We start from the raw sequence: 42,184 nt of genomic DNA, 5'->3' as shown, positions 1-42,184 counted from the left end.
GGCCGTGAAGGTCGCCCCGCCCGACTCCGCCAGAACCTTCGTGATCGCCGCCGTCAGCGACGTCTTGCCGTGATCGACGTGTCCGATCGTGCCGATGTTGCAGTGCGGCTTCGAACGGGTGAACTTTTCCTTGGCCATCGTGCAATCCTACCGCGGGACCGGGCATGAGCCGGGCGTAAGAGTGCCTCGCAAAACTCCCGGGTCTCGGGAGCCCTCCTTCTGGCCGCGACGGCGCAGCGGGAGTTTTGTGAGAGACACTAAAGGCGCGGTCCGCTTAGAGGCTTGCGCGGCGATGATCAAGCGGCAGGTTCGCCGGGAGAGAGAATTGCCGCGTTTGAGCCCTCAGGCGGCGCCGTCGCCGACGGGTTCGTAGAGCCGCTGCGCCTCAGGGGCGCCACCCCGGCGCTCGCCGAGATCGAGCACTCGCACCAGCATCGTGCCGTGGGGCGCGGCGACGGTGAGCACGTCGCCGCAATGGACCGCCTTGGCCGGCGCGTCGGCGCGAGTGCCGTTCACCCGGACATGGCCGTCGGTGACGAGCCGGGCCGCCATCGAACGGGTCCGCGCGAAGCGCGCGAACCACAGCCACTTGTCGAGGCGCTGGCGCCCCTCGCTCATTCCGCGCTCGGGAGAGGCGGTCTCAGCGCTTGCCCCCGTCGGTTTCGAGCTTCGCCTTCAGGGCGGCGAGCGCGGCGAAGGGCGAGTCGGGATCGGGCTGGCGCTCGCGGCGCGGCGGGCGCGGCTCGGCGTTCGGGCGGCGGTTGTCGTCGCGGCGGTCGGGCCGGTTGCGGGGGTGATCGCGGCGCGGGCCGCCCTCCCCCTGGCCGTCCCGGCGCCCCTCGCCCCTTCCCTCGGCCCGGGCGGGACGTCCGCCCTCCGGACGATCCTCGCGGGGACGGCGCGGACCATCGCCCCGGCGCTCGCCCTGGCGGCCATCCTGACGTCCCTCTTGCCGCCCCTCTTGCCGTCCGTCCGGGCGCCCATCCTGGCGACCCTGGCCGCGACCGTGCCGCGGGCCGGAATGGCGTTGCGGACGATGCAGGTGCCAGACCTCGACGGTCTCGGGCGCGGCCGGCTCGGCGCCGGCTTCGGAGGCCGTCGTCTCCGGTGTGGGCACTTCGGCAGCGGACTCGGTGGGGAGTGCCGAATCGGCGGCATCGACAGCCTCGACCTCACCGGTCGCGGCTGCGTCCTGTGCGGCGGCTGCGGTCTCGGCCGGCATCGGGGCAGACGCTTCCGGGGCAGACGCTTCCGGTGCAGCGGCCTCGGTCGCGGTCTCGGCCGGTGCCGGCTCGTCCGCCGGAGCCTCCGCCTCGGTGGATGCCTCCGCCGGCTCTGCCTCGGGAGCCGCCGTCTCGGTCGAGGCCTCGGCGCTTTCGTCGGAGGTCGGCTCGAAGGCAGATGCGAGCGCCGGCTCGGCCCCAACGTCACCCTCGGCCGTCTCCGGCGCGGCGTCCTGAGCCGCTTCCCCGGTCGGGCCTTCCGCAGCCGTCTCCTCCGGCGCGGCCTCGGCGGCGCGCGCGGCGGGGACGGTCGGGGCGGCGGCGACCAGCGGCACGGTGATGGCCGGGCCGGGGCGGCTCTGCGCCACGTAGCCGAGCGACTTCAGGATCGACGCGAAATCCTCGCCCGAGCAGCCGACCAGCGAGGTCATGTTGACGGTGGCCACGAACCCGTCGCCGTCGGCGGTGCCGGCCGGCGGTTCGCCGGGCGTGGTGCCGGGGCGGTAGGCGATGGCCGGGCGGATCAGGTCGGCGAGCCGCTCGAGGATGTCGACGCGCACCGCCCGCTCGCCGCAGACCCGGAAGCCGGCGGCGCGGTAGAGGCCCTTGGCGATGGCCGGATCGACCTTGATCGAGGTGCGGCCGGAGCTGGCCAGATGGGCGATCTCGTCGAGGCCCGGCTGGTCGAGGCCGCCGCTCTTGAGCGCCCAGAGCTGGGCGGCGAGCGTGCGCGGCGCCGGCTTCAGGAGCGCGGGCAGGAAGATGTGGTAGGCGCCGAAGCGCACGCCGTGGCGGCGGAGATTGGCGCGTCCGTCCTGATCGAGGCTGCGCATCTCGTGCGCCACCTTGGCCCGCTCCAGCACGCCGAGCGCCTCGACCACTTGGTAGCCGATGCCGCGGGCCAGCCCCGTGAGGTCGGCGGCCGACTCGATCTCCATCAGCGGCCCGAGCAACCGCACCACATGCGCCCGCAGCCACGCGGCGAGCCGCGCCTCGACCTTCTCGCGCGATGCGCCGGCGAGGCTGTCGTCGGCAATGAGGCGGATGCCCGGCTCGAACAGCTTGTCGCCCGGCGTCAGCTTGGCGACCGGATCTCCGGTCCAGCGGATGATGCCCTCATGCGAGAGCACCAGGGCGGCGTCGGCCGCCGAGGCGAACCGGTCGGCCCGCGCCTCGATCTCACCGGCCAGCGCCTTGTCGGCGGCGGAGCGCAGGGTTTTGGCTTCGTGGCCCTCGGCCTGAGGGTCGGGCACGAATTGGAAGCCGTGAAGACGGCCCACATGTTGACCCTCGACGGTGACGTCACCGCCGGAGGTGATTTCGGCTTCCAGCATCGTCTTCTCTCTCAAGCGCCGCATCAGGACGCTGGTGCGCCTGTCGACGAAGCGGCTCGCGAGGCGCTCGTGCAGGGCGTCGGACAATCTGTCCTCTACCCGACGCGTCTCGCCCTGCCAATGCAGAGGATCGAGCAACCAGTCGGGTCGATTCGCCACGAAGGTCCAGGTGCGCCCCTGCGCGATGCGCTGGGACAGGGCATCGATGTCGCCGTCGGTGCGGTCGATCATCGCCACGTGGCGGGCGAACCAGTCGTTGGGGATGCGCCCCGCCATGCCGCGCATGAGGAAGCGGTAGAGCTGCGCCACGAGGTCGGCATGGGTCTGGGGATGGACCTTGCGGTAGTCCGGCACGCCGCAGGTGTCCCACAGGCGCCGCACCGCCGCCGGCCCCTTGGCCATGTCGCGGATGTCGTCCTCGCGCATCAGGATCTCGAGTGCCTGCTGGTCCTCGCCCATTGGCGCGCGGGTCAGCCCCTGCTCGTGCGGGTGCTCGTCGAGGCTCACCTGCAGCTTTTCGAGGGAGGCGAAATCGAGATCCGGGTTGCGCCATTGCAGCATCCGCACCGGATCGAAGTCGTGGGTCTCCAGCGCCTCGACCATCTCCGGCTCGAAGGGCGGGCAGCGCCCGGTGGAGCCGAAGGTGCCGTCGGCGATGTGACGGCCGGCACGGCCGGCGATCTGGCCCATCTCGGCCGGCGTCAGCTTGCGGAAGCGGGTGCCGTCGTATTTCCAGTTGGCGGCGAAGGCGACGTGATCAACGTCGAGGTTGAGGCCCATCCCGACCGCGTCGGTCGCCACGAGGTAATCGACCTCGCCGGACTGGTAGAGCTCGACCTGGGCGTTGCGGGTGCGGGGCGAGAGCGCGCCGAGCACCACCGCCGCACCGCCTCGCTGGCGCCGGATCAGCTCGGCGATGGCGTAGACCTCCTCCGCCGAGAAGGCGACGATCGCCGTGCGGTGGGGCAGCCGCGAGATCTTCTTCTCGCCCGCGAAGGTCAGGCTGGAGAGCCGCGGCCGCGTCGTCGTCTGCACGCCGGGGATCAGCGCCTGCACCAGCGGCAGCATGGTCGAGGAGCCGATCAGCAGCGTCTCCTCGCGCCCGCGGCGGTAGAGCAGGCGGTCGGTGAAGACGTGGCCGCGGTCCATGTCGGCCGCGAGCTGGATCTCGTCGATCGCCACGAAGGCGACCTCCAGATCGCGCGGCATCGCCTCGATGGTGCAGATCCAGTAGCGCGGTCGGTCCGGCTTGATCTTCTCCTCGCCGGTGACGAGTGCGACGTTCTCGGATCCAACCTTGGCGACGACGCGAAGGTACACTTCGCGGGCCAGCAGCCGCAGCGGCAGGCCGATCATGCCGGTCGGATGCAGGAGCATCCGCTCGATCGCCATGTGGGTCTTGCCCGTATTGGTCGGGCCGAGCACAGCCGTGACCCCGCGCGCGCGGGCCTCGCGGTGAAGGGTGCGGAGCGTCATGCGGAGGGAGCGATCCCTGCGGCGCTGAGGGCCGGCGGCGGAGCGGAGGGTCGCCGGGCTGGAAAAACCCTGCGGCGGAGAACGGCCGTTAGCGGGACGGGACGAACCGCGGCGGCCTTCCCTCATATGGGACGCCCGGCCCCGGCGCGCCAGCCGGCGCATTGATCGCGGGATAGGCGTAGATGTCGATCCGCGGCTGCGGCTGCTGCGGCGTCAGATCGGTGCAAAGGGTGTCGGGCATCACTGTCAGCGGGCCACGGCGCGGCGGACGGCCTTCGATCACCTGGGCCGAGGAGAAGGCGTCCGGGCCGCAATCGGGGCCGGTCGTGAGCGGGCCGCCGGCCAGTGACGTGCCGGAAGCGAGGAGCGGCAGGGTGATGCAGACGATCCGGACGGCGTTCGTGCCGGCTATGGTGGCCGCAAGTCGAAACATCGCAATTCTCCCGGCGGCCTCGATGGGCCAAGCATCCCTCCGAAAGGTGGAGGATGCCTGTCATTGGATTCCGCGAAAGGCGGCTCCGTCCGGTTTGCCTCAGCCGTCATTCCGGGGCCGCGTAGCGGAATCCGGAAACCACCCGTGATGCCCGGTCGAGACCTGAACGCGAGTCTCGTCGCGGCCAATCGTGGCTTCCGAGTTCGCTCATCAGCGCCCCGGAATGACGATCCTCCGGTTGCGGCGTCGAATTGCCAGCATTCGCTGCCTTAAGGGGTCTCAGGCAATACTGGCTCCCAGCCCAAGCACCTCACGTCAGACCCCACTTGCTACCGCTGCGACAGGCTCGCATCGGCCACCGTGGCCGGCTGTGCTTCGCCGCCCGTGGCCGTCGCGGTGCCGGTCCGCGTCCAGCGTGTCGCCTCGATGATGTTGGTGCCGAGCGTCGTGCGCACGGAAATCCGCAGCGGCACCAGCACCCGCGTGCCCTCGACCGGCGCGAGCCAGACCGACATGTCGCGGTTCTCTTCCATGAACTTCACCCCCGGCCGGTCGGGCCGGTGGCCGGCGATGGCGACGTAGCGGGCGTTGCAGACCAGAACGAGGCCGCTGTAGCCGGGCTTCTCCACCTGCCGGGTCTCGCCGTAGCTCAGCACCACGTTGAAGCGGGTGGCGCCGTCGAAGACGGGGAGCGTGCGGTTGCAGTTCTCCGGATCGGTGAGGTCCGCGCGGGCGCGGGCCGGCATCATCAGGGCGCTGGCCGGATCGATTACGCCGCGCTTGGCCGCGGCGGTGACCGGCACCCGGTCGCCGGTGTCGAGCAGCGGCGGGGTGATCTCGGCCTGGGTGACGTTGCCGTTGGCCAGCGCCATGCGCACGGCGATGCCGGAGCTGCTGGTGCGGGTGGCGATCGAGAAGGCGCTCGGCAGCGGCGCTGCGGCGATGCTGCCGGAGGAGCGGGCGGAGCCCTGGCCGCCGGTGACCGCGCCGACGAGGCCGGTCAGCACCGCCGACACGTCCATGCGGTAGCGCGGGCCGTCGAAGGCGCCGGTGAGTTGGGCGTTGCCGATCGGGATGCCGGCGAGGTTGACGCTGTAATCGACGGCGACGCCCGCGGGCGCGGCCTTGGCCTTGTGGGACCGCGGCGCGGCCTCGGCCGCCACTGGGAGAGCGAGCGCCCCTGCGAGAATGAGGAAGCGGGCGCAAAGGGAAGGCTTGGCGCGCATGGTCGGGACTCTGGGCGGCTCCACGCTCCGGCCGTCTCGGGACGAGGCGGGCCGGACAGTCGAGCTTATCGCCACCCATGGTTAACAGACCGTTCGGCCAACGCCAGCGGCAAGAAGGGAGCGGGGTTGGCTCAACCCGCGGGCTTCCAGCTCTGTCCATGATAGACGAAGCGCCCGCCCTCGCTCGCCAGGGCCGCGAGACCGCCGAAGGCGGGGTCCTTCACGGTGATGACGCTGGTGGGGATGGCGCGCATCTGCTCGGCGAAGGGGGCCTTGCGCTCGAAGGCTTCGCGGAAGCCGCCCTCGCGCAGGATGGGCACGATCCGCGGCGCGATGCCGCCGCCGATATAGACGCCGCCGGTGGCGAGGAAGGTCAGCGCCAGATCCCCGCAGACGCGGCCCAGGATCTTGCTGAACAGCGCGAGCGCGGCGCGTGCGTGCGGATCCTCGCCCGAGAGGCCGGTGCTGGTGATCTCGGCCGGGTCGCACAGGGAGCCGTCGCCGCCCGCCCGCACGGCGCGGATCGCGGCGCAGAGTCGCGCGAGACCCGGACCGGAGAGCAGCGTTTCCACCGTCACGCGTTCCTCGACGCGCTCGACCGCCGGCCAGATCTCGGCCTCGCCCGTGTCGGTCGGCCCGAGATCGGTGTGGCCGGCCTCAGTCGAGACGATGGCGAGGCGGTCCTCGTAGGGGATCAGAGCCGCGGCGCCGAAGCCGGTGCCCGGCCCCAGCACGAGGCGGGGGCCGCGCGCGTCGCCCAAGACCGGACCGATCGGGGTGAGGTCGTCGGGCGCAATGCCGGCGGCACCGGCGGCCACCGGCACGTAATCGTTGACGAGGGCGACGCGGCTGAGCCTGAAATCCCGGCCGATCGCGGCGGCGTCCACCAGCCAGTCGGCATTGGTGAGCTGGACGGCCGGAGCATCGACCCGGCCCGCGATCGCCAGGATCGCCGAGCGGGGCGCCGGGGCGCCGCTTCCGGCCAGGGAGACCCGGATCGCCGCGCTCGGATCGGGATGGCCGTGGGTCGCCTCGCGGGAGAGGAGACGCGGGGCCGCGCCCTTCGTCTCGATCAGGCCGAAGCGGGCATTGGTCCCGCCGATATCGCCGATCAGCACCGGGAATTCGAACATCCGCCTCTCGCGTCTCGCCGTGCTTTGCCGCGACCTTAACAGAGGGTGCGCGGGCCGTTCGGCAAGCGGTGAACCCAGCGGTGAACGATGTCAGGCAGCGGGCAGTGCGTCCGGGTCGATCGGCGCGCCCTCGGCCCAGGCCGCGATCAGGGCGCGCACCGCTTCCGGGTCGGCGAGGCGGCGGCTCGCCACGGTCTCGCCCTCGCCGATGCGCACGCTGACCCCGCCATCCTCGTTCACGGAAGCGAAGGCGATCTCGTCGGTGCGGTCGTCGCCCAAAAAAATCGCCCGGCGGCCGGCATAGGGGGCGGCCTCTCCGAAGGCGCGGATCGCGTGGCCCTTGGTGGCGTCGGCCGGCACGATCTCGCCGACGGCCTTGCCGAGCTGGAGCCGGTAGGCGGCGCCCAGATCGCGCGCCACCGCCTTGACGATCGCCTCGGCCGCTTCCGCATCGCCGGGGGCGGCGAGCCGCCAATGGACCGCGACCGAGGCGCCCTTGTCCTCGATCAGCACGGCTTCGTAGCGGGCCGTCTCCGCGTGCAGCCGCTCGACGCCCGCGCGCAGATCCGGGTGATCCTCCGGCCGTCCGCCGCTCAAGGTCCCGTCCACCCGGCGCTCGACCCCGTGCAGTCCGGCGACGTCGAACCGGGCGGGGTTCAGGAAGTCGTCGATCACCGTGACCGGGCGCCCGGTGACGATCGCGAGCGCGCCGCCGAGCCGCTCCCGCAGCCGCTCCAGAGCGGGCACGAGATCGGGATCGACCCGCACCGCGTCGGGCCGCGGCGCGATCTCGACCAGCGTGCCGTCGAAATCGAGGAACAGGGCGTAATCTGCGGTTTCGCTCACGGCATCGTCCTTCTCTCGGGCTGTTCCTGCGCTAGCATGAGGGCCGGTTGCGACAAACCGGTGATGCGACACCAACGGAGGCGCCCGTGCGGCCCATCCCCGTCCGCCCCGGCCCAGGGCAGGAAAGCGTCTGGGACTACCCCCGCCCACCCCGGCTGGAGCCGGTGCCGGAGCGGCTGGCGGTCATCTTCGGCGGGCAGACCATTGCTGCGACCACGGCCGGCTTCCGGGTGCTGGAGACGAGCCATCCGCCGACCTACTACTTTCCACCCGCCGACATTGCGGACAGCGTCCTCGGGCCCCCGCGCCGGGGCGGGATCTGCGAGTGGAAAGGCCGGGCCGTGCTGTTCGACGTGACGGGCGGCAGCGAACGGGCGCCGGGGGCGGCCTGGGCCTATCCCGACCCGACGCCGGGCTTCCGGTCCATCGCCGGCTACGTCGCCTTCTATGCCGGTCCGATGGAGGCTTGCCTTGTCGGTGACGTGCGGGCCGAGCCGCAGCCCGGCGGCTTCTACGGCGGCTGGATCACGCCGGGGCTCGTCGGCCCGTTCAAGGGCGGACCCGGCACGATGGGCTGGTAACGGTTTTCAGGCTGGCGCCACGCCGTGCGAGGCCGCTACACCGCTCTCGGATACGAACGCGAGGAGCCGTGCATGCAGGTCGAAACCGATCCCCGAGAAGTCGGCCTCTGCCCCGACCGGCTCGAGCGGATCGACACCTGGATGCGGGGCTATGTCGAGAGCGGGCGGCTGGCCGGCCTCTCGGTGAGCGTGCTGCGGGGTGGCCGGATCGCCTTCTTCCGCGCGCACGGGCACGCGGACCTCGCGCGGGACAAACCGTTTGCCGCCGACACCATCACCCGCATCTACTCGATGACGAAGCCGCTGACCTCGCTCGCGGTGCTGATGCTCTACGAGGAGGGGCGGTTCCAGCTCGACGATCCGGTCGCGCGCTTCCTGCCGGAATTCGCGCAGATGCGGGTGATGACCGGCGGCAACCGGGCCAAGATCGAGACCGAGCCGGCGCTGCGCCCGATCACGATCCGCGACCTCCTCACCCACACCAGCGGCCTGACCTACGGCTTCATGGAGGCGACCCTCGTCGACGCGCTCTACCGCCAGAACGAGATCGACTTCCAGACCTCGACCCTGTCGCTCGGCGAGCTGGTCGCACGGCTCGCGCAGCAGCCGCTCCTGACCCAGCCGGGGGCGGAGTGGAACTACTCGGTGGCCACCGACGTGCTCGGCCATTTCGTGGCGGTGGTGTCGGGCCAGGACTTCGCCGATTTCATGCGCACGCGCATCCTACGCCCGCTCGGCATGGACGACACCGATTTCTTCGTGCCGGAGGACAAGCAGGCGCGCTTTGCGGCGAACTACGTCTTCGACCGGGCCGGGAAGCTCCGGATCTACGACGACAGCGTTGACAGCCGGTTCCTCACACCGCCGCCGCTCGCCTCGGGCGGGGGCGGGCTCGTCTCGACGGCGGCCGACTACCTGCGCTTCTGCCGGATGCTCCTCAATCTCGGCGAGCTCGACGGCGTGCGGCTCCTCGGGCGCAAGACCGTCGAACTGATGCTGATGAACCATCTGCCCGGCGACCTGGCCGCTATGGGCCAACCGCGCTTCGCCGAATCCTCCTACGCCGGTATCGGCTTCGGGCTCGGCGTGTCGGTGATGCTCGATCCCGCGCGCGCCCAGATCCTCGGCACGCCGGGCGAGGCGTCCTGGGGCGGCGTGGCGAGCACCTCGTTCTGGGTCGATCCCGACGAAGACATGGCGGTGGTGCTGATGACCCAGCTCATCCCCTCCTCCGCCCTGCCCCTGCGCCGCGAGTTGCGGGTGCTGACCTACGCCGCCATCGAGAGTTGAACGGCCCCCGGGGCACATCTCGGGAACGGAAGCGCGGCGATTAACATATGTCCGATAGGCGTTTTCCCGGTGTCGGGCGGAGCGCGTCTCCGCTCCGAGGCTGCGCGGCTGCCCGCATCCGCCGCAACCGGATCGTTCGAACGCAAGAAGGGAATCAGCCCCGGACATGGACGATCTCACCGTGCAGAACCCGCTCGGCCGCAGGGGCCCGAGGATGCAGGTCAATCCGCCGGTCTTCTTCACCTCGGCCGGATTGACGCTCGCCTTCGCCGGTCTCAGCGCGCTGTTTCCCGCCGAGGCCAAGTCGATCTTCGATGCCCTTCAGGCCGGGATCGTGCGCGAGTTCGGCTGGTTCTACATCGCCAGCGTGGCCGGCTTTCTCGGCTTCGCGATCTTCCTGATGCTGAGCCGCTACGGCGACGTGAAACTGGGGCCGGACGACAGCGAGCCCGACTACAGCTACCTGTCGTGGTTCGCCATGCTGTTCAGCGCCGGCATGGGCATCGGCCTGATCTTCTTCGGCGTGGCCGAGCCAATCCAGCACTACGCCTCGCCCCCCGTGGGCGAGGGCAAGACCATCGAGGCCGCGCAGCGGGCGATGGTGCTGACTTTCTTTCACTGGGGCGTGCATGCCTGGGCGATCTACATCGTCGTCGGGCTGGCGCTCGCCTATTTCGCGTTCCGGCGCGGGCTGCCGCTGACGGTGCGCTCGGCCCTGCACCCCCTCATCGGTGACCGGATCAACGGTCCGATCGGCCACGCCATCGATATCTTCGCGGTGCTCGGCACGATCTTCGGCGTCGCCACCTCGCTGGGGCTCGGGGTGCTTCAGGTCAATGCCGGCTTCACCCACCTGTTCGGCATCCCCAACAACATCGTCGTTCAGATCATTCTCATCGCCGCCATCACCGGCTGCGCCACGCTCTCCGTCGCCTCGGGGCTCGACAAAGGCGTGAAGGTCCTGTCCGAACTCAACATCGTCCTGGCCGTCCTCCTGCTGGTCTTCGTGCTGGTCACCGGTTCCACGGTGTTCCTGCTCCAGGCCTTCGTCCAGAATATCGGCGCCTATCTCGGCGCCGTGGTCGAGCGCACGCTCCAGACCTACGCCTATCGGCCCAACGACTGGCTCGGGAGCTGGACGCTATTCTACTGGGGCTGGTGGATCGCGTGGTCGCCCTTCGTCGGCATGTTCATCGCCCGCATCTCCCGCGGCCGCACCATTCGCGAATTCGTCTCCGGCGTGCTGCTGGTGCCGGTGCTGTTCACCTTCTTCTGGATGACGGTGTTCGGCAACACCGCCATCGAGATGGATCGCAGCGGCGCGGTGGCCCTGACGCAGATCGTCAAGGACAACATGCCGGTCGCCTTGTTCGAGATGCTGGGGCACCTGCCGCTGGGCACGATCGCCTCGGGCCTGGCGACGCTGCTCGTGATCTTCTTCTTCGTCACCTCGGCCGATTCCGGTGCGCTGGTGATCGACATGATCACCTCGGGCGCGGCCGACGATCCGCCGCTCTGGCAGCGGGTGTTCTGGGCGATCAGCGGCGGCACCATCGCCGCGGTGCTGCTAGTGGCGGGCGGGCTGGACGCGCTTCAGACCGCGGCGATCGCCAGCGCCCTGCCCTTCTCGGTGGTGATGATCTTCATCTGCTACGGCCTGCTGCGGGCGCTTCAGATGGAGGGGCGCAGCGGCGGCCTCGACCTGTCCTCGGCGGCTGCCGGGGCGTCGGGCGGATTGTCCTGGCAGGAGAGGCTGGCGGCGATCACCCATTCCTATCGCAAGGAGGACGTGACGGCCTTCCTCGAAGGGACCGCCGCCCCCGCTCTGGAAGCGGTGGCGGAGCAGATGCGGGAAAGCGGGTTGTCGCCCGAAGTCGTGCGGTCGCCCGAGCGGGTCGACCTCATCGTTCCCTACAGCGACCGCGGCGCCTTCCGGTACGGCATCCGCGTGCGCGGCCTGCGGACGCCGAGCTTCGCCTGGGCGGAGAATCCGTCGAAGGCATCGGGCGAACGCCATTACCGGGCCCTGGTCCAGACCTCCGAGGGCGACCGCCCGCACGACGTCACGGGCTACAATCGTGAGCGGGTGATCAACGACCTGGTGAAGCGCTACGCGCAGTTCCGGGCGGTCCGGGGCGTGTCGTAGCACCGAGCCAGCGAGCACGGTGCGCGGTGGCTCTCGGGCCACCGCCCATTCGCCGCCCCGCGATCCAGCCCTCGCGCAACGGTGGTATCTCCTTGAGGCCAAAGAAAAATCAGACGGGTATCAAAAATATTTTTAGGCCCCGTTTGATCGATTGATGCAATGCAAACTGCTCGTTTTGACCAACGATTTTTGTCAAGCGACGAGACAGCTTGATTGAACTTTAGTGCCAGCCCTGTTTGGATCCGGCCTTAGAACAAAACCAAGTTGGGCAGGAAAACATGGCTGGTTCCGAGCCTTGGAACGCCGCACGTGCCGCTGGGATCGTCGCGGAGCTGCAATCCCTTGAGGGCGCGACTCTCCCTATATTGCATGCTCTGCAGGAGACCTTCGGCTACGTCGACGCGGAAGCGGTGCCGATCATCGCCGACGCGCTGAACCTGTCGCGCGCCGAGGTCCACGGCTGCCTGACCTTCTACCACGACTTCCGCCGCGAGCCGCCGGCAGGGCGCCACCACGTGAAGCTGTGTCGGGCCGAGGCCTGTCAGGCCATGGGCTCCGACCGTCTGCACGGCGAGATCCTCTCCCGCATGGGTTGCGACTGGCACGGCACCAGTGCCGACGGCGTCACCGTCGAGCCGGTCTACTGCCTCGGTCTCTGCGCCAACGGTCCCGCCGCCCTGGTCGATGACGAGCCGCTGGCCCGCCTCTCCGCCGAATCCCTCGACGCCGCCCTCAAGGAGGCCCGCGCGTGAGCATCACCGTCTTCGTCCCGCAGGATGCCGTCGCCCTGGGACTCGGCGCCAACCGCGTCGCCCGCGCGATCCTTTCCGGTGCGGAAGCCCGCGGCCTCGACCTGCGCATCGTCCGCACCGGCACCCGCGGCATGCTCTGGCTGGAGCCGATGGTCGAGGTGGCCACGCCTGAGGGCCGCATCGCCTACGGCCCGGTGACCCCGGCCGATGTCGAGAGCTTGCTCGATGCGAATTTCGCAGAGGGCGGCGAGCACAGGCTCCGCCTCGGAGACCCCGAGAAGATCCCCTTCCTCGCCCGGCAGCATCGGCTGACCTTCCACCGCTGCGGCGTGGTCGATCCGCTCTCGGTCGAGGATTACCGGGCCCATGGCGGTTACCGCGGCCTGGAAGCCGCGCTGAAGCTCGACGCGGAGGGCATCGTCGGGGAGGTGCGCGATTCGGGGCTGCGTGGGCGCGGCGGCGCCGGCTTCCCGGCGGGCATCAAGTGGAACACGGTGATGCTGGCGAAGGCGGACCAGAAATACGTGGTCTGCAACGCCGACGAGGGCGATTCCGGCACCTTCGCCGACCGGATCATGATGGAGGGCGACCCCTTCAACCTGATCGAGGGCATGACCATCGCCGCCGTCGCGACAGGGGCCACGCGGGGCTACATCTACTGCCGCTCCGAGTATCCGCAGGCCTTCAAGACCCTGCGCGACGCGATCGCCAACGGCGTCAAGGCCGGGGTGCTGGGCGACAACATCCTGAACAGTGGCAAGAGCTTCCACCTGGAAGTCCGGCTCGGCGCCGGCGCCTATATCTGCGGCGAGGAGACCTCGCTGCTGGAGAGCCTTGAGGGCAAGCGCGGCATCGTCCGGGCCAAGCCCCCGATCCCGGCGCTCAAGGGCTTCCTCGGCAAGCCGACGTTGGTCAACAACGTCATGACCTTCACGGCCGTGCCCTACATCCTGGAGCATGGGGCCAAGGCTTACGCCGAGTACGGCATGGGCCGCTCGCTCGGCACGCTGCCGATCCAGCTCGCCGGCAATATCCGCCAGGGCGGTCTGATCGAGTATGCCTTCGGCATCACCATCCGGCAGGTGATCGAGGAGTTCGGCGGCGGCACGGCCTCGGGCCGTCCGGTGCGGGCGGTGCAGGTCGGCGGTCCGCTCGGCGCCTACTTCCCCGACGAGTTGCTCGACACGCCGCTGGATTACGAGGCGATGGCTGCCCAGAAGGGCCTCGTCGGCCATGGCGGCATCGTGGTGTTCGACGACACCGTGGATATGGCCCGCCAAGCCCGCTTCGCCTTCGAGTTCTGCGCCACCGAATCCTGCGGCAAGTGCACCCCCTGCCGCGTCGGCGCCACCCGCGGCGTCGAGACCATGGACAAGGTCATCTCCGGCATCCGCACGGAGGCCAATCTCAAGCTCGTCGAGGATCTCTGCGAGATCATGACCGACGGCTCGCTCTGCGCCATGGGCGGCCTGACGCCGATGCCCGTGATGAGCGCGATCACCAACTTCCCCGAGGATTTTCGGCGCGCGGGCGATTGGCCCGTCGCGGCCGAGTGAGGAGGCCCTCGCATGACCCTCATCAAGGAAATCGACTACGGCACGCCGATCCGGCTCTCCGAACAGACGGTGACGCTGACCATCGACGGCGAGAGCGTGACGGTGCCCGCCGGCACCTCAGTCATGGCGGCCGCGATGCATAAGGGGACCAAGATCCCCAAGCTCTGCGCCACCGACTCGCTGGAGCCGTTCGGCTCCTGCCGGATGTGCCTCGTGGAAATCGATGGACGCCGCGGCACGCCCGCCTCCTGCACCACGCCGGCCGAGAACGGCATGGTCGTGCACACGCAGACCGACAAGCTGCACCGCCTGCGCAAGGGCGTGATGGAGCTCTACATCTCCGACCACCCCCTCGACTGCCTGACCTGCGCGGCCAACGGCGATTGCGAGTTGCAGGATACTGCAGGTCAGGTCGGCCTGCGCGAAGTGCGCTACGGCTATGACGGCGACAACCACGTCAAGCCGTCCTCCGACCGTTACCTGCCCAAGGACGAGTCGAACCCCTATTTCACCTACGATCCCTCGAAGTGCATCGTCTGCAACCGTTGCGTCCGCGCTTGCGAGGAGACGCAGGGCACCTTCGCGCTCACTATCGAGGGCCGCGGCTTCGACAGCCGCGTGGCGGCGGGTCCGACCAACTTCATGCAGTCCGAATGCGTGTCCTGCGGCGCCTGCGTCCAGGCTTGCCCGACCGCGACCCTGCAGGAGAAGACGATCCACCAGTACGGCCAGCCCGACCATGCGGCGGTCACAACCTGCGCCTATTGCGGCGTCGGCTGCGCCTTCAAGGCCGAGATGCAGGGCGACAAGGTCGTGCGCATGGTGCCCTACAAGGGCGGCAAGGCCAACGAGGGTCATAGCTGCGTCAAGGGCCGCTTCGCCTACGGCTACGCCACCCACAAGGACCGCATCACCAAGCCGATGATCCGCGCCCAGATCACGGATCCGTGGCGCGAGGTCTCATGGGAGGAGGCGATCAACCACGCGGCCTCCGAGTTCAAGCGCATCCAGGCGAAATACGGCCGCGACTCGGTCGGCGGCATCACCTCGTCGCGCTGCACCAACGAGGAGGCCTACCTCGTCCAGAAGCTGGTGCGCGCCGCCTTCGGCAACAACAACGTCGATACCTGCGCCCGCGTCTGCCACTCGCCGACCGGCTACGGCCTGATGTCCACCCTCGGCACCTCCGCCGGCACGCAGGACTTCAAGTCGGTCGAGGAATCCGACGTGATCCTCGTCATCGGCGCCAACCCGACCGACGGCCACCCCGTCTTCGGCTCGCGGATGAAGAAGCGCCTGCGCGAGGGCGCCCGCCTCATCGTCGCCGACCCGCGCAAGATCGACCTCGTGAAGTCGCCCCACATCCGGGCCGACCATCATCTGCCCTTGAAGCCCGGCTCCAACGTCGCCTTCATAAACGCGTTCGCCCACGTCATCGTCACGGAAGGGCTGATCGCCGAGGACTATGTCCGCGAGCGCTGCGATCTGGCCGAGTTCGAGTCCTGGGCCCGGTTCATCGCCGAGGAGCGCAACTCGCCGGAAGCGGCTCAGGCGATCACCGGCGTCGATCCGGCCGAGATCCGCGCCGCGGCCCGCCTCTACGCCACGGGGGGCAAGGCGGCGATCTACTACGGCCTCGGCGTGACCGAGCACAGCCAGGGCTCGACCATGGTCATGGGCATGGCCAACATCGCCATGGCCACCGGCAATATCGGCATGGTGGGCGCCGGCGTGAACCCGCTGCGCGGCCAGAACAACGTGCAGGGCTCGTGCGACATGGGCTCGTTCCCGCACGAGCTGCCGGGCTACCGCCACGTCTCGGACGACGCCACCCGCGAGAGCTTCGAGGCGATCTGGGGGGCCAAGCTCGACAACGCGCCGGGCCTGCGCATCACCAACATGCTGGACGAGGCCGTCGGCGGCACGTTCAAGGGCATGTACATCCAGGGCGAGGACATCGCCCAATCCGACCCCGACACCCATCACGTCACCTCCGGCCTGCGGGCCATGGAGTGCATCGTGATCCAGGACATCTTCCTGAACGAGACGGCGAAGTACGCCCACGTCTTCCTGCCGGGCGCCTCGTTCTTGGAGAAGGACGGCACCTTCACTAACGCCGAGCGGCGCATCAGCCGCGTGCGCAAGGTGATGGTGCCGCTCGGCGGCTACGGCGACTGGGAGGGCACGATCCTGCTCGCCCGCGCGCTCGGCTACGAGATGAACTACACCCACCCGTCCGAGATCATGGACGAGATCGCCCGCCTCACCCCGAGCTTCGCCGGCGTCTCCTACGAGAAGCTCGAGGAACTCGGTTCGATCCAGTGGCCGTGCAACGAGAAGGCGCCGCTCGGCACCCCGATGATGCACGTCGACCGGTTCGTGCGCGGCAAGGGCCGCTTCATGATCACGGAATACGTGCCGACCGACGAGCGGACCACGGGCAAGTTCCCGCTGATCCTCACCACCGGCCGCATCCTCTCCCAGTACAATGTCGGCGCGCAGACCCGTCGCACCGAGAATTCCCGCTGGCACGAGGAGGATGTGCTGGAGATCCACCCCTTCGACGCAGAGATGCGCGGCATCGTCGACGGCGACCTCGTTGCGTTGGAGAGCAGGTCCGGTGATATCGCGCTGAAGGCCAAAGTGACCGAGCGGATGCAGCCGGGGATCGTCTACACGACGTTCCACCACGCCAAGACCGGCGCCAACGTCATCACCACGGACTATTCGGACTGGGCCACCAACTGCCCCGAATACAAGGTGACGGCGGTGCAGGTGCGGCGCACGAACCGGCCCTCAGACTGGCAGGCGAAGTTCTACGAGGAAGACTTCTCGCTCACCCGGATCGCGGAAGCCGCGGAGTAGTCTTTGGGACTTGGGGGCGGACGACGGCCCGCTCCTCTCCCACTCATCCCCCCTCGTCCTGAAGTGCTGTGCAGCAGCCTCGAAGGAGGGCGCCAGGGATCGCGAGCGTGCTGGAACCCGCCTTCGAGGCCTCCTCTGCGCTTCGGCGCCTCCGGATGAGGGAAAGGCTGGGACGACCACAACGAAACACGGACACCCCGAGTAGGCGATGAGCGCGACGACAACCAACGACAAGCTGGTCCGCATGGCCAACCAGATCGCCCTGTTCTTCCGGTCCTATCCGGAGGACGAGGCAGTGTCGGGCATCCACAAGCACATCGTGGCGTTCTGGACGCCGAAGATGCGCCGTGACCTCGAAGGCTACGCCGACGAGGCCGGCGAGCGGCTCGATGCCCTCGTTCACAAGGCCCTGCGCGAGGAGCCGACGACCGAGAGCCCGGTGCGCCCGGCCACCCGCAACCCGCAGCTCGCGGGCGAGGGTGCTAGCGACGCCGGCTGACACGCATCTCATCCCGATGTCTTGAGCAGGCTTTCGCAATCGGCCTACCACGGCGGAGGCCCGCCCTCTCTGCGGGTGTCCGGGCGGCGCACACGTGATCGACAAGCTCGAATTCCTCCTGGCGCTCGCCCGCGAGCAGCATTTCGGGCGCGCGGCCGAGACCTGCGGCGTCACTCAGCAGACGCTCTCGGCAGGGGTGAAGAGCCTGGAGGACCGCTTCGGCGTCCGCCTCGTTCAGCGCGGCTCGCGCTTCCAGGGCTTCACCCCCGAGGGCGACCGGGTGCTCGCCTGGGGCCGGCGCATCGTCGGCGACGCGCGTGCGATGCAGGACGACGTGGCGGCGCTCCGCAAGGGCCTCTCGGGCCACCTGCGCATCGCTGCCGTGCCGACCGCGCTGCCGATGGTGGCGGCTCTGACCACGCCCTACCGGGCACGCTACCCGAACGTGCGCTTCAGCGTGATCTCGACGACTTCGGAAGAGATCTTCTCGCAGATCGACAACCTCGAGGCCGATGCGGGACTGACCTATCTCGACAACGAGCCGCTGGGTCGCGTCATCGCCGTGCCGCTCTACACCGAACACTATCAGCTGTTGACCGCGGCCGGCGGGCCCTACGACGACCGCGCCAGCGTCACCTGGGCGGAACTCGCCCGGATTCCGCTCTGCCTGCTGACGCCGAACATGCAGAATCGGCGCATCATCGACCAGCAGCTCCGCGCGGCCGGCGGCGAGCCGGCGCCGACGCTCGAATCGAACTCCATGGTCGTGCTGATGACCCATGTGCGCACGCTGCAATGGGCGAGCGTGATGCCGGCGATCCTCGCCGACGCACTGGGACCGACCGAGGGCTTGCGGGCGATCCCGATCGTCGAGCCCGACCTGCGCCACGCCATCGGCCTCGTTGCCCCGCGCCGCGATCCGGCGACGCCGATGGTGACCGCGCTGGTCAACGTCGCCCGCACCGTGGCCCGCACCCTCGACGCGGACGATCCCGTCCCGGCGTTGCTGCCGAGTCCATGAAGCCGGGATCTTGAAGGGATCATCCCATTAGCGGGGTCGCGGGGCAGCACCCCGCAATTCTTTCCTCCGGCATCAGGTGCGGGGCCGCTGAAGCAGGGCGCATTGGGTGAGCAGACCGGACTCCCGGCGCATGACGGCGCAGGTGACGCGGGCGGCTTCCGCATCGACGGTGCTGTGGCGCTTGGCCTGCGCGCCGTGACGGGCCTGCCGGGCAGCCTCCCTCAGGCGGTCCGGCGCGATCCCCGTCACGGCATGGCCCGCCTGCGCGAACAGCGTGTCGTAGGTCTCCGGCACGGTCTCGCCCTTGATCTGCGCACCGACGGAGGACTGGTCGCCTGCGCAGGAGAGCGTCAGCGCCGTTTGCGGGCCGGCATCGAACCGGGCGAAGTCGGCGTTGCGCTCGGCGACCTTGGCCCCGGTGGCCGCCTGCACCCGCTCGATCAGCTCATCGCAAGAGGCCTCCGCCCAGGCGGGGGAGGCGGCGAGGCCGAGGAGAAGGGCGAGGCAGCTGCGCATGGCCCGATGTTAGGCCGAAGCGCCAAGGCCCGTCTCCGGGAGCGGGCTGAGGCGTAGCGCCGCTCCGAGGACGGGTGGCGGGGTCACGGGTGCCAGGGTTCGGCCGGCACCTCCGCCTCTTCCGTCGCGTGCTGTCCGTCGAGCTGCGCCTGGATCGCGCGCAGAGCCTCCTGCACCCCCTGCCCCGAGGCCGCCGAGAGCACCAGCGGCTTGCCGCCCGCCGCCCGCTTGAGCCGGGCCATCTGCTGCTTGAGCGTCTCGGCGTCGAGCGCGTCCGCCTTGGACAAAGCCACGATTTCCGGCTTGTCGGCGAGGCCGCCGCCATAGGCTTCGAGTTCGCGCCGCACCAGCTTGTAGGCCTTGCCGGCATGCTCGCTCGTGCCCTCCACGAGGTGGAGCAGCACCCGGCAGCGCTCGACATGGGCCAGGAAGCGGTCGCCGAGTCCGACGCCCTCGTGCGCACCCTCGATCAGGCCGGGGATGTCGGCGAGCACGAACTCGCGCTCGTCCGAGCGCACCACGCCGAGGCCGGGATGGAGCGTGGTGAAGGGGTAGTCGGCGATCTTCGGTTTGGCGGCGGTGACGGTCGCGAGGAAGGTCGACTTGCCCGCGTTCGGCAGGCCGACGAGCCCGGCATCGGCGATGAGCTTGAGGCGCAGGATCAGCCACATCTCCTGGCCTTCGAGGCCGGGATTGGCGTGGCGCGGGGCGCGGTTGGTGGAGGTGGTGAAGTAGGCGTTGCCGAAGCCGCCGTTGCCGCCCTTGGCGAGCCGCACCCGCTGGCCGACCTCGGTCATGTCGGCGATCAGGGTCTCGCCGTCCTCGGCGAAGACCTGCGTGCCGGCGGGCACTTGCAGCACCGCGTCGTCGCCCTTGGCGCCGTGGCAGTTCGAGCCCATGCCGTGCTCGCCCTTCTTCGCCTTGAAGTGCTGCCGGTAGCGATAATCGATCAGGGTGTTGAGGCCCTGCACGCACTCGATCCAGACATCGCCGCCCCGTCCGCCGTCGCCGCCGTTGGGGCCGCCGAACTCGATGAACTTTTCCCGCCGGAACGAGACGCAGCCGGGACCGCCGTCGCCGGAGCGGACGTAGACCTTGGCTTCGTCGAGGAATTTCACGGTGCTTCTCTCAGGTGCGGGACGCGGATAGTGCCGGTCATCGAGGGGTGATGATCCCGATCATCACCCCTCGCCCGCGCGAAATGCGCGGTGGCGGCCATCCGCCGGACGCAGGCCGCTCGACCGAAGGTCGGGTGGCCTGCACGGTTGTTTCAACTCTCCGTGCGACGGCACTGGCCGTCGAGGTTGAGGTACTGGATGCTGCGCAGGCCCGCCTCGAACCAGCCGCCGGCATCCGGCTGACGGCCGTTGGCGCCGCCATCGCCGTAGAGGTTGATCCGGATCGCACCGTCCGGCGATTGCAGGGTCGGCGCCTCGCCCGATCGATCGTAGGTCCAGGTCGGGCGTTCGTCGAACAGGGTCTGCGATCCGTCCGCCTCCCGCTGGAACAACTGCCCGTAGGCGGTGCCGCCGCCCGCGGGGGAGGCGAAATAGAAGCCGACCTTCGGCGTGCGGCCCGCGAAGTTGTAGAACTCACAGTAGAGCCGGGTTTCTCCCCGAGCTTTCGGAGCGGGCGCCGCCACGGGCTCGATCGGCGGCGGCGGCCCCTCGCGGGTAATCGCGAAGATCAAGCTGCCGAGGGCGATCGCGGTGAGGCCGGCCCCGAGGCCGGCGATCGTCCGTGTCCTCATAGCGAGGGTCCTCCTGCGATCGTCCCGCGCCGGTCCAGCCACGCCGCCCGGTCGAGCCGGTAGGTGTAGCTCGGCACGGCGCCGCCCCGCGCCTCGAAGACCGGCGCCGATTCCCCGGTGCGGCGGAACCCGCACTTCTCCAGCACGCGTTGCGAGCCGCGGTTCCCGACCATCGCGGCGGAGACGAGCGCCCGTCCGCCGGCATAGGCGAAATGGGCATCCACCAGCGCCTCGGCTGCCTCGGTCATCAGCCCCTCGCCCCAGAACGGGCGTCCGAGCCAGTAGCCGAGATGCGGCTCCGTCTCGTCCGGCCGGTCCTCGACCGAGACGACACCGATCAGGTTCGCGGGTGCTGCCCGTCGGCAGACCGCCATGATCAGCCCGTCGCCCGCGGTGTTCGCGGCGCGCGCCCGGATCACGAAGCCCTCGGCCTCGTGCAGCGGAAGCGGCGTCGTGAGCCGCGCCGTCATCTCGGCGACTGCCGGATCGCCGGCGAGCCGCGAGACCGCCTCGGCGTCGCGGGCGGTGGGCCAGCGCAGCCAGAGCCGTCGCGTCTCGATGCGGAAGACGTCGTCGCGGGTGAGATCGGGGAACATCGTGAGCCGGTCATGTGAGGGCGCGCGCGGCGCCGTCCGGGACGACGAAGGGGGAGGATGGTGCCCCATCCTCCCCCGTGTTCCGATCCGCTCGAAGCTTCGCCTGAAGCCTTAGCGACTCGTCCGCCGGTTCGGTGTGGGACACCGGCGGGACGCTCGCTTCGTCGTCAGCGACAAGCGTCCGCCGTTACTCCGCGGCCTGGGCCAGCGGTACGACGGTGACGAACGCACGTCCGCGGCGGGTCTCGAACTGCACGTTGCCGGGAACGAGGGCGAACAGGGTGTGGTCCTTGCCCATGCCGACATTGGTGCCGGGATGCCACTTCGTGCCGCGCTGGCGCACGATGATGTTGCCCGGGATGACGGCCTCCGAGCCGAACTTCTTGACGCCGAGGCGCCGGCCGGCGGAGTCGCGGCCGTTGCGGGACGAGCCGCCTGCTTTTTTATGTGCCATGGGATTGCTCCAGAATTCTGCTTAGATCTGCGTTCGGACGAGCGGCCGATTACTCGGCGGCGGCCGGGGCGGACTCGGCGGCCGGCTCGGCCTTCCGGGTCTTGCGCGGCTCGGCCTTCGAGGTCTTGCCGCCGGCGCTGATCTCGGTGATGCGCACGACCGTGAAGTCCTGGCGGTGGCCGCGGCGGCGGCGCGAGTTCTGGCGGCGGCGCTTCTTGAAGGCGATGACTTTGCGCGTGCGGCCGTGCTGGACGATCTCGCCGGTGACGCCGATGCCCGACAGGAGCGGGGTGCCGATCTGGGTGGCATCGCCGTCGGTGAACAGCAGCACGTCGCCGAAGGTGACGGCGGCGCCGGCCTCGCCCTCGAGGGTGGCCACGGTGATGACGTCGTTGGCGGCAACGCGGTACTGCTTGCCGCCGGTCTTGATGACTGCGAACATCGTTCTCTCTCGTGTTCTCTGCCGGCCTCCGGCGCCGCGAGGGGCCTGGACCGTCTTCTTGTTCAGGTCATCCGCGCGGCATAGGCCAAGCCGTGAGCGCACGAACGCGAAACGCGCGGACTTCGTCGAGGAAGCCGCGCGGAGCCGGTCGGATAGTCGGTGGTGGGCAGCGTGTCAATCCGCGCCCTGACCGTGGATCGATCGAACCCGCACGGATCGGGCATCTTACCGGTCGTATTTCGCAGCCGGACTCCCTCGGGACATTCGGACCCTGGCCGGCGAGCGCGCAGGGAGATGAGAGGTCTGCACGAGGCTCCTTTCGCGCATCGCGATACAATTCGGGCCAATCGTCTTCCAATCGCGCTGGCCTCAACAGGTATTTATCATAGATAAATGTTCGCACTATAATAGTGTAAGGCTTGAAAAATGAGAAAAATACTGACAATCCTGCCCTTCGTGCTCAGCATAGGCCTGGCTTTCTTGCCCGGAATGGCCTCTGCCGAGGAGAAGGTTGCCGCGTCCCCGACCGGAACGGAACTCGCCGAGAAGATCGTCGGCACCTGGGAGCTCGTGTCCTACAAGGTCGAGGACAAGGACACCGGAAAGCTGATCGAGGCGATGGGGCCGACGCCGCGTGGCCGGGTGATCTTCACCAAGGACGGCTGGGTCGCATTCAACCTCGAAGGCAGCGACCGGCAGCCCGCCAAGACCGAAGCCGAGCGGGCCGAACTGATGAAGACCCTGGTCGCCTATATCGGGCGTTATCGCATCGAGGGCGATCAGTGGGTGACGAGTGTCCAGACGGCCTGGGCCCCGGAATGGGTCGGAACGGAACAGCGGCGCACCATCAAGCTGGATGGTGACTATGCCGATGTCGTCACGCCTTGGCGCAAGATGCCGAACTGGGATGTCGGCCACCTCTCGCACAGCGTCATCCGCTTCAAGCGGGCTCAGTGACCTGACGGGCGGCCTCCGCCGCGGCGGAGACGGAGGCCGTCCGGGGAGCCGGGCCTCGCGGAGGACGCGATCCAGAGCATCGTGCTGGATGTCAGATCCAGCACGATGCTCTATCCTCTTGTCTGTGCATCGTCTTTTCCGAAAGTCGGCGGCCACCTTTCGGGACGATGCTCTATCGCTTCGTCAGCCCACCCAGCACATTCCGCAGGATCGCGTCGCCGACTTCGGTGCCGACCTTGCGGGCCATCGAGCGGGCGGCGTTGCCGAGGACCTGCTCGGCGAGGCTCGGCGGCGGACGCCGGCCACGACCGGTTCCCTTGCCGGTTCCTTTGCCCTTCGGCGCTTCCTCGCCACCCCCGAAAATGCTGCCGATCAGGCCGCCGAGCATCCCCGACAGCCCGCCCTCGCTCTGGCTCGCGGCCTCAGCCGGGGCGGAATCCAAGTGCTTGCGCTGGGCCAGCATCTCGTAGGCGCTCTCGTTGTCGACCGCCTCGTCGTATTTTCCACGCAGCGGGCTCTGCCCGATGATCGCGGCGCGCTCCGCTGGCGTCAGCGGTCCGACCCGGCCCTGCGGCGGGGCGATCAAGGCTCGCTCGACGATCGAGGGCGTGCCCTTGGCCTCCAAGAAACTCACCAGCGCCTCGCCGACGGCGAGTTCGGTGATCGCCCGGCCGACATCGAAACCGGGGTTTTGGCGGAAGGTCTCGGCCGCCGCGCGTACGGCGCGCTGGTCGCGGGGGGTGAAGGCGCGCAGGGCGTGCTGCACCCGGTTGCCGAGCTGGCCGAGGACGGTCTCCGGCACGTCGAGCGGGTTCTGCGTCACGAAGTAGACGCCGACGCCCTTCGAGCGGATCAGGCGCACCAACTGCTCCACGGCGTCGAGGAGCGCCTTGGGCGCATCGTTGAACAGCAGGTGCGCCTCGTCGAAGAAGAACACGAGCTTCGGCTTGTCGAGGTCGCCCACCTCGGGGAGCTGCTCGAACAATTCGGAGAGCATCCACAGCAGGAACGAGGCGTAGAGGCGCGGCCGCTGCATCAGCCGGTCCGCGGCCAGGATGTTGACGAAGCCCCGGCCCTCCCGGTCGGTGCGCATGAAGTCTTCGAGGTTGAGCGCCGGCTCGCCGAGGAACTTGTCCGCGCCCTGGTTCTCCAGCACGAGGAGCGATCGCTGGATCGCGCCGATCGAGGCGCCCGAGACGTTGCCGTAGGCCGCCGAAAGCTCCTTGGCGTTCTCGGAGAGGAAGGTGAGCAGCGCGCGCAGGTCCTTCAGGTCGATCAGCGGCCACTGGTTCTCGTCGGCGACGCGGAAAGCGATGTTGAGTACGCCCTCCTGGATGTCGTTGAGTTCGAGCAGGCGGGCGAGCAGGAGCGGACCCATCTCGGTGACGGTGCAGCGGATCGGGTGGCCCTGCTCACCGAACACGTCCCAGAACACCGTCGGGAAGCGGTCGGGCTCGTAGGCGATCCCGAGTTCCTCCGCCCGCTTGACGAAATGCGGTTTCGCCTCCCCGGCGGCGGCAAGCCCCGAGAGGTCGCCCTTGATGTCGGCGGCGAAGACCGGGACGCCCGCGTTGGAGAAGCCTTCGGCGAGCACCTGCAGGGTCACGGTCTTGCCGGTGCCGGTGGCCCCCGCCACGAGGCCGTGGCGGTTGGCCAGCCGCAGGGTCAGCACCTCGGGTTTCGGCCGAGGGCCCGTGCTCCGGCCGACCAGAATCGTCCCCTCGCCCGCCGCCATGCTGTCCTCGTTCGAACCGTCACCGTTGTGGCAGACAGGGTATGGCGTCCCGCATGCCCGATCCAGGGCCCGCGACCACGAGCGACCCTTGATTTCGCCGCCGACGCATCGGACAGACGAAAACCTGCCAGAGAGGACATGTTTCATGGAAGAGCTGATCGCCCGCGTCACCAACCGCACGGGCCTCGACGCCGCGACCGCCAAGACCGCGATCGGGCACATCCTCGCCTTCCTGCAGAAAGAGGGGCCGGCGACCGAGGTAAGCCAGTTGATGGCCGCGCTTCCGGGCTCCGAGACGGCGCTCGCCGAAGCGAACGCCTCGGAAGGCGGCGGTGGGCTGATGGGCATGCTCGGCGGGATGATGGGCGGCGGCGTGATGGCGCTCGGCCAGAAGCTGATCTCGGCCGGCGTGCCGATGAACCAGATGCAGCCGCTCGGCCAGGAGCTGTTCGCCTATGGCCGCGAGAAGGCCGGCGAGGATGTGATGGGGCCGATCGTCGGCTCGATCCCGGGGCTGAACCAGTTCGTCTGAGGCGGCAGGGTCGTTCGATAAGCCCTTGTGATCGTTAGCCGGTTTTCATTCGCCGGCTAGCATGGGGACTTTGCGCGGAGCCTCGCAGCGGCTTCGCGCAAGTCTCTGTAAAAACGGAAAAATCTCCGTCATAAAAGCGTGCGGCCTTCATGATGTTGTCGCCGCGCAAGAGGACGCATCGCGCGGCCTCCGCCACGACAGGATCGTGTCGCCCATGCTGCCGAATTTTTCTCCGCGCGAGGCCACGGCGGCGTGGAAGGCCGGTTGGGAGACCAAGGTCCAGGCGCCCTTCGCCCGGTTCCGGCAGACCTTCGAGGGCGGTGACCTCGCGCTTCCCGGGGCTGCACCCATCCTGTTGAAGTCCAAGGCCAAGCGCTCTCTGCTGGAGCCGGGGCTCGACCCCAGCCTCGGCCGCATCGGCCCGCTCGAAGTGCGGCTCGCCACCACCAAGTCCGAGATCCGCCGCGCGCAGCGCCTGCGCTTCCGCGTGTTCTACGAGGAGATGTCGGCGGTGCCGACCGGCATGGCCGCGCTCAAGCGTCGGGACGTCGATGCCTACGACGCGATCTGCGACCACCTCCTGGTGATCGACCACACCGCCACCGAGGCCAAGCCCTTCCGCAAGGCCCGGCCGAAGGTGGTCGGCACCTACCGGCTGCTGCGCCAGGACCGGGCGGAGGCGCATTTCGGCTTCTACTCCTCGGGCGAGTACGACCTCGCGCCGCTGCTGGAGCGCCATCCGGGAAAACGCTTCCTCGAACTCGGCCGCTCCTGCGTGCTGAAGCCCTACCGCACCAAGCGCACCGTCGAACTCTTGTGGCACGGCATCTGGACCTACGTGCTGCACCACCGCATCGATGCGATGCTCGGCTGCGCCAGCCTGGAAGGCACCGATCCGGACCGCCTCGCGCTTCCCTTGAGCTTCCTGCACCACCACGCCCGCGCCCCCGAGGCGTGGCGCGCCTGCGCCCTGCCGGAGCGCTACGTCGCGATGGACCGGCTGGCCAAGGAGGCGGTCGATCCCAAGGCCGCGCTGATGGCGCTGCCGCCGCTGGTGAAGGGCTATCTCCGGGTCGGGGCGACCTTCGGCGACGGTGCGGTGGTGGACCGCCAGTTCGGCACCACCGACGTGCTCGTGGTGCTGCCGGTCTCGGCCATCTCCGCTCGTTATATCGGACATTTCGGCGCGGGTGCGGATCGGCACGCTGCCTGACGGCTGCGGGGTTGCGGTGGGAGCCGGGGCCTGCTGAGGCGGGCGCCCTGCAACCCTGACGCGCCGTTCCAAGCTCATGCCCGCCCTCTCCACCCCCGTCTCCGATCGCGACCGCCTCGGCGCGATGGCCGCCGCGATCGCCTGCGTGGCGGTGGTGGGGACGGGGCTCGGCCTGTCGATCCCGCTACTTTCGCTCGAGATGGAGCGGATGGGCGCGTCGAGCGTCGTCATCGGCCTCAACACGGCCGTGGCGGGGTTCGCGGCGATCCTCACGGTGCCGTTCGTGCCGCGGCTCGCCGCAAAGGTCGGCGTGGTGCGTCTGCTGATCCTGGCGATCGTGCTCGGCGGGCTGTGCCTCACCGCCTTCAAGCTCTTCCCCCACCTCGTCCTGTGGTTCCCCCTACGCTTCGTCTTCTCGACGACGATGGGCGTGCTGTTCGTTCTCTCCGAGTTCTGGATCAACGACGCGGCGCCCCCTGAGCGGCGCGGGCTGGTGATGGGCATCTACGCGACGGTGCTGGCGATCGGCTTCGCCATCGGCCCGACCCTGCTGACCCTGCTCGGCACGGAAGGGTTCGCGCCGTATCTCGCCGGTTCGGCCCTGTTCTTCCTCGGCCTCACTCCGCTGGTGCTGGCCCGCAATCTCTCGCCCGCCCTCGGGCACGGCGAGGGCGGCGGGATCGTGACCTATCTGCGCCTCGCGCCGCTCGCGGTGCTGGCCGCCGCCCTCTACGGCGCGGTCGAGGCGGGCGCCTTCGCGATCCTGCCGCTCTACGGCCTGCGCATCGGCCTCGACGCGCAGGTCGCCGCCGCCCTGGTGAGCGCGGTGGCGCTCGGCAACGTGGTGTTCCAGATCCCCGTCGGGCTGCTGGCCGACCGGGTGGATCGGCGCCTCGTCCTGCTCGGCGGCAGCCTCGCGGGCGCGCTCGGGGCGGCGCTGATCCCGTGGGCGTCCGCCTCCTTGCCGGGGCTCACAGCCCTGCTCTTCGTCTGGGGCGGGATCGTCGGCACGCTCTACACGGTGGGCCTCGCCCATCTCGGCGCCACCTTGCGCGGACCGGATCTGGCCGGCGCCAACGCCGCCTTCGTGATGCTCTACAATGCCGGCCTGATGCTCGGACCGCCGCTGATCGGTGGCGGCATGGACCTCGCCCCGCCCCAGGGGTTCGCCGTCGCCATGAGCCTGCTGTTCGCGCTCTTCGCGGTGCCGGTGGTTCGCAGCCTCGTGCGGGGACCGGCGGGCTGAGATCGATTGCGGCGGCACGGAACGGCGCCCCGGCGGTGCCCGTTATCCCGTCGAAGCTGCACCGTTTTTCATTCCGACGACGAAGGAGCCCGAACCATGAGCCTCATCGGACGCATCGTCACCAAGATCCTCGGCACCGACGACCGCGCCGTCGTCCGCGACGACCGCAACGCCGACTCGAGTTCCCCGATCGGCCGGCTCGTGACGAAGATCCTGCGCAAGTAATCGCACCACACGGAATCGCGCCACACGACACTGATCCGAGGGCCGGCCGTCCGAAAGGGCGGTGCGGCCCTTTTCTTTCAAGTTCGGCGCCATGAGGAGGGATGACCTTTTGCGGGGTGGTCTTTTCCTGATGAGGCCTTTATGCCCTTGCCCCTCTTTCGCTCTCGAATCCCCACAGCTTGAGGCCCAGGCGTCTGCCGCGGTTCACCTCACCGAACCGCGCGAGCCGATCTGCGATCATGTCCCCATTGCCCCACGTCGCCCCGGCCACCGAACCGCCGCGCGCCGAAACCGAGGCGATCCAAGGCTTGCCGAGCTACATCGTCGGCCAGGACGGTCAGGGCCGCTGGGTCGCCCTGGAGAGCCACGGCCTCGGCGGCGGCTACTTCCGCAGCCGCGAGGCGGCGTTCCAATATGCGGTCGGCAAGACCGGACGCCGCGCCGGCGCGGTCCGCCTCAGCGCCGAGCCGTTGCGCATCGCCCTGTGAGCGTCGTGGCGCGGGCTCAGCGCCCCGCCACCGCCTCCCGCACCACACTCTTGACCAGCGGCGCGGCCGGCACGCTCGGATGCCAGAACTGGCCGGTGCGGCCGGCCTCGTAGCCGTACTGATAGAGGCTGCGCATATAGGCGGTATCGAAGCCGCGGGCCGTGGTGGTCTGCGGCGCGGTCTCGTCGATATAGGCCAGGTTGAAGCCGATCCCGTTGCGCCGGGCGAAGGCGTCGGTGGCCACCAGCGTCGCCCGCGAGCGAGCGCGGCTGGCGGTGGTGAAGGACTTCTCGACGATCGACAGGGTGTTGTTCTTGGTCACCTCGAATTCGGGCTCCAGCCGCCCGTTGATGACCACGTAGATGTCGGCCTTCCCGGCGTTGCGGAAGCGCCCGTCGCGCACGAGGAACGACTGCGGCAGGGTGAAGACCGGCGTCACCACCGAGCCGTCCACGTGCATCTCCTGGAAGGCGCGGCCCTCGGCCTGCACGTCGAGGAGCTGGGGCGGGAACACCGCCGGGATGCTGGCCGAGGCGGTCAGCACGTCGGTGAACAGCGAGACTGCGTTGGGCGCGCCGCTCGAAGCGATGGCACCCATGTTCCAGATCACCGCGCGCTGCGTGTCGAGATTCGTCGTCACCACGAGCAGGCGGCGGCCCTTGGCATGCTCCTCGGCGACGGCCTGGAGCAGATCGGGCGTGACGTAGCGGGCGATCAGGGTGCGCAGACGCCCGTCGCCGAACAGGCCCGAACCGAACAGCACGTTGGCGAGGCTCGGGCTCTGCACCAGCGATTCGGCGGCGCCGCTGGTGTAGATGTCGGTGAGATAGGGATCGTAGGCCGGCCCGAGGAAGGCGAAGGGCGCGATCAGGGCACCGGTCGAGACGCCGGAGACGATGGTGAAGTCCGGCCGCTTGCCCGAGGCGGTCCAGCCGTTGAGAACGCCGGCCCCGTAGGCCCCGTCACCGCCGCCGCCCGAGAGCGCGAGATAGCTGAAGCTCTGACGCTTCTTCTGCGGGCCGGCGGCCATCGCCACGAAGTCGGCGGCGCTGGCATCGGCATAGGCCCGCACGCCGACCATGCCGGGCACGGTTGCGGCTTCCGCCTCATCCTTGGTGTAGCTCGTCCGCGGCAACGAGGAACAGGAAGCGGCCTGCCCGGCGACCAGCGCGGCGAGGAGCAGGCGCGACCAGCGGAAACCCTTTGGCATCGACATGACCTGAACAAGCCCGTGGAAGGGGGCCAGCCTACACCAAACGAGCTTGGCCGTATTGCGTTCCCGCACAGCACGGCCTCGCTTGCATGGGGGCTGATGCCGCGCTGCCACAACCTGGGCAGGAGTGGCCCCGACGGAACAATTGCGGGTCTCCTGCGCCCGCTCGCTTGTGCGGGACTGTCGTCGCGATTTTCGCCGGAACTGTCGCGAAGCGTCGGCAGGGCGCCGTGTCCGACCTCTCGGATTTGTCATATGTTCGTGCCGTGTCCGTAGGTTAGGATCGCGGCAATGTCCGGTGCCGAGCACGAGACCTCGATATCGTCCCGCCTCCGCGGCGGGAGGCGCCCGTGCTGAGTGGATCGGTGATCCTGCGGGTCCTCCTCCTGATCGTGGCGGCGGCGGGATTGGCCTGGATCGTCCAGGCGTTCTGGCTGCACGGGCCCGAAAGGCCGGCCGGCCCGCCCGCGGCGGCGACGGTGAGCCCTGCCCGGCCGACGGGCGTGCCTGCCCCGCCCGAGCCGGTGCGAGTGGTGAGGCCGGCCGAGCCGGTCAGGGAGGCGGCTAAGGAGCCGGTAGCTCCGGCCGCCGAGGCGTCGCCTGCTGTTGCCGCACCGCGCGCCGATCCCTCACCCGAGCCGGTGACGTCTCCGGCGGCGCGAACGGCTCCGGCCCCGCCGCCTCCCGATCCGGTGGCCGAGGTCGAGGAGAACGCGCCGCCCGCGGCGGTCGCCCTGATCGACCTCAACACCGCCTCGCTCGCCGAACTGAACGGGCTGAAGGGCGGCGGCGCCATCGGCCGGACGATCATCCAGCACCGGCCCTACGCCTCCGTCGACCAGCTCCTCTCCAAACGCGTCCTCAACCGCGCCACCTACCAGCGCATCAAGGATCAGGTGACGGCGCGGTGACGTTAGGCGGCGGCTCGCCCCCGTCGCCAAGAGCGCGGATCGATCGGCGAGACAGCGACGGTCTTGGAGACAAGCGGGCCTGAGAGAAACCAGCGGAGCGCTCTGCAGTGGCCGCACTGTGCATCCGACCCTGGTACAGCGCGCGCCGAGGCCCTAAACAGGGGGCGGACGTTCCCTGAAATGAAGGCCGAGGCCGCTCCATGCAAACGACATCCGGCGCACCGATCCTCCGCCGGGATCTGGGTGTCGAGGAGACGACGGAATCCGACAACGTCGTCCGGTGGGACGGCGAGCGGCTCTACGTCGAGCAGGACATCTACCACAACGGCCAACTCGTCCACCGCAAGTACCGGCGCACCATCACTGAGCCGGTCGCCCGCGCCCTGCAGGCGATCCTCAAGCGCTCGCAGCAATGAGGGCGGCGGCGCTCGCGCTGCTCGCGGCGCTGACCGCCTTCGCCGCCTCGCCCGCGGTGGCGCAAGTGCGGGTGACCTTCGTCGCGCCCGAGCGCTACACAGACGCCCAGAACCGCTTCGGTTCGGGCCCGTCGCTGCGGGTCGTTCTCGCCGAGATGCGCCGCCTGTTCGAGACGCTCGGCAACCCGGTGCTGGCGCCGGGCCAGACGCTCGACATCGCGGTGCTCGACATCGACCTCGCCGGACTCGACCAGCCGAGCTTCGGCCCGGCCCAGGGCGTGCGGGTGGTGACCGACATCACCCCGCCCCGCTTCCGCCTGCGCTACGCCCTGAAGGAGCGCGGCCGCACGGTGCTGGCGGCGGAGGAGGCTGTCAGCGACATCAACTTCCTGCTGCGCGCCAACCGCCTCTCGTCCGGACAGACCTTCTTCTACGAGCGCGAGGTGCTGCGGGACTGGTTCCAGGCGCGTTTCGTGCAGCGGCGCCCGCCGCCGGGCTGATCGCGCCGCCCGTCACACGCCCGACGCCGGAGCCTGCCATGTCCGCACCGTGTTCGGCCGGACGCGGGCGGGTCTCGAAACGTCATGCGCATCGTCCTCGTCGCCAACGCCGCGTCGGGCGCCTTCGCCTACGGCGTGACGCCGGACGCGATCCGCGCGCGGCTGCGGGCGACGGGGCTCGATCTCGCCCCTGAGCCGGACGAGACCTTGCCCCTGCCCGACCGCCTGCGGGCCGCGCTGCACACGGAGGGCGTCGCGGCCGTCGCGGTGGCGGGCGGGGACGGCACGCTCAACTGCGCCGCCGGTCTACTCGCGGGCAGCGGCGTGGCGCTCGGCATCCTGCCGTTCGGCACCATGAACCTGCTGGCCAAGGATCTCGGCATCCCGCTCGATCTCGACGGAGCGATTGCCGTTCTCGCGGCCGGGCAGACCCGCGCCGTCGATGTCGGCTACGTCAACGGGCACCTCTTCCTCATCAACTCGGTGCTCGGCATGCCCGCGCGCATGGTCCGCCACCGCGAGATGTTTCGTGGGCGGCGCCTCGGCGTTTCGGCGCTGCTGCGGCTGGCGGCGGCAGCCTTACGCCATCTCGGGCCCTATCCCCGGCTCTCGACGGTGATCTCGGAGGGTGGGCGGCGGACGCGGCTGCGCGTCCGCCTGCTCGCGGTGATCAACAACGACTATGCCGAGGGGCCGGGAAAGATTCTGGAGCGGAGCCAGGTCGATGGCGGCGAGTTGACGCTCTACATCGCCCGCCGACTCTCGCCGTGGCGTCTCGCTCGGCTGGCCCTCGGGTTCGGGCTCGGCCGCTGGCGCGACGGAGTGGGGCTGGAACGCCGCGGTGCGACCCGCTTCGCCGTCTCCGCCCGGAGGGGTGCGCTGCGGGTGATGAATGATGGAGAGGTCCGCTTGATCGCCCCGCCCCTGCGCTACCGCCTGATGCCCCGAGCCCTGACCGTGATCGTCGCGGAGCCGAAGCGGTGAGACGGATCGCCCACATCTCCGACCTGCATTTCGGCCGCACCGACACGGTGGTGGTCGAGGGGCTGGCGGCTGAGCTGAACCGCGACCCGCCGGACCTGATCGTCGCCTCGGGCGACTTCACCATGCGGGCGCGGCGCAACGAATATGCGCAGGCCCGCGCCTTCCTCGACCGGCTCACCGCGCCCTGGATCGCGGTGCCGGGCAACCACGACATCGCCTATTTCAAGCTCTTCACCCGCTTCTTCCACCCGTTCGGCCGCTACCGCCGCTTCATCGCGCGGGACACCGAGCCAACCTTCCTCGACGACGAGATCGCGGTGGTCTGCCTCAACACCGTGCGGACCTGGGCGCCGGAGACGGATTGGTCGCAGGGCAAGATCACGCGGGCGCAGATCGCCCGCACCGAGGAGCGGCTGGCCGCGCTGCCGGGCCACGTGTTCCGGATCGTGGTCGGCCACCACCCGTTCATGCCGCCGCCCTGGGACGCGGAGGCCCGCCTCGTGGGCCGCGCCGACGAGGCGCTCGACGCCTTCCGCCGCCACGGCGTCGGGCTGACGCTGGCCGGCCATCTCCACCGCCACTACGCCCGCTTCGCCGAGGCGCCGGAGACGGGTGCCGAGCCCGACACCGTCACAGTCGATCGCGGCCGGGCGCAGGCGGGCGGCAATCGGCTGCTCGCGGTGCAGGCGGGCTCGGCCACCTCGACACGGCTGCGCGGCAACGAGCCCAACGCCTATAACCGCATCGTCATCGAGGACGGACGGGCCACTGTCACCGTCCGGGTCTGGACCGGCGCCGCCTTCGAGGACGCACGGGAGGGCGACTCCCTGCCCGGGGCGGCGGAGGAGCGGACCGGCGAGTCGGAGGCGGCCGGGCGCTGACCGCCCGGCCCTCCTCCGGGATTCAGGGCAGCGCCGTCCGCCGCGCGCCGCCGCCCGCGAGGCTGACGGCGAAGGCCACCGCGAGGTTGAGCGCCAGCGCCACGACGCCGATGTTGAGATCCTGCACCGGCCCCGGCAGGCCGGGGAACAGCTTGGCGAGCGTGTAGCCGCCGACCACCGTCACCGCCACCGCGGCCACCCCGGCCAGGATGCCCGCCATGGCCCCCGCGCGGGTGAGCGGGTTGCGGGGTAGGAGGCTGAAGAAGAAGGCCGGGAAGAGCTGCGTGACGACGGCGTAGCCAATCAGCAGCAATTGCACGATGGTCTCGCCCCCGTAGAGGGTGAAGCCGACGCAGGCGAGCGCCAGGATCGGTGCGATCCCCTTGGCGAGCCGACCCGTGGTTGCGTCGGTCGCGTTGCGCGCCAGCGGCCGGTAGAGGTTCTGCGCGATCAGCGTCGAGCCGGCGATCAGGATCATCGAGCCCGGCACCAGGGCGGTCAGCACGCCGGTGGCGCCGATGATGCCGACGAACCACGGCGGGAAAGTCTGGAGCGCGATCTTGAACAGGGAGAGATCGACGTCCGGACCCGTCAGCCCCGGCACCTGCAGCACGGCGGCGAAGCCCGCGAAGAACACGAACAACAGCATGAGCTGGTAGAGGGGCAGGAACACCGCGTTGCGCCGGAAGGTGCGCGCATCGCTCGCGGTGTAGATCGAGGCGAAGATGTGGGGGAACATCCAGCCGCCGAGTGCCGTGAGCAGCGTGGTCGAGGCGAACCACGTCGCGCTCTGGCCGCGGTCCGGCAGTGCCAGGAAGCCGGGCTTGGCCTGATCGATCGCGGTGAACATCTCGCCGATGCCGCCGTAGTAGTGATACGGCAGGTAGACGCCGAGAAAGATCACCACGAACAGAATCATGAAGTCCTTGAGCACCGCGGTCCAGGCCGAGCCGCGCACGCCCGAGACCATGACGTAGACCGTCAGCACCGCCGCGCCGATCCAGATTGCGAGCGTGGGCGAGATCGCCCCGTAGGAGGCGGTGGCGACGATGATGCCGAGCCCCTTGAGCTGCAGCACCATGTAGGGGACGAGCGCCACGATCCCGACCAGCGCCACCAGGATGCCGAGGCTCTTGCTGTCGTAGCGCGCCGCGAAATAATCGGGCTGCGAGAACAGGTTGCGCTCCTTGGCGAAGCGCCAGGCCGGCGGCAGGATCCAGTAGGAGATGACGTAGATCAGCGTCAGGTAGCAGAGGATGTAATAGGTCGGCCCGCCCTTGCCGTAGGCCCAGCCGGAACCGCCGAGGAAGGTGAAGGTGGTGTAGATCTCCCCCGCCATCAGCAGGAAGACGAGCAGCGTGCCGAAGCCGCGCTTGCCCACGCTCCACTGTTCCATGTCCATGTCGTGGCCCGAGCGCGCCTTGAGGCCCAGGCCCAGCGCCACCACGACGGCCAGCGCGATGATGAGAAGCGCCGCGTTCATGGCCCCTCCTCCGGTTCCCGGTTGGCGGGATCGGTGAGGTAGATCAGCGCCATGATGGCCGAGGTCGCGACCGTGCAGCCGACGAGCCACGCCAAAAGCAGCGGCATGCCGAGCACCATCGGCTCGACCCGGTTGAGGAAGAACGGTCCCACCAGCATCCCGAGGGCGGGCAGCGCGGCGAGCCACTGAATCAGTTTCATCGACGGCCCCTCCCCGGCGATGGATTGCGGAATCGTGCCTTCGGTCCGGTCATACGCTCCCCGTCGGTTCGGCGCCGGACCATGAGGCAGAATTCACACCAGGGCGAGGGGATGAAATCCTCTTTTTGCGTTCAGGTGGCCCCTCAAGCGGCCTCTCAAGCGGCTTCTTGGCGGCGGTCGAGCAGCCTCGGCAGGGCGCGCAAGTTGAGCGGCTTGGGCAGGAAGCCGTCGAAGCCGGCGGCGAAGGCCGCAGCCACGTCCTCGCGGCCGGTATTGGCCGTGAGCGCCACGAGATGGAGCGGCGCCGCGCCGGTCTCGGCCTCGCGGGCACGGATGCGGCGGGCCGCCTCCAGGCCGTCGAGGCCGGGCATGCGGATGTCGATCAGCGCGAGGTCGAAGGGCCCCTGCCCTTCCGCCGCCGCCAAGGCTTCGAGCCCGTCGCGCGCCAGGATCACCTGCGCACCGAGCCGCTCCAGCGCCTTGGTGGCGAGGAGCGCGTTGATCGGGTTGTCTTCCGCCAGCAGGACCCGGCGGCCCGGTGCGGCGGCCGGCGCCGGCTCGGCGGGCGCGGGTTGGGCTGTCGCGTCGGTCGGGAGGCGGGCCTGGGCGGATCCCGGTTCCAGCAGGCGGTCGAACAGCGAGCGGGCGCGCACCGGCTTGATCAGGTAGCTGTCGAACCCCGCCGCGTTCGGGGCGCCGAACTCCCGCCGGTCGAAGGGCGAGAGCAGGATCAGGCTGCAGCGCACGCCGCTGCGGGTGGCCTCCGCCGCGAGACGCCGCACGGCGGCGTCGCCCAGGCTGCGGTCGGCGATGAGCGCATCGAAGGCGACGCCCGCCAGCGCGTCGAGCCCGGCATCCGCGCTGTCGACCACCACCGCCGCGGCACCCGAGCGGCTGAGCCGGCGCGCCAGGAAGGGCGCCTGGAAGGGCGAGTCGGCAACGATCAGCACCTTTCGCGGAGCGAGGCGCGGGACCCGGGCGGCCTCCGCACCGTCCGCCGCCGGGAGCGGCAGCACCACCCGGAAGGTCGAGCCGCGCCCCACCGTCGAGCGGGCCTCGATCGTGCCGTTCATCCGCTCCACGAGGCGGCGGGTGATGGCCAGCCCCAGCCCCGTGCCCTCGTGGCTCGCGCTGTCCTCGCCCTGCTCGAACTCCTCGAACAGGATCGGGATGCGCTCCTCGGGGATGCCCGGCCCAGTATCCTCGACCGTGAGGACGAGCCCTTCCCCCGGACCCTGCCCCGCCCGCGCGAGGCTGACGCCGACGCCGCCGGCTTGGGTGAACTTGATGGCGTTCCCGGCCAGGTTCACGAGGATCTGCCGCACCCGGTCGGCGTCGCCGACGTGTGAGGCGGCGAGGTCGTCGGCGATGTCGAGGGCGATCTCCAGGCCCTTGTCCTGTGCCCGCGGCGCCAGCAGCTCGACCACGCCCTCGACCAGGGCAGCGACGGAGAACGGCTCGGCGGCGAGGTCGAGACGACCGGCCTCGATGCGCGAGAAGTCGAGGATGCCGTCGACGAGGCCGAGCAGCGCCTTGCCGCTGGTGCGGAACGCCTCGACATAGGTGCGCTGCTCGGGGTCGAGCCGCGTCTCGAGCAGCAGGTCGGCCATGCCGAGGATGCCGTTCAACGGCGTGCGCAACTCGTGACTGACGGTGGCGAGGAAGCGGGATTTGGCGACGTTGGCGGCCTCCGCCCGGCTCTTCGCCTCATCGAGGGAGCGCGCGGCCTCGACACGCTCGGTGACGTCCTGGCCGGCCCGCAGCCAGCTCGGCCCGTTCGCACGGCCGGCCGCCGGCATCTCGATGAAGGAGAACCAGCGCGGCACGCCGTCCACCGGCATCAGGCGCTCCTCGACCACCCGCACGCCGTCGGCGCGCAGCGTGCTGGCACCGCGCTCGATCACCTGCGGGCTCAGCGTCGAGCCGATCAGCTCCAGCGGCCTCACGCCGAGCAGGGCAGCGAAGCCCTCGCTGGCGAAGGTGATCCGCCCCTGCCCGTCCCGCTGCACCACGACCTCCGTCGTGGCCTCGACCAGCACCCGGTAGCGTTCCTCGCTCTCGGCGATCTGCCAGAGCCGGTCCTGAAGCGCTTCCGTCATGTCGGTATCCGGCACGACGGATCCGCGACGGCGCAGCGACACCAGGATCAGCGCCAGCATCGCCGCGGCGATGGTCAGGCCCATCACGCTCACCGCAAGGGTCATCGGTTCCACGAAAGTCCCCCAGGGCCGGCCGAGGCCGAAAGCCGGGCTCGTCAGAGGAACAACCATGCCAGTCGGGCGTGAAGCGCCGCTTGAGAAAGAGGCTTAAGGGGGAATGAGCGGAATCGGCGGGATTTTGCCGTTTCGGTGCCGCTAGGGATCCCCACGCCCCGCCCGCGGAGAGTGGCCCGCAGGCACCTCGTCGGGCTTGCAGGAAGCGAAGGCGAAGCGTGAGGGGGCGCTTCCGACAGCGGCTCTTCCGGCGAAGCCCCCTCACCTTCGGTTGTCGCCTCGCTTGACCAACGACAAGGTCGGTCACGCCCTCCCCCCGCAAGCGGGCGAGGGAATGCTGAGACCGGTTCAACCCGTTTCCGATTGATCGCTTCGGCTTTTGCCCAACGCCGTCATCGCGAGGCGAAGCCGAAGCGATCCAGGGCACGACATCTCCGGACAATGCGGAGCCCTGGATTGCCACGGCTTCGCCTCGCCATGACGAAGAGACACCGAAGCGATCAAGCGGAGACCGGCTCACACCTCCGGAAACCGCCGCAGCAGCGCCTCGCCATTGAGCCCGAGCGCCGCGCCGACTTCGGCGAGCGCCGCGTGCTCCTCGCGGCCGATGCCCTCGTGGTCGGCGACGTCGGCCGCGACGAGGAAGACGTTGCGGCGCTGCTCCTCCGGCCGCTCGGCGATCGCGCCGATCCGCACGAGGTTCTCCGCGCGGCCGGCGCGAGTGCGGGCGCGGCCGAGCCCCTCGTAGAGGGCGTGTTCCAGCATCAGGCTGTCGTAGCCCTTCTCGATGATCGGATTCGCGCGGATGCCGGCGAGCGCGGTCTCGAACTCCTCGGTCATCAACTCGCCGTCGGCGACCGCGACGTTGGCGCAGGCCGAGACCGCCGCCTGCATCAGCGCCTCGTCGCCGGCATAGGCCTTGAGGGTGGTGCGGAACTGCTCGATCGCCGCGTGAAGAAGGCCCATGTCTCGTACAAAACCCTGTGGCAGAGCCCCGACAACGGGGCTGCCGGTCAAACGATCCGCGCGCTCTCCTGCACCCGCGCCTCGGCCGCCTGGATCGCTTCCGGCGTGCCGACATGCAGCCATTGCCCGTCGAGGCGCAGGCCGTGGAGGCGGTTGCGCTTGACCGCCCGGTCGAACAGCAGGGTCAGGGAGAACGAGCCCTCCGGCGTGTCGGCGAACAGCTCCGGCTTCAGGATCGCCACGCCGGCATAGATGAAGGGCGCGACCTCGCGCTCGCCGCGCCACGAGAGCCGGCCGTCCGAGTCCATGTCGAAATCGCCCGCGCCCTCGTAGCCGAGGCTCGTCGCGGTCGGGGCGACGAGGAGCAGGATATCCATCGTGTCGGGGTTCCAGGCCTCGATCAGCCGCCCGAGATTGGGCCGCGGCCCTTCGAGCCAGAACGAGTCAGAGTTGAACACCACGAAGGGCTCGCCGTTGAGCCGGTCGAGCGCCTTCTTCACGCCCCCGCCGGTCTCCAAGAGCGCGTCCCGCTCGTCGGAGACAACGATGGCCGGCGCGCCGGTGCGGTGGGAGAGATGCCCCTCCATCAGGTCGGCGAGCCAGTGGACGTTGACCACCGCTGTCTCGATACCGCCCTGCGCCGCCCGGTCGAGGGCGTGGTCGATCAGCGCCTTGCCGGCGACCTCGACCAGGGGCTTGGGCACCGTCGCGGTGATCGGGCGCATGCGCTTGCCCAGGCCCGCCGCGAGCACGAAGGCGCGGGTGATTTTTTTCGGGGTGGGTTCAGCGCTCATGCCGCCTCGACCGGTCCGGTTGAAAAGAAGCGTTCAGGATGCGGCGGGTTCGGCATCCGGCCGCGGTGCGACGAGGCTCGGCAGGTGGGTCTCGTGCCACGCTCTGACCGCCGCCAGCGCCGGATGGGCGAGGTTGCGGGCGAGATAGCCCTCGATCCGCGGCAGGTGGGCGAGGTAGCCCGGCTTGCCGTCGCGCTTGTCTAGGCGGGCGAAGATGCCGAGGATCTTGGTGGCGCGCTGCGCCGCCAGCACCGCGTAGGCGCGGGCGAAGGCCTGCATGTCGAAGCCGATATCTCGGCCGCGGCGCTCGCGGATGTAGAGGCCGAGCAGCCGCAGCTCGAAATCGGCGCTGGCATCGACGCGGGCGTCCTGCAGCAGCGAGGCGACGTCGTAGGCCGGGTGGCCCATCACCGCGTCCTGGAAGTCGATCACGCCGACCCGCTCCAGCCCGGTCCGCTCGGGGAGCCAGATCAAGTTGGGCGAGTGGTAGTCGCGCAGGGTCCAGGTGGCGGGCTCGGCGATCAGGTCCTTCAGCGCGTCCGCCCAGAGATCGCGGTAGGTGCTCCGCGCTTCCGGCGACAGAGTCGTGCCGCGGATCGCCGGGGCGTACCATTCGGGCAGCAGCTCGGCCTCGAACAGCAGGGCTTCGAGGTCGTAGTTCGGGATGGCGTGGTCGATCCCCTCGCTCACCGGCACGGTCGTCGGCAGATCGGTGGCGTGGAGCTTGGCCAGCAGTCGGACGGCCTCGGCGTAGCGCTCGGGGCGCGGCGCGCCGTTCTCGATGACCGGCTCGGAGCCGAGATCCTCCAGGATCAGCAGGCCGGCATCGAGGTTCTCGCCCAGGATCTTCGGGGCCGAGAAGCCGATCGCCCGCAGCGCCCGGTCCATGCCGACGAAGGCGTGGATGCTCTCGGCGAGCTTGACCACGGCGCTGTACGGCTTCCCGTCCTTCACCGGCGGCCCGTCGGGACGGGGCGGCGAGATCATCAGCACGGCGGTCTCGCCGCCCGGCTTCACCAGCCGCTCGTAGGCGCGCGAGGAGGCGTCGCCCTGCATCAGCACGCGCTCCGCCTCGTCCCAGCCGCTGCGGGCGAGCAGAGCCCGGATGGCGCGGGCGCGATCGATGCGCTCGCGCATGTCGCCGGTGCCGTCGATCCGGATGAGGCGGGCCTCCTCGCCGTACTCCGCCCGCAGGGACAGTTCGACGGTGAGCGTGGAATTCTCGCGATGGCCCAGCCGCTCGGGCCACTCGACCAGGGTGATCGCGGTCTCCGAGAGTTCGTCGAAGCCGAGTTCCACCAGCTCGTCCGGCCCGCGCAGGCGGTAGAGATCGGCGTGGATCACCGTGCGGCCGGAGCGGGTCTCGTAGGGCTGCATCAGGGTGAAGGTCGGGCTCGGCACTTCGAGCCGCGGATCGCCCGCGAGTTCGCGGATCATCGCCCGGGCGAGCGTGGTCTTGCCCGCGCCGAGCCCGCCGGAGAGCGCCACGAGGTCGCCGGGCCGCAGGATGCCGGCGAGGAAGGCGGCCATGTCCTCGGTCGCGCCCTCCTCGGGCAGCAGCACCTCCCAGGCGGCGCGTCGCGGTGGCGATGACGTCGACGGCATCTGGGCCTCGCCCTGCGACGGGCCGGGCCGCGGGCTTCCCGCCGTGCTGTCCGGAACCTCGCTCAACGCCCCAATCCTCCGCAAAGCCGCGAACGGCCACCCCGCTCAGGGTTAAGCCTCAACCCTTCTATCGAGGGATGTTTAAACCTTTTTCCGCACCTGCGGTGAGCCCCGCCTGCCGGCGCGAGCCAATTTCATCCCGATCCTGTGAGCGGTCGCCGCCCGAACATCGTTCCGAAAGGTGGTCGCCGGCTTTCGGAGAAAGACGATGCAAAGACAAGAGGGGAGCATCGTCCCGAAAGGTGGTCGGTCGGCCTTCAGAAGCAGCGGATGCCCTACTCGGCGGCCTCGGCGAGGCTGCCCTTGCCGGGCGGCGTCTCGACCGGGAACAAGCAGGTGACGCGGGTGCCCGCGCCCGGCGCCGAGTGGATCTCGACCCGGCCGCCGTGCAGCTCGACGAAGGAGCGCACGATCGAGAGGCCGAGGCCGACGCCGCGATGCTTGGTGCCGAGCGTGTTGCTCTCGAACCGGTCGAACACCCGGTCGATCACCTCCGCCGCGATGCCGCGGCCGCGGTCGATCACGGTCAGCCGCAGCGCCGTCCCCTCGCGCCGGGCCTCGACGCGGACCTGCTGGCCGGGCGCGGAGAAGCCGACCGCGTTGGAGAGCAGGTTGAACAGGATCTGGCGCACCCGCTTGCCGTCGGCGAAGACGCTGCCGATGTCCTCCGGCACGTCGAGGTCGAGGCCGATATCGGATTCGGCCAGCCGGTCCTCGATGCCGCGGGCGGCGGCCTCCACGGTGGAGCGCACGTCGATGGTCTCGCGCTGCAGTTCGAGCGAGCCGGCATCGATCGAGGCGAGGTCGAGGATGTCGTTGATGATGACGAGCAGCGCGGCGGACGAGCGCATGATGTGCTCGGAATACTCGCGCTGGCGCTCGTTCAGCGCACCGACGGTCTCGTCGCCCAGCAGCTGGGTGAAGCCGATGATGTTGGTGAGCGGCGAGCGCAGCTCGTAGGAGACGTGGTGGACGAAGGTGTCGCGCAGCTGCGAGGCGCGCTCCAGGGCGTCGTTCTTCTCGGTCAGCGCCCGCTCGACATTGGCACTCGCGGTGACGTCGATGAAGGTCAGCAGCGTGGCGCCGAGCGGCAGCGGCTGCGAGGAGCAGTCGAGCACCGTGCCGTCGTTGATGTCGAGGCGGCAGCCATGGCCGCTGCGGGTCTCGGACAGGCCGGTGATCGACTGGCGGATGCCGGCCCACGGGCTCTGGTCCGGCGTCAGCGCCCGGCAAGCGGCGATCACCGCATCGACATGCGGCTTGCCCGCGAGCGTCGCCGGATCGAGGCGCCAGGTCGCGGCGAATGCACGGTTGGCCACCGTCAGGCGCCCGTCGGCGCCGAACACAGCCACCGGCTCCTTGAGCGCCTCCAGGGTCTCGGCCTGCTCCTTCATCAGCGCGTCGTAGCGCGAGGCGAGCTTCA

The 42,184-nt window shown here is 69.8% G+C and carries 40 protein-coding genes and 1 pseudogene (1 of these 41 only partly in view); 19 read left to right on the top strand and 22 right to left on the bottom strand.

Translation table 11 applies throughout. The annotated features are described in order from the left end of the window. The 7 genes from MFF24_RS15785 to otsB form a co-directional block, all read right to left on the bottom strand. Positions 1 to 138 (bottom strand): GTP-binding protein (locus MFF24_RS15785; RefSeq protein WP_238225459.1); only part of this gene is annotated, 138 nt, incomplete at its 3' end. Positions 139 to 342: 204 nt separating this feature from the next. Continuing rightward, positions 343 to 618, bottom strand: a complete 276-nt coding sequence (locus MFF24_RS15780) for an RNA-binding S4 domain-containing protein (RefSeq protein WP_238225454.1) — start codon at positions 616 to 618, stop codon at positions 343 to 345. A gap of 22 nt (positions 619 to 640) precedes the next feature. Further along, on the bottom strand, positions 641 to 4,033 hold the full coding sequence (locus MFF24_RS15775; protein WP_238225452.1) for a helicase-related protein: 3,393 nt from the start codon (positions 4,031 to 4,033) through the stop codon (positions 641 to 643). Positions 4,034 to 4,121: 88 nt separating this feature from the next. Further along, a complete protein-coding gene (locus MFF24_RS15770) occupies positions 4,122 to 4,466 on the bottom strand; it encodes a hypothetical protein (protein WP_238225449.1) in 345 nt (114 codons plus the stop codon). 329 nt (positions 4,467 to 4,795) lie between these two features. Further along, positions 4,796 to 5,692, bottom strand: a complete 897-nt coding sequence (locus MFF24_RS15765) for a DUF3108 domain-containing protein (RefSeq protein ID WP_238225447.1) — start codon at positions 5,690 to 5,692, stop codon at positions 4,796 to 4,798. 131 nt (positions 5,693 to 5,823) lie between these two features. After that, the gene (locus tag MFF24_RS15760; protein WP_238225445.1) at positions 5,824 to 6,825 is read right to left on the bottom strand and encodes a glucokinase; all 1,002 of its coding nucleotides are present in this window, start codon (positions 6,823 to 6,825) and stop codon (positions 5,824 to 5,826) included. 90 nt (positions 6,826 to 6,915) lie between these two features. Then, positions 6,916 to 7,671: a trehalose-phosphatase gene (otsB, locus tag MFF24_RS15755; protein WP_238225444.1), complete on the bottom strand. Its 756-nt coding sequence runs from the start codon at positions 7,669 to 7,671 to the stop codon at positions 6,916 to 6,918. Between the two features lie 86 nt (positions 7,672 to 7,757). Between otsB and MFF24_RS15750 the strand changes: the two genes are divergently transcribed. From MFF24_RS15750 to MFF24_RS15715, 8 genes are all read left to right on the top strand, one after another. Further along, positions 7,758 to 8,252, top strand: coding sequence for a DUF427 domain-containing protein (locus MFF24_RS15750; protein WP_238225441.1), 495 nt, complete (start codon positions 7,758 to 7,760; stop codon positions 8,250 to 8,252). A gap of 72 nt (positions 8,253 to 8,324) precedes the next feature. After that, a complete protein-coding gene (locus MFF24_RS15745; protein WP_238225439.1) occupies positions 8,325 to 9,542 on the top strand; it encodes a serine hydrolase domain-containing protein in 1,218 nt (405 codons plus the stop codon). Positions 9,543 to 9,756: 214 nt separating this feature from the next. Further along, the gene (locus MFF24_RS15740; RefSeq protein ID WP_373322700.1) at positions 9,757 to 11,688 is read left to right on the top strand and encodes a BCCT family transporter; all 1,932 of its coding nucleotides are present in this window, start codon (positions 9,757 to 9,759) and stop codon (positions 11,686 to 11,688) included. Positions 11,689 to 11,966: 278 nt separating this feature from the next. Further along, positions 11,967 to 12,440: a formate dehydrogenase subunit gamma gene (locus MFF24_RS15735; RefSeq protein WP_166060886.1), complete on the top strand. Its 474-nt coding sequence runs from the start codon at positions 11,967 to 11,969 to the stop codon at positions 12,438 to 12,440. Beyond that, positions 12,437 to 13,996, top strand: a complete 1,560-nt coding sequence (locus MFF24_RS15730; RefSeq protein ID WP_238225434.1) for a formate dehydrogenase beta subunit — start codon at positions 12,437 to 12,439, stop codon at positions 13,994 to 13,996. The genes MFF24_RS15735 and MFF24_RS15730 overlap by 4 nt, the downstream gene beginning before the upstream one ends. 12 nt (positions 13,997 to 14,008) lie before the next feature. After that, positions 14,009 to 16,861 carry a formate dehydrogenase subunit alpha gene (gene fdhF, locus MFF24_RS15725; RefSeq protein WP_238225432.1) on the top strand — a complete coding sequence of 951 codons (2,853 nt, stop codon included), beginning with the start codon at positions 14,009 to 14,011 and terminating at the stop codon, positions 16,859 to 16,861. Positions 16,862 to 17,069: 208 nt separating this feature from the next. Next, a complete protein-coding gene (locus tag MFF24_RS15720) occupies positions 17,070 to 17,360 on the top strand; it encodes a formate dehydrogenase subunit delta (protein WP_108942104.1) in 291 nt (96 codons plus the stop codon). Between the two features lie 94 nt (positions 17,361 to 17,454). Further along, the gene (locus MFF24_RS15715; RefSeq protein ID WP_238225430.1) at positions 17,455 to 18,381 is read left to right on the top strand and encodes a LysR family transcriptional regulator; all 927 of its coding nucleotides are present in this window, start codon (positions 17,455 to 17,457) and stop codon (positions 18,379 to 18,381) included. Positions 18,382 to 18,453: 72 nt separating this feature from the next. Here MFF24_RS15715 and MFF24_RS15710 read toward each other — a convergent pair whose 3' ends face one another. From MFF24_RS15710 to rplU, 6 genes and pseudogenes are all read right to left on the bottom strand, one after another. Next, entirely contained in the window at positions 18,454 to 18,897 is a 444-nt protein-coding gene (locus tag MFF24_RS15710) for a hypothetical protein (protein ID WP_238225428.1), read from the bottom strand. Positions 18,898 to 18,980: 83 nt separating this feature from the next. Then, the gene (gene obgE / locus MFF24_RS15705) at positions 18,981 to 20,015 is read right to left on the bottom strand and encodes a GTPase ObgE (protein ID WP_133089574.1); all 1,035 of its coding nucleotides are present in this window, start codon (positions 20,013 to 20,015) and stop codon (positions 18,981 to 18,983) included. A gap of 152 nt (positions 20,016 to 20,167) precedes the next feature. Further along, entirely contained in the window at positions 20,168 to 20,647 is a 480-nt protein-coding gene (locus tag MFF24_RS15700) for a hypothetical protein (RefSeq protein ID WP_238225426.1), read from the bottom strand. Continuing rightward, positions 20,644 to 21,243, bottom strand: a complete 600-nt coding sequence (locus MFF24_RS15695) for a GNAT family N-acetyltransferase (protein ID WP_166060891.1) — start codon at positions 21,241 to 21,243, stop codon at positions 20,644 to 20,646. The genes MFF24_RS15700 and MFF24_RS15695 overlap by 4 nt, the downstream gene beginning before the upstream one ends. Positions 21,244 to 21,430: 187 nt before the next feature. After that, the gene (gene rpmA, locus MFF24_RS15690) at positions 21,431 to 21,697 is read right to left on the bottom strand and encodes a 50S ribosomal protein L27 (RefSeq protein WP_017483720.1); all 267 of its coding nucleotides are present in this window, start codon (positions 21,695 to 21,697) and stop codon (positions 21,431 to 21,433) included. 133 nt (positions 21,698 to 21,830) lie between these two features. Beyond that, a pseudogene (gene rplU / locus MFF24_RS15685) lies at positions 21,831 to 22,139 on the bottom strand (50S ribosomal protein L21); the annotation flags it as partial. Positions 22,140 to 22,628: 489 nt separating this feature from the next. Between rplU and MFF24_RS15680 the strand changes: the two are divergent. Then, positions 22,629 to 23,096: a lipocalin-like domain-containing protein gene (locus MFF24_RS15680; protein WP_207625271.1), complete on the top strand. Its 468-nt coding sequence runs from the start codon at positions 22,629 to 22,631 to the stop codon at positions 23,094 to 23,096. A 172-nt stretch (positions 23,097 to 23,268) separates the two neighbouring features. Here MFF24_RS15680 and MFF24_RS15675 read toward each other — a convergent pair whose 3' ends face one another. Next, positions 23,269 to 24,831, bottom strand: coding sequence for a helicase HerA-like domain-containing protein (locus MFF24_RS15675; protein ID WP_238225424.1), 1,563 nt, complete (start codon positions 24,829 to 24,831; stop codon positions 23,269 to 23,271). A gap of 145 nt (positions 24,832 to 24,976) precedes the next feature. Between MFF24_RS15675 and MFF24_RS15670 the strand changes: the two genes are divergently transcribed. The 5 genes from MFF24_RS15670 (at position 24,977) to MFF24_RS15650 (ending at position 28,535) form a co-directional block, all read left to right on the top strand. Continuing rightward, a complete protein-coding gene (locus MFF24_RS15670) occupies positions 24,977 to 25,363 on the top strand; it encodes a DUF2267 domain-containing protein (RefSeq protein WP_108942113.1) in 387 nt (128 codons plus the stop codon). A gap of 214 nt (positions 25,364 to 25,577) precedes the next feature. Beyond that, on the top strand, positions 25,578 to 26,576 hold the full coding sequence (olsB, locus tag MFF24_RS15665) for a l-ornithine N(alpha)-acyltransferase (protein ID WP_108942114.1): 999 nt from the start codon (positions 25,578 to 25,580) through the stop codon (positions 26,574 to 26,576). Positions 26,577 to 26,652: 76 nt separating this feature from the next. After that, the gene (locus MFF24_RS15660; RefSeq protein WP_238225422.1) at positions 26,653 to 27,822 is read left to right on the top strand and encodes an MFS transporter; all 1,170 of its coding nucleotides are present in this window, start codon (positions 26,653 to 26,655) and stop codon (positions 27,820 to 27,822) included. Between the two features lie 96 nt (positions 27,823 to 27,918). Further along, the gene (locus MFF24_RS15655) at positions 27,919 to 28,047 is read left to right on the top strand and encodes a TFIIS helical bundle-like domain containing protein (protein WP_108942116.1); all 129 of its coding nucleotides are present in this window, start codon (positions 27,919 to 27,921) and stop codon (positions 28,045 to 28,047) included. A 239-nt stretch (positions 28,048 to 28,286) separates the two neighbouring features. Then, on the top strand, positions 28,287 to 28,535 hold the full coding sequence (locus tag MFF24_RS15650; protein ID WP_238225420.1) for a hypothetical protein: 249 nt from the start codon (positions 28,287 to 28,289) through the stop codon (positions 28,533 to 28,535). A gap of 16 nt (positions 28,536 to 28,551) precedes the next feature. On the opposite strand, the gene MFF24_RS15645 is transcribed toward MFF24_RS15650, so the two are convergent. Further along, entirely contained in the window at positions 28,552 to 29,745 is a 1,194-nt protein-coding gene (locus MFF24_RS15645; protein WP_108943089.1) for a patatin-like phospholipase family protein, read from the bottom strand. A gap of 353 nt (positions 29,746 to 30,098) precedes the next feature. Between MFF24_RS15645 and MFF24_RS15640 the strand changes: the two genes are divergently transcribed. The 5 genes from MFF24_RS15640 to MFF24_RS15620 all read left to right on the top strand — a co-directional run bounded on the left by MFF24_RS15640 (position 30,099) and on the right by MFF24_RS15620 (position 33,440). Further along, on the top strand, positions 30,099 to 30,659 hold the full coding sequence (locus MFF24_RS15640; RefSeq protein ID WP_238225418.1) for a ComEA family DNA-binding protein: 561 nt from the start codon (positions 30,099 to 30,101) through the stop codon (positions 30,657 to 30,659). 200 nt (positions 30,660 to 30,859) lie between these two features. Then, complete coding sequence (locus MFF24_RS15635) at positions 30,860 to 31,075, top strand: hypothetical protein (protein ID WP_108942119.1); 216 nt, start codon at positions 30,860 to 30,862, stop codon at positions 31,073 to 31,075. Then, positions 31,072 to 31,575 (top strand): DUF3016 domain-containing protein, encoded by a 504-nt coding sequence (locus MFF24_RS15630; protein WP_238225416.1) that lies wholly within the window; start codon positions 31,072 to 31,074, stop codon positions 31,573 to 31,575. Before MFF24_RS15635 ends, MFF24_RS15630 begins: the two co-directional genes overlap by 4 nt. A gap of 84 nt (positions 31,576 to 31,659) precedes the next feature. Further along, on the top strand, positions 31,660 to 32,559 hold the full coding sequence (locus MFF24_RS15625) for a diacylglycerol/lipid kinase family protein (protein ID WP_238225414.1): 900 nt from the start codon (positions 31,660 to 31,662) through the stop codon (positions 32,557 to 32,559). Further along, complete coding sequence (locus MFF24_RS15620; RefSeq protein WP_238225412.1) at positions 32,556 to 33,440, top strand: metallophosphoesterase family protein; 885 nt, start codon at positions 32,556 to 32,558, stop codon at positions 33,438 to 33,440. The genes MFF24_RS15625 and MFF24_RS15620 overlap by 4 nt, the downstream gene beginning before the upstream one ends. 22 nt (positions 33,441 to 33,462) lie before the next feature. Here MFF24_RS15620 and MFF24_RS15615 read toward each other — a convergent pair whose 3' ends face one another. The 7 genes from MFF24_RS15615 to MFF24_RS15585 all read right to left on the bottom strand — a co-directional run. Continuing rightward, on the bottom strand, positions 33,463 to 34,923 hold the full coding sequence (locus MFF24_RS15615) for a sodium:solute symporter family protein (protein WP_238225410.1): 1,461 nt from the start codon (positions 34,921 to 34,923) through the stop codon (positions 33,463 to 33,465). Next, entirely contained in the window at positions 34,920 to 35,123 is a 204-nt protein-coding gene (locus MFF24_RS15610; RefSeq protein ID WP_108942124.1) for a DUF3311 domain-containing protein, read from the bottom strand. The genes MFF24_RS15615 and MFF24_RS15610 overlap by 4 nt, the downstream gene beginning before the upstream one ends. 155 nt (positions 35,124 to 35,278) lie before the next feature. Then, on the bottom strand, positions 35,279 to 37,327 hold the full coding sequence (locus MFF24_RS15605; RefSeq protein ID WP_238225409.1) for an ATP-binding protein: 2,049 nt from the start codon (positions 37,325 to 37,327) through the stop codon (positions 35,279 to 35,281). A 525-nt stretch (positions 37,328 to 37,852) separates the two neighbouring features. Then, positions 37,853 to 38,302 carry a tellurite resistance TerB family protein gene (locus MFF24_RS15600; protein ID WP_238225407.1) on the bottom strand — a complete coding sequence of 150 codons (450 nt, stop codon included), beginning with the start codon at positions 38,300 to 38,302 and terminating at the stop codon, positions 37,853 to 37,855. Between the two features lie 47 nt (positions 38,303 to 38,349). After that, positions 38,350 to 39,096, bottom strand: coding sequence for a nucleotidyltransferase family protein (locus tag MFF24_RS15595; RefSeq protein WP_238225405.1), 747 nt, complete (start codon positions 39,094 to 39,096; stop codon positions 38,350 to 38,352). Between the two features lie 33 nt (positions 39,097 to 39,129). Next, complete coding sequence (gene tsaE / locus MFF24_RS15590; protein WP_238225403.1) at positions 39,130 to 40,767, bottom strand: tRNA (adenosine(37)-N6)-threonylcarbamoyltransferase complex ATPase subunit type 1 TsaE; 1,638 nt, start codon at positions 40,765 to 40,767, stop codon at positions 39,130 to 39,132. A 269-nt stretch (positions 40,768 to 41,036) separates the two neighbouring features. Continuing rightward, positions 41,037 to 42,184: the 3' end of a sensor histidine kinase gene (locus tag MFF24_RS15585; protein ID WP_238225457.1), read on the bottom strand. It continues 1,366 nt past the right edge of the window; only the last 1,148 of its 2,514 coding nucleotides appear in the window; its start codon lies beyond the right edge, outside the window — the gene reads right to left on this strand; its stop codon occupies positions 41,037 to 41,039.

It is taken from the genome of Methylorubrum aminovorans, assembly GCF_022179725.1.
GTDB lineage: Bacteria > Pseudomonadota > Alphaproteobacteria > Rhizobiales > Beijerinckiaceae > Methylobacterium > Methylobacterium aminovorans.
Note: the sequence above shows the minus strand (reverse complement) of the source record. Positions and strands in the feature narration are given on the sequence as shown.

What these genes read in the sequence shown, in the direction of transcription:
- MFF24_RS15780 (WP_238225454.1), bottom strand. Translation starts at nt 618, where the DNA reads ATGAGCGAGGGGCGCCAGCGCCTCGACAAGTGGCTGTGGTTCGCGCGC.
- MFF24_RS15775 (WP_238225452.1), bottom strand. Translation starts at nt 4,033, where the DNA reads ATGACGCTCCGCACCCTTCACCGCGAGGCCCGCGCGCGCGGGGTCACG.
- MFF24_RS15770 (WP_238225449.1), bottom strand. Translation starts at nt 4,466, where the DNA reads ATGTTTCGACTTGCGGCCACCATAGCCGGCACGAACGCCGTCCGGATC.
- MFF24_RS15765 (WP_238225447.1), bottom strand. Translation starts at nt 5,692, where the DNA reads ATGCGCGCCAAGCCTTCCCTTTGCGCCCGCTTCCTCATTCTCGCAGGG.
- MFF24_RS15760 (WP_238225445.1), bottom strand. Translation starts at nt 6,825, where the DNA reads ATGTTCGAATTCCCGGTGCTGATCGGCGATATCGGCGGGACCAATGCC.
- MFF24_RS15745 (WP_238225439.1), top strand. Translation starts at nt 8,325, where the DNA reads ATGCAGGTCGAAACCGATCCCCGAGAAGTCGGCCTCTGCCCCGACCGG.
- MFF24_RS15740 (WP_373322700.1), top strand. Translation starts at nt 9,757, where the DNA reads ATGCAGGTCAATCCGCCGGTCTTCTTCACCTCGGCCGGATTGACGCTC.
- MFF24_RS15735 (WP_166060886.1), top strand. Translation starts at nt 11,967, where the DNA reads ATGGCTGGTTCCGAGCCTTGGAACGCCGCACGTGCCGCTGGGATCGTC.
- fdhF (WP_238225432.1), top strand. Translation starts at nt 14,009, where the DNA reads ATGACCCTCATCAAGGAAATCGACTACGGCACGCCGATCCGGCTCTCC.
- MFF24_RS15720 (WP_108942104.1), top strand. Translation starts at nt 17,070, where the DNA reads ATGAGCGCGACGACAACCAACGACAAGCTGGTCCGCATGGCCAACCAG.
- MFF24_RS15710 (WP_238225428.1), bottom strand. Translation starts at nt 18,897, where the DNA reads ATGCGCAGCTGCCTCGCCCTTCTCCTCGGCCTCGCCGCCTCCCCCGCC.
- MFF24_RS15700 (WP_238225426.1), bottom strand. Translation starts at nt 20,647, where the DNA reads ATGAGGACACGGACGATCGCCGGCCTCGGGGCCGGCCTCACCGCGATC.
- MFF24_RS15695 (WP_166060891.1), bottom strand. Translation starts at nt 21,243, where the DNA reads ATGTTCCCCGATCTCACCCGCGACGACGTCTTCCGCATCGAGACGCGA.
- rpmA (WP_017483720.1), bottom strand. Translation starts at nt 21,697, where the DNA reads ATGGCACATAAAAAAGCAGGCGGCTCGTCCCGCAACGGCCGCGACTCC.
- MFF24_RS15680 (WP_207625271.1), top strand. Translation starts at nt 22,629, where the DNA reads ATGGCCTCTGCCGAGGAGAAGGTTGCCGCGTCCCCGACCGGAACGGAA.
- MFF24_RS15675 (WP_238225424.1), bottom strand. Translation starts at nt 24,831, where the DNA reads ATGGCGGCGGGCGAGGGGACGATTCTGGTCGGCCGGAGCACGGGCCCT.
- MFF24_RS15670 (WP_108942113.1), top strand. Translation starts at nt 24,977, where the DNA reads ATGGAAGAGCTGATCGCCCGCGTCACCAACCGCACGGGCCTCGACGCC.
- olsB (WP_108942114.1), top strand. Translation starts at nt 25,578, where the DNA reads ATGCTGCCGAATTTTTCTCCGCGCGAGGCCACGGCGGCGTGGAAGGCC.
- MFF24_RS15660 (WP_238225422.1), top strand. Translation starts at nt 26,653, where the DNA reads ATGCCCGCCCTCTCCACCCCCGTCTCCGATCGCGACCGCCTCGGCGCG.
- MFF24_RS15655 (WP_108942116.1), top strand. Translation starts at nt 27,919, where the DNA reads ATGAGCCTCATCGGACGCATCGTCACCAAGATCCTCGGCACCGACGAC.
- MFF24_RS15650 (WP_238225420.1), top strand. Translation starts at nt 28,287, where the DNA reads ATGTCCCCATTGCCCCACGTCGCCCCGGCCACCGAACCGCCGCGCGCC.
- MFF24_RS15645 (WP_108943089.1), bottom strand. Translation starts at nt 29,745, where the DNA reads ATGCCAAAGGGTTTCCGCTGGTCGCGCCTGCTCCTCGCCGCGCTGGTC.
- MFF24_RS15635 (WP_108942119.1), top strand. Translation starts at nt 30,860, where the DNA reads ATGCAAACGACATCCGGCGCACCGATCCTCCGCCGGGATCTGGGTGTC.
- MFF24_RS15630 (WP_238225416.1), top strand. Translation starts at nt 31,072, where the DNA reads ATGAGGGCGGCGGCGCTCGCGCTGCTCGCGGCGCTGACCGCCTTCGCC.
- MFF24_RS15625 (WP_238225414.1), top strand. Translation starts at nt 31,660, where the DNA reads ATGCGCATCGTCCTCGTCGCCAACGCCGCGTCGGGCGCCTTCGCCTAC.
- MFF24_RS15615 (WP_238225410.1), bottom strand. Translation starts at nt 34,923, where the DNA reads ATGAACGCGGCGCTTCTCATCATCGCGCTGGCCGTCGTGGTGGCGCTG.
- MFF24_RS15610 (WP_108942124.1), bottom strand. Translation starts at nt 35,123, where the DNA reads ATGAAACTGATTCAGTGGCTCGCCGCGCTGCCCGCCCTCGGGATGCTG.
- MFF24_RS15605 (WP_238225409.1), bottom strand. Translation starts at nt 37,327, where the DNA reads ATGACCCTTGCGGTGAGCGTGATGGGCCTGACCATCGCCGCGGCGATG.
- MFF24_RS15600 (WP_238225407.1), bottom strand. Translation starts at nt 38,302, where the DNA reads ATGGGCCTTCTTCACGCGGCGATCGAGCAGTTCCGCACCACCCTCAAG.
- MFF24_RS15595 (WP_238225405.1), bottom strand. Translation starts at nt 39,096, where the DNA reads ATGAGCGCTGAACCCACCCCGAAAAAAATCACCCGCGCCTTCGTGCTC.